The organism is Paenibacillus sp. WC2504 (assembly GCF_052682475.1).
On record NZ_JBQZFH010000001.1, the window covers coordinates 2,287,916 to 2,345,586 of the forward strand.

Below are 57,671 nucleotides of genomic sequence, written 5' to 3' on the forward strand. Positions count from 1 at the left end.
AAAAGGTACAGCTGGAACACGCAGAGTGAATCTTACTCTGGTGATCCAGCTGTATTTTTTTCATGCTGCACCAGAAAAATGGATAGAAAGATTTTCCACCTATCCTACTTTCCATATTTATGTATAATAGAAAGGGAACTATTTTCCATAAACTAGTTAAGGAGAGATTTATTTGAAAGTGCACACTCGCTATGTAATATACACTTTACTAGCACTCACGCTTTTGGGAGGAAATGGCCAAGTATTCGCAGCTCAACCCACCAGTGTTTCGCATTGGCAAACGAAGGAGCTGGACGGTGAGGTCTATGTGAAGGCATCCGACGTTGTCAAAACGCTTGGGGGAAGTGGAGATTACCGGGCTGAAGCGAATGATTTTAGCTATACTTCTACATCTCGTATAACGGAGGTAGTCAAGAAGGTATCTCCATCCATAGTCGGAATTATTGGCAAGCCGATGAGTGGGAGTCAAGCGTCGTCGGACAACCGTTTTAATTTGGCCCATGGCACCGGAATTATTGTTCAATCCGATGGGCTCATAGTAACCAATGCGCATGTAGTCGAAGACATGAAGCAGATTATCGTTGTAACCTCAGACGGTAAGCAATATGCGGGGAAAACGATTCATTTGGATGAAGAAAGCGATTTGGCGGTCGTTCAAATTGACGCCAAAGACCTGCCGGCAGCCACATTTGCCAAAAGCAGCACTGTTGAGGTCGGTGAACTTGTTGTTGCGATCGGTACGCCGATTACTTTTGCACTTCGCAACTCTGTAACCTATGGCGTGATTAGCGGGACAGACCGCTCTCTGCACTCAACGTATCGTTTGCTCCAAACTGATGCGGCTATTAATCCAGGCAATAGCGGTGGCGCATTAGTTAATTTGCAGGGTGAGGTTATCGGTATTAATTCGTTGAAGTTATCTGCGGCAGGTATCGATGGACTTGGATTCGCTATACCCTCAGACACCGTTCAATATATTTTGAATCAGTTTTTAAAATATGGCAAAGTCAAACGTCCTGCCCTTGGTCTGGAAGTAGAGGAGAGCTGGGCGGCTGTTGTCGGCCTTCCTACGGATGAGCCGCTTAAGGTTTCGCGCGTAGATCCAAATACGTCCGCTTCCGCTGCCGGCATTAAAGAAGGCGATGTCCTGTACTCTGTTAATAATTCCAATGTGAAAACACTGGTTGATCTAAATGAATTATTGAAACAATACTTACCCGGAGACAAGGTTACTTTGACCCTGCAGTCTAACGGAGACATTATCCAGAAAGATATTACTTTGCTGGATGCTACCCAAACCCAATAAACTCGGAAGGTGACAAATGATTAAATTACGCACTACATACCTGATTTTACTAGCATTTATACTCATAATGATTCAACCGCTCAGCGCTTTTGCGGATACAGAAACGAAAGATAAAGATCAATCGGTGCAGATTCAATTGAAGCTTGGTGAAGATCATATTACTATTAACGATCAATCCATTACCGTTGAAACCCCTTATGCGAACAATGGCGTGACGCTTGTTCCTCTGAGAGTCATTACATCGGCGTTCGGTGCAGCGTTAAGCTGGGCATCTGAAACACAGACGGTAGGACTCACCTATAATGGCACATCCATCTCGTTACAAATCGGCAGCACGACAGCCACAGTCAACGGGAAAGAAGAACAGATTGAAGTTGCGCCCGAGCTGAAAAATGGTACGACCATGGTACCTCTCCGCTTCATTTCGGAAAAGTTCGGAGCCAGCGTGAAGTTTGATGAAGCAACTTCAACGATTGCGATCTCGAGCACACGTGCAGCTGGCACGGATGCAGGAGGCATTGATTCAGATCTAGGAAAGACGCATATCGGCAACAGCTATTATGGCTGGTCGATGAAATATCCGACAGGTTTGGTGAAGAGTTATCAGAGCTTTAAGGAAGACTATGTTTCATTCAATGATGCAAATGGAGAGTACCACATTAACATTTCGGTGAAGTCCGATATGACCGAGAATATGTCGGAGGATGCTCTGCTGGACTTGCTGGTGGATCAAACGGATGGTGAACCGCTGCTAGAGAAAAAGTATGTTTCAAGCGGTGCACATCCATACGCGCTCCTTAAATCCAAGGATGATGGTGAACTCTTTGAGTATCGCGCTTATCAAAGCGGCGACAAAGTATATATCCTTATTTTCACGATTGTAAAGGAAGAAACGGATAAAGTTATAACGAAACATAATGCTTATCAGGATCTTTTAAACAGCTTTCAAATGTCATTCGATACAAGTGTTAAAACCTTGAAAGATCTATCGACAGTCAAAGATGGATTACGTATGTACACGGATGAAACGTACGGGATTTCCATCAAGATTCCAGCCGAATGGTCGAAATCCGGAAGCAACAGCGAAATGATTCAGTTCATTGATCCTAAGAAAAAAAGAAGTATTGGCTATAGAGTGACTTCCAAGTCGGACAGCGATACGCTGCAAAAATGGTCTGATCGTACTGCTCAAAATTATACGCAGTTGTACGCTTCAGCATATAGCAAATCGGAAGCTGCACGGAGTATCGTCGTTAATGGGAATCAGGCACTTGTGAGCCGAACGTCGAACACATTTGACAATCGCATCTGGGATTCGACGGAGAACGTGTATCTCATCAAAGGAAATTATAAATATTATATTGTGATTGATTTCAGTAATAAGGATGATCTTTCCGATAGCTTCATTCAATCCACGTTGCAATCGATTAAAATCGGTAAACCTTCCAGTTCGATCGGGACGATTAAAGACAGTTCGGAAAACTTGGATCGTTCGAAAACGAGTGTAGTGAAGAATAAGAATTATAACTATACAATTTCAATTCCTGATTACTGGAAGCTGAATGCAGCTAAAAGTAAAAATGGCATACTGGAATACACGTTTGGGATGGGGCATTTTCTTTTTCTAGCTGCTGATTCGGAGTTAGCTGGTTTAACCACCCAAGAAATTGTAAAGCAGTTTAAGGAAAATGCTCTCGTTCAGTACGGTGGCACTGATGTCAAAGAGACCGTCAACCGAACGGAAACCGTTGACGGTGTTCAAGCGGTGTGGATAGAATGGGAGGTAAAGGATCTTGTAACGACAATGAGCCTCCTTCAAAAGGACGGCAATTATTATCTGTTCACGGCCGTTTATCCGAAGGCAATCCAAACGGAGTTCTTGCAAAAACAATTGTTGGATACAATCAAATCATTCCAAACAACAAAATAAAGCACAAAAAAGCCGGAGGCCATCTCCGGCTTTTCTTGTGCATCTTTTATACAGACAATTAAATATCGTCCGTCAAAACAAGCGTATCCCCGTTAACTGTTCCTTTCAGCTTCAGCAAGGAAAGATTAACGTAGACCGTACCGTCATAGGTAAAAGATCCCGTTCCTTTGGAATATTGACTCTTGGTGGCAAATAAGCCGACAAGCTGACCATTATAGCTAAGCTGCAGCATGGGTTCTCCCCAGCTAATCGTGTAGAAGCTGCTTAAGGTCGCAAGAGAGACATAACGCGCTCCGTCCACTTGGATAAGGCCAAATTCTCCCGTGCTTTTTTGGGACTTTTCATCCTCTAAACTGAGAATCACCGTTTTAATTGCTTGGTAGCCGCTGCTTAGGTCGCCGGGCACTTGCGGATCAGGTGTTGCGGACGGGGAAGGCGTCGGAGATGGCGTCGGAGATGGCGTTGGCGTTGGGAGGGAAGGCTGAACCTCTTTTTTCTTAAGCGAAATGCCGAGGTCGGCATCGAAAGAAACATCGTATCCGGTTGCTTCACCAAGAGCACGTACCGGCAAATAAGAAGTACCGTCCACAACGATAGCCGGAGTTGCCAATGTTTTGCCTTCAATTTGGAAGGGGAAAGCCCCCTGAATCGTTTTTCCTATTAAACTAGTAACTTCTTCTGCATGCGTAGAAAGTGTCGTAGCCAAGAGGAATCCGGCGATACCGCCGATGATATACTTTTTCAAATGATGCACCGCCTATTGGGTAGATTGTCTATGATTAATAATACGCTATGTTGATTTTGTGCTGCAACTGTATGGCCTTTTGAAATTTACATAAAGTAAATGCAGAATTTATATAATCCCCGAACTCCTTTTATATACTTAAATTGTTTGAATATAGGGACTAGGTGGTAGAACAAAATGATCAGAAAACGCAACTTGCAAGAATGCCATTCTCTGTATAATTTAATAAATGATCCTGAGGTTTTTCCTTATGTTCGTTATAAATGCCAGTCGTATGAAGAATATTTATTCGTCACCAAGCAGTTAATTGTGGAAGAAGAGCAACAGACGTGTATTTCCAGAACGATTCTTAATGAGCTCGGACATCCCATTGGTACAATTGATTTATATAACATTGAGAGTAAAGCGGGCTTTTTGGCGACATGGATTGGAGCTCCTTATTTCGGCCAAGGTTATAATCAACGGGCGAAGGAATCCTTTTTTACGGAGCTCTTCCTTGAACATAGGATTGAAACGGTATTTTTGAAAGTCAGGAAACAAAATATTCGCTCAAAAAAAGCCGTTGAAAAACTGCCGTATGCCAAGTTAGCCAATGATTTAAACCCGCATGTCTACGCGTCTATCAATCCTTATGAACAAATCTATGATTTGTATCAAGTGGAGCGGTCGGACTTTTTAGAAGCTAGTGAAGGTATGCAGCATGAGGTTGCTACATAACAGCAAATTTCAAAAGGTTTAGCGAGAGTTTTGCTAATAAGAGAACTGGAGTCCTCTATAATGGAAAAAATGGGTCTGTATCCTCTCTGAGGGGAACTACTGGCTCTTATTTGGCCTTCATGAGCCGCAGTTCGCGTCGAATTGGTAAAATAGCGGACTGTAGTTCCCCTCTACCTCTGAAACTGTGCGTTTCCCCAGAAATAGAGGACGCCAGTTCCCCCAAGGAAGAATCTTAGCCGGATTCCTGCTAGTTTCCAAGTTGAATCCACAGTTAGCGGCTATTCTTACAGAAAATGATTTTACCCCCTACGAATCATGAGATTACCTATCACCCAATCGCCTAAAAAAGCGTTAAAATAGACATATCCGTCCCATAGGGATATAGACTTATATAAAACGGTGACACGATCACAGGTTTGAAGGGAGTATGTCAATGTTTTGGACTGTTGAGAAATTGCATGCACGCATCCATGAACTGGAACCATTTCGCTACCGTGATGCGAGAGTTATCGATACTTTTCGAATGAAACACGATGCCGAAGGAGCAATTGGAGCTTACCCGACAGAAGACGGCGAGTGGGGGACTATTCAAATTGGAGATCGCTGGAAAGGGCGCGATGTCTACTACTGGTTAGCTGCAGACCCTGTTATCCCGGCCGAGTGGAAAGGAAAAAAGGTCATCGGCCGATTTAACTTAGGCCAAACGGGTGGAGGAACGAACAGCGGGTTTGAATCGCTGCTTTTTTTGAACGGGGAGCCGTATCAGGGCGTGGATTCGAATCATGAGGAAGTATTTTTCTCGGAAGAACTGATTGGTTCCACGATCCAGCTTCGCTTCCGTTTGTGGTCCGGGCTAGGCGGCTATCAAAGCCACCTTGAAATGGAGAGCAAGCTGGAGATGGCAGCATTGTGCTGGATGGATGAAGCATGCGACGATCTGTTCTACACAGCCAAAGCTTTGTTGGAAACGATTCGCATCCTGGATGAAAATCGTCCGGAACGGCACCAGCTGCTGTCTATGCTGGATCAAGCTTTTCTGCTGCTCGATTGGTCAAGGCCAGGCAGCGAGGCTTTTTACAGTTCAGTAGCGAGCGCGCAGGAGCAGCTTCAAAATGCGTTGTCAGCGGTGCCCAAACTGCACTCGGTTGTGGTTCAATGCATCGGGCATACGCATATCGATGTCGCATGGCTCTGGCGTTTGAAACATACGAGGGAAAAAGCCGCGAGATCTTTTTCAACGGTGCTGCGATTAATGGAGCAGTACCCGGAGTACATTTTCTTGCAAACACAGCCGCAACTGTATGAATACATCAAGTCGGATTATCCGGAAATTTATGAACGCATCAAGGAACGTGTACAGGAAGGGCGCTGGGAAGCAGGCGGTGCGATGTGGCTGGAGGCGGATTGCAACTTGGCTTCCGGGGAGTCGCTTGTACGGCAGCTTCTGTATGGCACCCAATTCTTCCGTGACGAATTTGGTGTTGCCTGCAAATATTTGTGGTTGCCTGATGTATTTGGATACAGCTGGGCGCTGCCGCAGATTTTGCGAAAGGCCGGTATTGAATCTTTCATGACGACGAAAATCAGTTGGAATCAATACAATCGGATGCCTCATGACACTTTTATGTGGAGGGGGATTGATGGCACAGAAATTTTGACTCATTTCATTACTACGCCTGATCCTGGCTCCAGCGAAGGAGCCTTCTACTATACGTACAACGGAAAAGTAACGCCGTCCTCGGTACAAGGGATTTGGGACGCTTACCGTGATAAGTCGCTCAATTCGTCTTTACTGCTGGCTTATGGATACGGCGATGGCGGGGGCGGCGTAAACCGGGAAATGCTGGAGATGAGGCGCAGATTAGATCAAATACCTGGTATTCCCGAGGTGAAGACGGGACGCGCGGACACTTATTTCAACGAGCTGCAGCAACAAGTGTCGAATTCAAAATCCTATGTGCACACATGGGACGGCGAATTGTATTTGGAGCTGCATCGCGGCACCTATACAAGCCAAGCATATAACAAGCTTATGAATCGAAAGCTGGAGCTCTTGTATAGAGAAACGGAATGGATGCAGGTCATGAGCAGCATATTAAATGCCACCGCACATGTAGGGACTAGTGAAAGCTCGCTCCTTTTATATGAAGGTTGGAAGATTATTTTACGCAATCAGTTCCATGACATCATCCCGGGTTCGTCGATTCGCGAGGTCTACGAAGACAGCAGGATTGAATACAGTGAAGCGCGTGCCATTGGCGAGAAGGTGTGGAATCAATCCGTTTCCTATCTAACAGACGGCAAGCAGGGGCGTGAAGTGGTGGTGTTCAACAGTTCGCCATGGGAGCAAACGGATATCGTATGCTTGCCCCAAGGAGAGTCTGCAGAAGACTGGTTGGATGCTCATCAACGTCCGCTTGAAGTGCAGAGGGCGGATGGGAAGATGTGGGTTAAGGTGGAGAACATTCCATCGATGGGTTACACGGTGATTCGTCAGGCCGATAGAGCGGACACGTATATGCAAAAAGTGAAAGAGAATCCATTCCAAAAGCTGGATCAGGGATTAATCACTCCTTTTTACGAAATTGAATGGGATGATCAGGGTCAGATTGAACGACTCTATGATCGCATAGAGAAGCGGGAAATTATTGCTGAGGGTCAGCGAGGCAACCGATTTGAGGTGTTTGAAGACAAGCCGAAAGGTCGGCACGAGGCGTGGGATATTGACATTTTTTATACTGAGAAAAAACAGGAAGTAACTTGTGTGACTCGGTTGGAAGTGACGGATACCGGAGCTTTGGCTGCTATCGTTCGATTCGAATGGTCCTACATGGATTCAACCGTTGTACAAGATATGGTGCTCTACGCGCATAGCCGCAGAATAGATTTCAAAACGCATGTTAATTGGAATGAGCAGCGAAAATTGTTGAAGGTAGCATTTCCTGTGCGCATCCGGGCGACGGAAGCGACCTATGACATTCAATTCGGCAATGTAAAGCGGCCTACGCATTGGAATACAAGCTGGGACTACGCACGGTTCGAGACGGTTGGCCATCAGTGGGCTGATTTGTCCGAACGGGGATATGGCGTCAGCCTCTTGAATGATTGCAAATACGGCTATGATATCAAAGATCATGTCATGAGACTCACGCTGATCAAGTCCGCGAAGGTTCCTGACCCTACGGCCGACATTGGTGAGCATCACTTTACGTATTCACTGCTTCCGCATGCCGGCGATTGGTATGAAGGTAAAACGATGCAATCCGCATGGTCGCTTAACAATCCATTGACATCTGCCTCCGGTGCGCCTGATCAAGCCTCGTTCAGCCTGTTCCAGCTTTCCTGCGATCATGTCATGATTGATGCAGTCAAACGAGCTGAGGACCAAAACGGAGTCATTCTTCGTGTACACGAGTTCGCAGGAATTAGCGGACAAGTGGACATAACGAGCGATGCACGGATAGCGTCTTGGCAGGAATGTAATCTGCTCGAACGCCTGGAAGGCGAGCAGCAGCATGACGCTCGAATAAGCGTTCAAATGAAGCCTTATGAGATCAAGACCTTTATAATCCATTTTAATTAGCTTTCATGTAAACGAGGCCGCGAATTTTTCGCGGTCTATTTGCGTTTGCCGTGCATCCACTGCGTATCTGCTGAGCGATTCCCAATTCCCTCCCCTTAAGAGGAAGACAGTTGATTTGTCGCACGGACATAGTTGGATTACCACTCCCGCCTTTCTGCGCGGTTGTAATATGCTTAATCTACTAATTAAGTCTAAGGAGTAGATCACATATGCGCAAAAGGAACTCCCTTTTCAATTCCTATGTTTTTATTTTTCCAAGTCTTTTTTTAACTTTGGCGTTAGGCATCTATCCGCTGATATGGGCGTTTCGCTATATGTTTTACGATTATCAGGGATATGGAGAAGAGAAATTTATCGGTATCGATAATTTTACAAGATTGCTGCGCGATACGGAATATTGGCATTCGGTATATAACACTATGATCTATGCGGGTGGCAAGCTGATTATCGTGCTGCCGCTTTCGCTGATCCTTGCCGTTATTTTAAATCGGGGGATCAAAGGGAAGGTACTCTTGCGTGCCGTGTATTTTATGCCGACGATTATAAGCACATCCGTCATGGCGATCGTATTTTTCACCATTTTTAATTCGTATAACGGACTGCTCAATCAATTTTTGCTAAAATATGGCCTGATCTCCAAAGCGATTGATTGGCTGGGCCCGGATTATGCCATGATCACGGTTATTATTATGGCCATATGGGGGGCGATCGGTAACTATATGCTCCTTTTCATTGCCGGATTGCAAGGGATTCCAGATGATTTATACGAAAGTGCTTCCATCGATGGAGCAAATGTGGTTCAAAAGTTTTGGTACATTACCATTCCGATGCTCGGACCTGTCTTGCAGATGATCGTTATGCTTGCCATTATCAACTCCTTGAAAGGGTATGAAAGCATTATGGTCATGACCGAGGGAGGACCTTTCGGCAAAACCGATGTCATGTATCTATATGTGTACAAGCTATTTTTCCCAGTCTCGGCTGTTTCTCCGACCGTCCAACAAATTGGCTACGGCAGCGCCGCCGGTTTCGTAACAGCCCTGATCGTCGGGTTGATTACCATTGTTTATTTCGCGATGTCCAAACGATTGAATCAGGATTAACATGGGAGGGTATACAATGACTACTAGCACGAAATCTGGCGGTTACCTCGGCGGCCGCATTATCTGGCACAGTATCAAATGGATTTTTTTGATCGCAGTTGCTTTTTTCACGATATTCCCTATTATTATGGCGATGTTGGGCTCTGTAAAAACGAATGCTGAATTGACGACCGGTGCCACCTTATTGCCGACCGTCTGGAAGTTCTCCAACTATGCTACAGCCTGGAAACAGGCCAATTTCGCTCAGTTTACGTGGAATAGCCTTTTTATCAGCGTAATTGTGACGATTGGCACGCTGCTCGTTGCAACCATGTCCGCTTATGCCGTGGATAGAACGAGGTTCCCAGGCAAAAAGCTGTACGTAGCTCTGCAAGCGAGCACGATGTTTATCTCCATTGGCGCCGTCGTCTTGATGCCGCAGTTCAATCTCATGGTTAAACTTGGTTTAAACAAATCCCTTTGGGGCGTCATTATCATTCTGATCAGTTCCCATGCGGTGATTTACTTCATGTTGATCGGCTTCTTTAAGGCCATTCCGAAGGATTTGGATGAAGCGGCTTACATCGACGGCTGCAATTTCTTTACCGTGTATTGGCGAATTATTCTCCCGCTCTTGAGCCCTGCACTAGGCGTTACTGCCTTGTTCACGTTCCGCGGCGCTTGGAATGAATATATCTTGCCGTTGGTCTTCACGATGACGAATCCGAAACTGCAAACACTGACGGTTGGGCTTGCTAATTTACGCTACGGCATTGGCGCCGCAGCCGAGGCACATCTGATGATGGCTGGTGCCTGTTTATCTTTCCTACCTATTTTGGTCGTATATATATTGGCAAATAAGTCATTTATTCAGGTGACAGCAGGAAGTGTAAAAGGATAAGGGTTACAGGAACATACAAAAGAGTTATTTTCCCCCACCTGGAAAGTTGATTTGTCCTTCACGGTCAAAACGGATATAGCGTTATTATGAAAACAGTTACATGAGGCATGGTTCAGACATTTGTAAGAGAGAAACGGGAGGGTTAACAACATGAGTAAAAAAGTAGTAATGAGCACGTTGCTTGGCGTTACACTGGTAGCTTCACTTGCAGCATGCGGCGGACAAACCGGTCAGCCTACGAATAACAGTGCCGCCGCAAGTAGCGCACCTGGAGCAAGCGGGCAGAAGACGAAACTTGCCTACTGGACGATTGACCGTCATGATGCTGACTATATGAAGGAAGTTATCAAAAAGTTCAATGAAACCAACAAGGACAACATTGAAGTTGAGATGACGGTTATGGCGGATAACTTTAACCAGTCTGTCGATATTGCTTTTGCAAGCAAACAAGCACCTGATATTTTTCGGACCAACGATTTTCCCGGCTTTGTGAAGAAAGGTTATCTATTGCCCCTGAACGATATGATGACAGACGATATGAAGAAACGATATAATAATCTACTTGTTGAAGGTAGCAATATGGTCGATGGAAAAATTTATTCGCTTCCGAACACAGGGCAATATTGGAGATTAATCTATAACGTAGATCTATTCAAAAAAGCCGGCATTACGGAACCGCCAAAAACCATTCAGGAAATGGTGGAAGATGCTAAGAAAATTACGGAAGCCGGCAAAGATATCGGAGCTTACGGTTTTGCGGAAAACTTTAAAAATCCAAGCTCTGCCTTCTCACGGATTGCTAACCCTATCGGATCCTTCAGCGGAACGTCTGTGTTGGACGGCTATAATTACAAAACAGGTCAGTACGATTTTGCTGCTTATAAGCCTATTGTTGAGGCGCTTCGCCAAATGAAGCAAGACGGCAGTATGCTGCCTGGTGTTGAATCGCTTGACATTGATCCGCTACGTGCCCAATTCGCGGCAGGAAAAATCGGCATGTATTTTAACCACTCGGGTGAACCTGCCGTATATCAAAGCCAATTCCCGACCCAAATTAACTGGAGCGCGGCGCTGCCCCCAACGATTGACGGGAAACAGCAAGGAACTGTAGCCGTTGCCAATACGGGGAATTATATTGGAATCAACAAAGACACTCCAAACAAAGATAAAGCATGGAAATTCATGGAGTACATCTATAATCTGGACTTCCAAAAGGAATACCACGAAAAAGGTCTTGGAATCTCGATTGTACCGGATGTGAATGCCACTGCGAAAAAGCCGGCTATGCCAGGTATTGAAGGTTTCTTGCCTACGAAGTTCGACGCATTATATGCAACGACTCCGACTAGCGTAGCAGAAACCAAGGTGGAAGGAACAAAATTAGGGAACGTCATCATTAAATACATGCTTGAAGGCGGAGATTTGGACAAGCTTCTGAGCGATTTGAACACTCGCTATAATGCGGCATTGGACAAAGCGCGTGCCGCGGGAGAAACGAAGATGAAGGCGGATCCGAATTTTGATCCGGGCAAACTGCAGGGTAGTCTTGCCAAATAGGCGCAAAGTTTAATGGTTACAATAGGTAAGGGGCGCGCGGCCTAAAGCAGCGCGTCTCTTCCTTATTATTGTGCGGAGAAGGGGGATACAGCTTGAACAAATGGTATTATCGGCTTTCGCTCCGCCGGAGGTTATGGATCTTGGTTCTGATGCTGACGGTTGTCTCCATCTCCATCACAGGGATGATGTCGTATTGGATTGCTTTTCGATCAACAGAAAGTGAAGCCTTTATTTCCAGTCAGAATACACTCAATAAAACAGCACGCGTGTTTGACGAGAAGCTTAGACACATCATTGTTACGACTTCTTCCATGATGCTCAGCGACCCCTTCAAGAACGCTATGGAAGATGTTGTTACGAATCATTCAGCTTCCTATTATACGCGGTTATCTTCTTTACAAACGCCTCTAGGGCAAATGAAACTTATAGAGCCTTCGATTCAGTCCGTTTTGATTTACACGCCTGTTGGCGAGATGTACGCCACGAACGATCTTCGCAACGGACAGATTCGTTTCAAAGATACGTTATTTTCACAATATTTGAACACAACCGAACGTGTCGTGTGGTTGGAAGATCACGAGGATCCGCTTTTTTCAGGAAAGTCGAGGGTAATTTCGTTGATCATGAAGCCTGTTACCGAAGCGGACGTTCGTGATGTATATGTCGTCGTTAACGTCAAGGAGGATGCAATAAGCAGAGTTGTTACGGATGGTTTGTTGGATCAGTCTAAAAACTATTACCTGATATCAAACAAAGGCGAAACGGTACTGCCGTTAAGCAGCCAAGCGCCACCTTTTCAAGATGACCCTTCTTTTCTGGATCAGCTAAAGAACCAAGATCGTGGGTTTTTCAAACATGACATCGCTGGTAACAAGTATTTAGTTAATTATGCGAGGCTGACACTGGCGGACAGTTGGACGATGGTCAGCATACAGACGCAGTCGGATTTGCTTCATCAAGTGAATCGCATCAAAACAATCACCTTTTGGATCATGTTATGCTGCGCGATATTGGCTTTCGTGTTATCGAATGTCATCTCAAGCTTTCTCCTGAAGCCGCTCCACAAACTGCAAGGTTTAATGAAGAAAGTGGAACAAAATCAGCTCGATGTGCGTTTCACCAGTAAATATGAAGATGAAGTGACGCAGGTTGGGCTGAAGTTTAACCGAATGCTGGAGGAAATTTCTTCCCTCATTGAGGATGTCAAGGAAGCCGAATATGAGAAACGCAAGATGGAGGTTAAAGCGCTTCAGGCGCAAATTGATCCGCACTTTTTGTATAACACATTGAATACGATCATTTGGAAGTCGGAAACGTCTCAAAACCGGGATGTCACGGAGATGATTACGTCGCTGTCCCTCTTGTTCCAGTTTGGCTTGAATGGCGGGAATGAGATGACTACTTTAACGAAAGAGATGGATCACGTAAGGCAATATTTAATGCTTCAGCAAAAATGTTACGAGGACTTGTTCGAGTATGCCATTGAGCTAAAGGACCCGTCATTGCGGGATGTTCCCGTTTTGAAAATTATTTTGCAACCCTTGGTAGAAAACTCCATCTTGCATGGCTTTCAAAGTATGGAAGGGATGGGGAACATTCGGATATCCATCTCCAAATCTGAGTCTCATCTCATTCTACTGGTGGAGGACAACGGTGCAGGCATGGACGCCCTATCCGTCGATGCGGATATGCGGAGTGAACAGCCGTCGAAGAAAAGCTATGCGCTTCGCAATGTGTATGGGCGACTAAGGCTTTACTACGGAAATAAAGCAGATATTCGTCTGAGCAGCGAGCCTTATGTCTCCACCACGGTGCAACTAACTATCCCATTGACAGGCGAGTGATGAAGCAATGACGACTGAACTTAGAATGTGCGTAATCGACGATATCAAAACCGTCGTGCAGGGTATTGCCAATCAAATCGATTGGACATCTTACGGCGTTTGCATCTCGGGTACTGCGAGCAATGGCGAGCAGGGGATAGAACTGATCAAACAAACGGAGCCGCACATCGTTCTGACGGACATTCGAATGCCCAAAGTAGACGGGCTGGAGATGACCAGGCAGATATTGGCGTGGTTTCCACGAACGAAAATTGTCTTTTTAAGCGGCTATACCGATTTCGAGTACGCGCAGGAGGCGCTTCGTCTAGGTGCGTTCGATTATATTGTCAAACCGTATACCCCGCAAAAAATTATCGATGTTGTTTTGAAGGCGAAGCAGTCCATTGAAGAGGAATTTCATGAAACACAGCGTTATCGTGAAATGGAAAGAAAGCTGCGGGAAAGCTTGCCATTTTTGAGGCAGGAATATTTTCAACTGCTGCTGCAGTTCCGAACGACCCCTGAACAGGCCCAAAAGCGGTGGGATTTTTTAAATATTGGACTTGAGCGAGAGCGATTTATTGTGATGTTGACGGAAATCGATCAGTTCAGTGAGCAAACGGATACGCTGCCTGTTCAGGAGGTCGAACTCATCCGGTTTACGGTTCACAATATTTTGGAGGAAAGCTTGAGGGAGTACACCAAAGGTTTCGTTTTTCGGGATCATACGAACCGATTTGTTGCGATATTTAATCCTTCGGATGCTTATCATGCAGATGTCATCGCGGAAAAATGCCGTGAAAATGTCAATAAATACTCCCGTTATACCATATCGATTGGACTTGGAGAAGAAGTGCAGGAGATCCATCAAATCTCGTATTCGTATTCTCAGGCGTTCGCTGCCATCTCCTATAATTTCTATACGGGAGGCAATACCGTTTACACGTATCGGGATTTGAGCCCGGTTCATCAAAGATTGCCCCGCTATTCTCCCGAGAAGGAGAAGGAGCTTTTTTACTGCTTAAGGTCAGGAAATTTGCAAAAAGCGTGCAGCCTTGTGGATGAACTATTTGAGGAAGCCGTTCATGCCTCGACTCCTCCTGCTCCCGAGGTGGTAAAAGGTATGTGTGATGAGCTGGCCTTTCTAATCAATCGGGTCTTTTCTGAAAAGCTGACGCGCGATGAGATGGAAGGAATTGAACGTTATTTGTATTCCATCAAAAATCTCTCCTCCTATAAGCTGAAGGAACTTCAAGAGAACATTAAGGAATTGTGCAGGTTGGGCTGCGAGTTCATTCAAAAACGCCACGTTGAAGATGTGAACCAAGTTGTCGAGCAAGTGATTGCGCATATACGGCAAAATGTCTCTTCCAACATGACCGTTAATGATTATGCCAAACTGGTTTATTTGAGCGGCAGTTATTTTGCTAATTTGTTCAAAAAAGTGACGGGTATGACAGTAACGCAGTTCGTAACAACGGAGCGGATGGAGCAGACGAAAGCTATGCTGCTTGAAGGAAAGCAGGTTCAAGAGATTGCTCAGGCTCTCGGATATGAGGACAGGCGGCATTTCAGTGAATTGTTTAAGAAACATACGGGGATGACACCCTCAGAATTTAAACAGCTGTATATAAAATGAAAATTTGGCAAAAGAGGTGCTCGATATGCGTCAAAAATACTCTTATCTTCCTCCTAAGAACGGATACCCCGAGTGGAACAATAATCCGGAGATTTTTCAATTGAATCGAATGAAAGCTCATGCGACTTTAATGCCCTATGCCTCGATAGAAGAGGCACTGAAAGGGGACAGAAGCGCATCCCCATCCACGGTTTCACTAAATGGCATGTGGCAATTCAGCTTTGCCGAAACCCCGGAACAGCGTAATAGGAATTTTTACGAAATGGGCTATGATACCAGCGGCTGGGATACGATTCAAGTTCCCGGACATTGGCAGCTTCAAGGTTACGATTACCCGCAGTACACGAATGTTAGATATCCTTGGGAAGGTAAAGAGGATATCAAGCCCCCTTTTGCACCGACGAAGTATAATCCTGTTGGCTCTTATACACGCACGTTTACGGTACCAAGTGACTGGAAGGATTTACCCGTTTATATTAGTTTTCAGGGTGTAGAATCGGCCTTTTACGTCTGGGTGAATGGTGACTTGGTCGGGTATAGCGAAGATTCGTTTACTCCTGCGGAATTTGACCTGACCCCTTATGTGCACGAAGGTGAAAATAAATTGGCTGTAGAAGTTTATCGCTGGTGCGATGCCAGTTGGTTGGAGGATCAGGATTTCTGGCGGATGAGCGGTATTTTCCGCGATGTTTACTTGTACAGCACGCCGAGAGTGCATATTTACGATTTCAGTGCTGTAGCGGATTTGGACGACGAGTACCGGCACGGTCTTTTGCATATAAAGGCAACGGTGACGAATGCGTTCGGTGAGCATTTAGACAAGCACACGCTGGAAGTCAGCCTTTATGATCAGGATGCGAATCTTGTGCAAGCTTCATTGTCCGCGGACGTCAAGCTGGACGGCGAGAATGAGCAGGAGCTGCGTCTTCGCACAATGCTTAATGACCCCATGAAGTGGACGGCCGAGACTCCGAATCTGTACCATTTGGTTCTATCGCTGAAGGATACATCTGGGGATTTAGTTGAAGCGGTGAGCTGCCGCATCGGGTTCCGCAGATTTGAGTTGAGCGATGGGCTGATGAAGATTAATGGCCAACGCATCGTGTTCAAGGGTGTGAACCGTCACGAGTTTAACTGCGATACAGGCCGCGCCATTCACTATGACGATATGGTTCGCGATATTCAGCTGATGAAAGCCTATAATATCAATGCTGTTCGTACTTCGCATTATCCGAATCATCCGCTTTGGTATGATTTATGCGATGAATATGGGCTGTATGTTATTGACGAAACCAACCTTGAAACGCATGGCAGCTGGTCCAATTTCCAAGAGGAGGAAGGCTGGACAGTCCCTGCGAGCAAACCGGAATGGACGGCAAATGTATTAGACCGGGCAAATTCTATGCTCCAGCGGGATAAAAATCATCCTTCGATCATCATCTGGTCACTGGGCAACGAGTCTTGGGGCGGAGACAATTTTATTAAAATGCATGATTTCTTCCGGTCTAATGATCCGACTCGCTTGGTTCATTATGAAGGCGTCACGCGCTGTCGGAAATCCGATGCAGCTTCTGATATGGAAAGCCAAATGTATACACTTCCCAGCAAAGTAGAGGAGTATGCACTTACTAATCCGAAGAAACCTTTTATTCTATGTGAATATAGTCACGCGATGGGGAACTCGAATGGGAATCTCTTTAAATATTGCGAGCTCTTTGATAAGTATCCCATTCTCCAAGGGGGCTTTATTTGGGATTGGATTGACCAGGCCATCCGCACGAAAACCTCAGAGGGTACCGAGTATCTAGCCTACGGAGGAGATTTTGGTGACACCCCTAATGATGGCACATTTTGCGGGAATGGTCTCATTTTCGCAGATCGCCGTGTAACTCCTAAATTAGCTGAAGTCAAAAAATGCTATCAGAATGTAAAGTTTGAGATGATAGATTTGAATCAGTGCCGTATTCGTATAAAGAACAACTTCCTGTTTACGAACTTAATCGCTTATGATTTAAAATGGGAATTGGCGAAAAATGGTATAAATATGGATGGAGGGCTCGTTCCGCTAGCTGTGGAAGCGGGTGACACCGCAGAGATTACACTTCCTATTGGGCTGCCAATGAACGTGAACGCTGGTGAGGAGTGTACATTGACGGTTCAATTGCTAGAGAAGGAGGGTAGAGCTTGGGCGGACGCAGGGCATGAGGTGGCGTTTGAACAGTTCTTGCTTCCAGTTGAGATGAAGGCTGCGCAAACTTCAGAAGTTGGGCAGTTACATACGGAAGAGTCGGAGACGTCTTTTACGGCGTTTGGTTCCGATTTTAGCGTGACGTTCAGCAAGTTGACCGGAGATTTGACTTCCTATTCGTATAAAGGCGTCGAGCTCATGAAAGAAGCTCCGAGGCCAAACTTTTGGCGCGCCAGTATCGATAATGATAAAGGAAATAAGCTCCCGGAACGAAGTAGGACTTGGAAGGAAGCCGGACAGGAGCGTAAGCTTCATGTCATGCGTGTACATTCCTATGCAGATAAGGTAGAAGTAGCGGTTGAGTATATTTTGCCGACGACACACAGTTCGTTCTGCAAACTGTTCTATGTCGTGAGGGGGGATGGCAGGATTCAGCTCAGTGAGGAACTGCAGCCTGGTCAAGACCTGCCGGAAATTCCTGAGATCGGCATGATGTTTCAGCTGGATGCCAGCTTTGAGAACCTTGCGTGGTACGGTAGAGGCCCGCATGAAAATCATTGGGACCGTGCGGAAAGCGCAAGGTTGGGGATTTATCAAGGGAAGGTTGCCGACCAGTATGTGCCGTATCTGCGCCCTCAAGAGTGTGGGAACAAAACCGATGTAAGGTGGGCCGAGCTCACACGTGCCGATGGTTTTGGCTTACGGATTGAGGGAGCCAAGGCTGTGGAGCTGAACGCGCTGCCTTACACACCGTCTGAGCTGGAAGCGCACGATCATATGTATAAGCTGCCTCCCAGTGACAAAATCGCGCTGCGAGTTAACTACCGGCAAATGGGGGTCGGCGGCGATGATAGTTGGATGTCGAAGACGCATCCGGAGTTTACCCTTTATGCAAACCGCAGTTACGCCTATAGCTTTTCTTTTAAAGGTATAACGCACTAATTGAATAGGAGGAAAAGGCAATGACACTACAAGCATCCATGATTGTCGACAAAGACTTTATTCTCGATGAGGTTGATCCGCGGATATACGGTTCTTTTATCGAACATTTGGGTCGTGCCGTATATGGAGGCATTTATGAACCCTCCCATCCAACAGCAGATGAACGCGGATTCCGCCGGGATGCCCTGGAGGTTATTCGGAGATTACAGGTTCCGATCATTCGATACCCTGGCGGGAACTTCGTATCCGGTTGGACGAATGGAACGTATGGAATTCGATCGGCACCAGCCGTGCTACGGAGCGCTGGCAGATTGCGCCGGCCGAATTCGAGGACACTTACACCCTTGAGGATGCCCTTGCCGTTGGCTGCTTTTTGATCACTATGCTCAAGCATGCCGATCGGGTGAAAATGGCGTGTATGGCACAATTGATCAATGTCATCGCACCTATCATGACCGAGAACGGTGGGCCTGTCTGGCTGCAAACGACCTATTACCCATATCTGCATGCTTCTCTTTACGGTAGAGGAAAAGTGCTGCACCCTGTTATCCGATCGCCGAAATACGACTCCAAAGACTATACCGATGTTCCGTATTTGGAAGCCATCAGTGTTTATAACGAGGAACAGAGTCAAATTACGGTTTTTGCTGTGAATCGTCATCTGACCGAAACGCTTGATCTGGCTATCAATCTTCGCAGCTTCCGTGAAGTTAGGTTAGTCGAGCATTTGGTGCTTGAACATGATCATCTGAAAGCTACCAATACCAAGCTTCACCCGGAAAATGTGATCCCACATAACCAAGGAACTGCAAGAGCCGAAGACGGACATATTCATGCTAGGCTATCTAAAAGTTCGTGGAATGTGATTCGTTTGGACGTTATAAAGGAATAAATAACAAACAAGGTCAGTCGATGTAGTGTCGATTGACCTTGTTTGTGTTACACGTTAGTGAGAAGGACAGCAAGCCTGCCGGCGTCCACCTGAATGTGACATTCACCGTTGTGTTTGGGGGAGTAGGATACCTTGTCGTGGGGATTCAAAAGTGTTGCTCCAGCTTGGCAGCAGAAAGTGTGCGACTGTTCTGTCCCGTTCACTAACAAATAGAACAACGTTTGTTCATCCCGAAGTATTTTGTACATCCGAAGTTCAGGGTAATCGGTATCAGTTAGCAAAGATTGTATGATAAATCCGGGCGTTTCGTGGGTCTTCGGATAGAGCAGAGTCAGGTAATCACGGCTGCAATCAGAGTGGTTATTACTGCCGCCATCAGCACTGCAATCGTTGCTACCACCGCCACCACCATCACTGCTATCACCATCCCCACCACCATCGCAGCTAATTCGGAAGTGTTCTTGAACTGTTAGGGGATAGGCGCCGGATACGGCTCCGTGATTTTTAGATACTGAAATGCCGTTTGGCTCAAGGAAAGTAACTTCCAATTTCATTTCATTTAAGCAATGGGCAGTGATTCGGTTCATCTCTATATCCGACGAGGTGCTCATCGTATGCAGATTCCAGACGCTATTGTTCTGACTGCGAATATGATCCCAAACCACATATATATCAACACCGGCTTTCACATAGGCAAAGTGACGATGGTAAGCTTCCGCATGGACATCTGGAATTTTGCTTCGAACATAATCCAGTTGATTCGAAAAGAAAACTTCCTCACAGAGACTTTTCAGCGGGCCATTTTGTATGACTCCTGCTTCGTCTATGAATTGAACCACGTTATGCGCGTGTCCGTTCACATACCAGTGGCGGTCTCCATTGTAGTACCCACCCGTTCCAGGGTCCAGCGTCAGTGGGGTTCCGTTCGCCCATAGGGAGAAATGCCCCTCATCGTGATGGGCATGATAGGTTAGCGGTGAAGCTTCGAAGATGGCATAGTTCTCACGATCCCACACACCGGAATGTTGGCGGAAAATAATATAACCCATCCCTTGATAGTGGACGGAAGTCAGCGTAGGTGCTTCTAGAGGAAGCTCTGGCTGTGGGTAGAGAAGTGCGAGCAGGGTACAGGGATAAGCACCCGTATCTCGGACCACGCCTCCCCCATGCTGCCATGCCCACATCATTTCCCGACTAAACTGTGAATCCGTTGTGGCATAAAAGGGCGCTGCGTAAGCGAACAAACGAAACCACTGGTCGTCAACTGTTGAATCGCCAAGAGCAGGAGACAGCAGTTTAGGCTCCGAGTTCGGTCCGCCTTGAACGTTATCCTTCGGAGTCACCGTGTCGATTAAGAAACGGTACATCTTTTTTACCTTGTCTCGTGACCAGTAGTCCACGCCCTTTTGTCGCTGCAGCAGCGTGAAAAACATAAAGTACCTATGCAGCACTGCGCCATGGTAACGGATATTTTCAGGCCATGCGCCATCCTGGTCTACGACATGCTCCAGCTGCCAATCGACGACAGCGCAGGCATGGGCCAGATAGTCATCAGCAAGCTTCTCTTCAGGGAAAATGAGCGCGTAGATCCCGAGGCCAGTAGCGCGGTCCGCGTTCCAGTTGCTCCGTTTGCCGCCCTTTTCATCCGGAAACTGCTCCAGATCGAATCGGTAATATGTAGTGTCCATCATCATTTCGGCTATATAACGGAACTTAGAATGAATGTCTGCGTTCTCATGTGGAAGGATGACGCCTGAGTCAGCAATCTGGTCGTATATGACCGATAACACCGCGATGCCCCGTCCTATATGGACGGCTCCGTAAGTATCATCATCATGCCAGCCAGTTGCTTTGAAAATATCCATACCCTGGCACATATCCGGCAGCATGTACAGAATCTTCCGTTTGGCCCGCTCTGCGTACACCGCATCCCCAGTTACCATATAGACGTCTGCATCCGCTCCAGCTGTCTCCAGCAGGACAGCCCAATTGGTCGGTGTCTTTCGGTTAAAGGAGGGCGAAGTATATACCTCATCCAGAGGTTGACCGGCAGCGTCCAGGAACCTGACTTCGATGTTGATGCCGCCTTCCGAGAAGAGTTGATCCAATCGAAGAGTCGTCTGAATGCTGTAGTGTTCCTTGCTATGCACAGGGATCTGATCCGTAATTGACAGTTGCATGTGGTCGTTATTTGACAAGTTCTTCACGTGCAAGCACTGCCCTTGTCCGGGGGGGGGCGGAAGATTGAAGGGAAGTTGAGCTTGTAAAGGAGTACGGCGATGCTGCCCATCCGAATAAGCCGTGATCGAACCTGCCGTTTGCGAGCGGAATAGGCAGTCCTTTTTCCGAATGGGTAAGCTGCACTTGGTTGATCCAAACTTCTCCTTTTCCCCGAATATGTAAAGCGAACTTCAGATAGGCAGCGTGCTCCGGCGTTCGGAACACAAAAGGAAAGGTTCGGAAAGCGTATATCCGTTGAATAGGCAAGGACAATTCCTCATTCGCAAATGCATCGGACAACTTCCATTGCCGCTCATATTCCTGCCGCAGCTTAGGCTGCACGATAATTCGATTGCGAATACCCTCAAGCTGCTCCGCACCGTAGCAGGCGAATGGACGATTGGCCGTCGCAATCTTAGATTGGTTTGTCATTTCACGTACCCCCGAGTGGTTAATGTTTACCTATATAAACACTATATCATCTGCTTTTTTCTAGTGAGGGGGACAATCCATGTTAGGAAGGGGGGCAAATCAACTGAAATGATGGCGTCAATAATTTCTTTAATTACATATCTATCAATCTTTAATATAATGAGCTATAAAGAGAAACAGGGTGGGATAAATTCACTAATGAGTTCAAACATTGAAAATCTGGAAACAACAATATGCCCAAATTGTATGGAGAAAACTCCCGTACTCAAAGGCTTTATGACATGGTGCGATAAATGTGAGTGGAATGTAAAGGCTGATGATAAAAAGGGTAAACCAAGAAATGTTTTTGAACGAACCTATTTGCAGGTTGGCGAGAAAATGGGTTCCGATTTACTACAGACTTTGATTATTAAAGGTAGTTTACACACAACGTTTTCGTGGATGCGCCTGTTTACCTATCTTGCCGCTTCTGTTGTTCATTTGTTCAGTTTGTTTCTTTTCGTAAGTGGGATACTCCTGGTCGTTTTCAATGTTCAAAATATCATTATTCTAATTTTTGGTTGTATATTATTGGTATTTGCATGGGCGACTAGACCTCGTTTCCATAAATTGAATGAGAAAACATTGGCGAGAGAGGCATTTCCAGCTCTATATCGCGCGATGGATGATATCGCTAAAGCAATGGGATCAGATCGTGTGGAAGGCGTTGTGATAAACGAAAAGTTTAATGCCTCCTACAGAGAAATTGGCTTGGGCCGGAAAAAAATCATTACATTAGGACTGCCATTAATTCAAATTCTTGATGAGAAGGAGTTAACTGCATTAATTGCACACGAGTTAGCTCATGGTATCAATGGGGATCAAAACAGAAGTTACTGGGTGGGGGCCGCTTTTTTTACGTTAACTTACTGGTATTCCGTTATACGACCTGATCGGCTTTGGGATCCCGGTTATCGGCTTCTTGCTTTTTTCATGTTTTTTGCGAATCTGGTTCTGTTAGCAGTATCCCAATTCATTTATTTCCTTCTTTATGTCCTTTGCCATTTATTTTGGCAAGATTCGCAGCGTGCTGAGTATTTAGCCGATCAACTCGCGGCTCAGACGGCAAGCCCTAAAGCCACGGTATCCTTATTAAATAAGCTGCATCTGGACGCCATGTTCGAATTTACGATTTTAAAAGTAATCAATTCAAAGAGAATAGGACATTTCTTCGAAGACTTTCAGGAGCAAATCAGGATTTTACCACAAAGGGAAATGGAAAGGTTAAAGCGAGCTTCCGTAAAAGCGGGGGCGCGGCTAGATGCGTCACATCCTCCTACTGCAAACAGAGTCTCTTTCATCTGCAACTTAGAGCAAGAAGAGCCGTTATACAGAATGGATAAGGAAACTTTTGAACAACTGAATGCTGAATTAGATCAATTAAAATCATCTATGGAACAGAAGCTTATTGATTATTATAAAAGATATGTATTATTGCAGTGATGGTTATCGTGCGTATAATTAGCCATATCAAACTAAATAAGAAACCCACAAACCAAGTTGTGGGTCTTTTTTTTTGCAATTAAATTAAAATGTCTGCACAAAATTATATCTTCACAAACGAACGTATATTCGGTATTATAAAGATGGATTATTATTCCAAAATGAATTGGAGACTTCGAGATGATTAGCTTGGATAGAAGTACGATTCTTCAGTATAAAAAATTTACAGAGTGGACGGATACCTTACAGGATGTACAAGAGAGCGCCTGGTTACAACCTATAGCTGAAAGAAAAGCATCTGTAGGAGAAATTATTTCGCATCTGAAAAATTGGGATAGTTACCTTATCACAACGATCATACCAGCAATTAAAGCGGGTGAAGGAATGGTATTTCCGGATTTCGATTCATTTAATGATATAGCTTATGAATATGCCAGATCAGGAATTTCCCAAAATCGTCTGCTCGATGAATTTAAGCTAACACGCCTTCAGTTAGTTGAAATACTTTTAGCGGAAACAGAAGTTGTATTTAAACGTGTTACAGTGAATGGAGTAGAAACTTGCCCGCATACAGGTACACCTTATTCTTTGCTTTACATCATTCACGAATTTAATGATCATGACAAGCACCATAAAAATCAAATTTTAGAGGTAATATAATTTTATAAAGCAAACATGTTAAAGGGTGGAGTAAGTGGAGATATATTTAATTGCCGCAATGGACAAAAATAGAGTTATTGGAAAAGACAATGACATTCCATGGAGGATCCCTAATGACTGGCGGTATGTTAACAAAATAACAAAGGGGCATACAATTGTATTGGGGAGAAGAAATTTTGAATCCATTGGAAAGGTACTTCCCGATCGTAGAAATATTATATTAAGTAGAGATACAGAGTTAAACATAGAAGGTTGTGAAATGGCGCATTCCATCCAAAAAGTTTTTGATTTATGCCAGAATGAAGAGAAGATTTTCATTTTTGGAGGAGAACAGATTTACAAACTGTTTATGCCATATGTTAAAAAAATGTATGTAACAAAAATTCATTATGAATTTGAAGGAGATACCTTTTTTCCGGAGATTGATTTTAGTGAATGGAAGGAAATATCCGTTGAGAAAGGGATAACTGACAGTAAGAATCCTTACACTTATTTTTTTCATATTTATGAAAGAAATTAGAGTAGAACGAATGGCAGTATTGCGTGCTGTTACTTGAAAATTATTACTCTTTCGGGAGGAGTCAATTATGATTCAATCAATTGTTCATATTGCTCTTGTGGTAAAAGATTATGATGAAGCAATAGATTTTTATACAAAGAAGCTGAATTTCACTTTAGTTGAGGATACCTATCAACCTGAACAAGATAAACGATGGGTAGTAGTTTCCCCGCCAGGTTCTGTTGGCACTACATTATTGCTTGCGAAAGCATCGAAACAGGAACAAGATATGTTTATTGGAAACCAGACAGGTGGTAGAGTTTTTCTGTTTTTAAGCACGGACGACTTCTGGAGAGATTATAATGACATGGTGGCAAAAGGAATTGAGTTCGTTAGAGAGCCCAAAGAACAATCCTATGGAATTGTCGCTGTGTTTAAAGATCTATATGGAAACCTATGGGATTTGCTTGAGTTAAGTGAGGATCATCCTATTCATAAGAGAATAAAGTAGCTTCCATTGAGGCTACCCGCTAACGAATAACGTTAGTTCAAACAAACCAGGAGCAGATCGCCGCGGCAACTGCTCTTTTCATCATTGAGCATACTTAAGGACTTCATTTAACACTCCCCAAAAAGAAAATGTTGCAGGGCTAGACTCAACGAAGGGACGAAGCTTTCAATTTAAAGCCGTTCATACACGTATCCCAAGCTTGGTTATATCCTCTCCAGTCTTCACCTTTTGGTAGGAGCACCGAGCTAATTCCAGCTAGCCCCCAATCCTCGTAAATCACGTCTTTGCTGTCTTTCTGGTGGTTATTCACGATCAGAAGGTGGAATTTTCCATGCTTCAGCCTTCTTATTGCTGAGTGTAGCTCCTGCGCTTCCTTTTTTGTAGAATTGGTTCTAATAAAAAGAATGGGTTGACCTTGTATAGTTCTCAAAAACCGATCTACGCGTCGATTGAGCTTTTGTTTAAACGCGGGGTAAGCCTCCCTCCATCGCCCCGCAGTGAGATAAAGAGGGAAGTCATGGAAGGATATAACGCCACTTCCGTTATCTCTTACAACAAAGCATTCATAGGTAGTGCCAATGAGTTCAAGCTGGCTAAGTTCCATAAATCCGTTGAAACGATGATCTATCAAACGAACCACTTCCCCGATCGAATCGGAAACAAACCAATCTAAGGGACCCGCATATTTTCGTAAGCCCAGTCTTTTAAGCTGATAGGCTGTTTGACATGTAGAACCGAGACTAATGTAGGCCTTATAACCACCTAGGGAATCGCGCCATTTCATAACTTTCACTCCCTTTTCAACATCCGATCTCCTTCACAATGATGAGTAGAATTAAATTATGCAAAAAATTAAAATTCCGCTTGGGTAAATGTGTAGTGCAACCTGTTATTTCACTACCTCAGAACAATAATTGAAAAATGAAGCAGAATATAGACTTATGCCCAAGCAATGATCACATACCCAGCGTATGATTATACCGTAGTTAAAATTTATTTGAGGGGAATGACTAGATATGAGTGGTGCAAGTTGTGCAGGTTATGGTGTTAACAACGCAGCAGCTGTTCTGGTTCTCTTTATTCTTTTGGTTATTATCTTGATGACTTTTGCAATCTAAATCGACATCGCAAAAAAACGGTCTTATCGATGCGATACAGACCGTTTTTTTGTCGTTTAAATGAGGGTGCCAGGTGAGTTGGGTACTGGCTGGAAATATCAAAAAGGCCACCCTTATTCATCAACTAAGGGTGACCTTTTTATGGTAAACGAAGGTGAAATATGAGATGAATTGCCTGTGGTGGTTTCATATATAAGATTCAACATTAAAAATAATGCGTGGGCAAATGGCAGGAGTTTGCACTTATTTTTTTCGGGGATGTTATATAAAAGTGGACGATCCGAAAATCTTTATAATAAATGCCGGTTATTTAATACTCAATTTGGTACATACGTCCAATCAATCATTACGTAACCAACATATTTTATACCGTAGTGACATTTCACCAGAGGGGAATGAGTATACATGGGAGCAGTAGGTTATGGTGGTAGTTGTGCAGGTTATGGTAACAACGCAGCAGCAATTTTGGTTCTCTTTATTCTTTTGGTCATCATCACATCCGCATTTGTATGGTAATTTCTTAATCTAATTGAGAAAAGCAAAAAACGGTCCATTCGCGAAACAGTCGCGAACACGGGCCGTTTTTTCTTGTTGATCATGTATGCTCGGAAAATAAGGGAACCCGGGGCCGTTACTCCTGGCAAAATCGACCGTTTCCGCGCGTTAGCAGAACTACAGGGCCCTATTTACCTGCCATTCTCCGTTTTCCCTGCGAAAACGGAGAAATAGCGGACGCTAGTTCCCTGCAGCTGCGAAATGCCCACTATACGGTAAAATAGCGGCCTGTAGTTGCGTTAATTGCGATAGCGTGTGTCGCTACATATATCTTCTTATGAATAATTCTCATTAAATTCTCATTTCTTATCGTTAAAATAGTTCATTGGGATGATACTGTATAGAAAAACATCTTGATCTTAAAACTACTTGGGGATACAAGCACTGGTAAACCTTAACTTATGAATCAGGGAGATAACGATGAAACGAATATTGCTCATTGAAGATGAAAAAAACCTAGTCCGATTTATTCAACTGGAGCTGGAGCATGAATTGTTCGAAGTGCAGGCCGCTTATGATGGTAAAAAAGGATTGGAATTAGCGCTTCAAGAAGAGTGGGACTTAATATTGTTGGATCTCATGCTGCCGGGACTTCATGGTATTGAGGTGTGTCGACGGATACGTGCTGCCAAGAAGACACCGATCTTGATGTTGACAGCCAGGGATAGTGTTGTTGATCGCGTATCTGGCTTAGATAGCGGTGCAGATGATTATATGCCCAAGCCATTTGCCATTGAAGAATTATTAGCACGAATAAGAGCTATTTTTCGCCGTACGGAGTTAGAAAGAAATGACGCGCATGAAAAGCTTTCTTTTCAGAATATTACTGTCGATTTGGATGCCCATATTGTATATAAGGATCAAGAAATTGTTGCGCTTACGAAACGCGAGTTCGATCTATTAGTGATGTTCATGAAAAACCATAATCTTGTCTTAACACGTGATATGCTTTTGGATCAAGTATGGGGGTATGATTCTTTAGTTGAGACGAATGTTGTCGATGTCTATGTGAGATATTTGCGAAACAAACTAGGTTATAACGGGGAAACAAATTTAATTCATACCATAAGAGGAATAGGATATGTAATGAGATGATTGAACGTCTAAGAATGATGATTCGGCGCCTTCCGATCAAGTGGAAGCTCATGTTTGGAGCTACCGCGTTAATCTTTTTGATATTTGTAACCTATAATTTTGCTCAATACGTAGTGCTTAAACAATGGATGTTGAAACAAGAGAAAGATCAAATCCAAGTCAATATGATTCAGCTTGAAGACTATTTTCACGAGAAATTAAACAGGACAGAGACTTTGCAAATTTCAGATAGCCGATCTTATTTAGAGAAAATTATTGGAAAAAACCAATTGATACGCATCCTTGATAAGGATGGAACTTCATTGCTGACGGTTTCAAATCATTTTGATGAGAACTGGGTTTCACGGAAACCAACTAGTTCACAAGAGCTAACCGACATTACCCATCAGGAAGAGCACATTTTAATATACAGGAGTCCACTGATTACCGCTGACTTTGTTGGGACTATTGAGTTGGCAAGTAATTTGGAAACATTCGATCATTTTAGCGAGACGATTTTATGGGTAATGGTAGTCGGTGGTGTGCTGGCTATTTTTATTAGCGGACTTGGTGGTTTAGCCATTGCGCGGCAGTTCATGCGTCCGATTCGGACGTTGGCATCAACTATTCAGAGTGTCAAAGAGAATGGACTTAAGGAGCGAGTTGTGCAGATAGAAAATGGGGACGAATTATCTAGTTTGGCGAAACTTTTTAATGAATTGATGGATCAACTGGAAGTTTCCTTTCGTCAACAGAAACAGTTTGTTGAAGATGCTTCCCATGAACTTCGAACGCCCATAACCATTTTGGAGGGTCATTTATCGCTCTTAGATCGCTGGGGCAAATCCGATCCTGTTGTGCTCGATGAATCATTGTCAGCATCACTTCAAGAGATTAGGCGTTTGCGAGGTATTGTGCAAGAATTACTGACATTAACGAGAGCAGAGTCTCAATTCTCATATGAAAATAGAGAGCCAACCCAGCTTGAGCCTATTATTCATGAGACGCTAAAAAGATTGGAACTGCTCCATCCGGATTTTGTATTTGAAGTGAATTTAGAAAAAATTAAAGATGTTTTCATAATGATAAACCCATTGCATGTCGAGCAAATTCTCTTAATAGTTTTGGATAATGCCGTCAAATACACGACGGAAGATAAGAGAGTTTTAATTGAAGGAACAACAGGTAAAAATGAAGTTGAAATAACCATTGCAGATCATGGAGTTGGAATTCCCAAAGAGGATGTGGCACATGTCTTCGACCGTTTCTACCGTGTGGATAAGGCAAGAAGCCGTGAATTAGCAGGAACTGGACTTGGATTAAGCATCGCTAAGCGTCTCGTCAATAATTATCAGGGGGAAATAACGGTCAGTAGTCAGGAGAAAGTTGGAACAAAAGTAAGTGTGAAGTTTCCAATCTTATAAATTTATATAGTTATGTTTTCTCATTTTCCTCTCATTTTCATCATGTAAAGTTATTGTAATGTCTTCTTGGAGGCATCTACTATAATTAAAGGATTGATGAAAATGAGTTTTGCTCAGTTGGACTATCAGTTGTTTCAAATGGTTAATGGATTAGGACGCACGATGGATGTTCTAAATCCTGTTATGCGTATGTTTGCTTCTTATGCTGAGTACGTATTTTACATTGGCATAGTGATTTATTGGTTTACTAGGCATCGAATCCAACGCCAAATGGTTGTGCAATCGCTTGTTTCTGCTTGTGTAGCCTTTGCATGCAGCGGAATTATCGGGCATTTCTTCTATCGAGATCGCCCCTTCGTTACGCATGCGGTGCTTCAATTGATTGAACATCCAGCCAATGCTTCATTTCCAAGTGACCATGCCACTGGGGCTTTTGTCATTGCTGCTTCGATTTGGAGTTTCCGTAGAAAAGAAGGATTGGTGTGGCTTGTCTTAGCAGCGTGCATTGCTGTCTCGAGAGTATGGACAGGGGTTCATTACCCATCAGACGTTTTGGCAGGAGCAGTGCTCGGCATAGCTGCCGCGGCTGTTGTACATCAATTATTAACTAGGGTTCCAAAAGTGCAAAACATGCTATTCCAAGTTATTCATTGGTATGAAGTTGTGGAGAACAAAGTTTGGAAGAAGAAACTCGTAAGCGAATATTCAACGAAACTATAACTCTCTATAAATCCGTTCAAGTGATGAACGGATTTTTATTTTTAATAAATGGATAGTTAAGAAAGTTTTAAGAATTGGTTCATAAGCGTTTCATTTTTAATGCCTATGATTTAGAGGTAAGCCCAATACCAAAAAGGAGAGACTTTGAGTTACACTCAAAGATCCCAAAGCGGAGAGACTTTGAGCTCCACTCAAAGATCCCTATATTAGGAGGAAATCATGAAAAAAAAGTGGATAATGTTAGGTAGTGCTGTTGGGATTAGCAGTATTGTTATGGTGACAACTGGGTTTAGCGCAATGGCGAGTACATCAGGGTATGAAGCCTATAAATCAGCGCTTAAAAACACCAAAACGGTTCAAAATGTTGCAGTACAAGCAGAAGCGGCATTGCAAGATAATGGAGCAGTGCTTGCTAGTGCGAACGGAAGTTTTAAAGTAAGTCTAGATTCGAAAACAGCAAGTGGTAGCGCAAATGTATCGGTGAATGGTAATCAGCAAGCACTTAGCTTCTATAAGGAAGCGAACCAAACTGTACTTAAATCAGCTGCCAGCGATGTGTATTTCGTGAAACAAGAGAACGAGAAGAAACACAAAACCGAGAATAAGCTGAATGAAACGGAAATTCCTCAGCAAGTTGAAACGGTCATCGATGCGTTAGTCGGCAATCTGAAAGATTATGTAGCTGTTGATACGAAGGATGATGGTTCCAAAGACATTTCTATTCAACTGGATAACGCGCAAATTCCAACTGTAGTAAATGCATTGGCGCCAATCGCTATTAAAGAAGCTACTAAGACCGAACACGATGGCGAAAAGAATGATGATGCTGTTCAGGCGAACGCATTACCATTTCAAGAGGATTTCCTGAAAAATGCAGCTCCTCAACTGACACAAGACATCAAAATTGAACATGTATCGATCAAAGCAACAGTGAATTCAAGTAATTATCTTTCTCATCAAGAAGCGGATCTAACCGTATCTGGCAAAGATGACGCAGGCACCGTACATCAAGTGACTCTGCACCTTCAAGCGAATCTGTCGGATTATAATCTTACAAAACCCGAAACCGTTGATCTTACTGGAAAAACGGTGCAAACGTTGAAGCATGATCACCAAGGTAAGCAAGAACATGAATGATTTACTAGGTTAGATGCTCATGCAGACAGGCTTCCCTGTTGAAGCTTGTCTGCTGTTCATGAATGGGGGAACCAAATGAATATCATTTTAGAAACAACTAATTTATGTAAAGAATATGCCAATAAACGTGGAATTCGAGATATGACGCTTCGGCTATATGCTGGTGATGTGTATGGTTTGCTCGGTCCAAACGGTGCAGGGAAAACGACATTTTTAAAATTGATAACGGGTTTAATTCGACCGGATCAAGGAACAATTACTTTGTTTAATAATAGAATTCCCGAACATTTTGAAGCGGGTATGCAGCATGTAGGCACGATGGTTGAATCGGCGGATTTTCATGATTTTCTTACAGCGAATCAGTATTTAGAATTAGTAGCTCGTTTCTACCCAGCTGTCGTATCGAAACGAATCGAAGAAGTATTGGATCTTGTAGGCTTGTTAAAAGTGCGCAAAGAAAAGATAAAAGGCTATTCCACAGGCATGAAACAAAAATTAGCGCTTGCCGCGGCTATATTACCTGAACCGAAACTCGTCATACTAGATGAGCCTACGAATGGATTGGATATTGAAGGAACCGTGATGTTTCGAAAATTAATCAAGCAGTTGTCCACAGAAATGGGAACCTCATTTCTAATTTCGAGCCATATGATTCACGAGTTAGAACAGTTATGTAATCGAGTGGGAATCGTCATAGGGGGGCAGCTGAGAAGAGAAGGATATGTCTCTGAATTATTACAAAAAAATCAATCCTTGGAGCAATTCTATATCGATGAGCTTCAGCTTCCAAAGGAGGACAACGCGAGTGCATAGATGGCGTGCTGCTTACTTAAATGAACTTTACTTAATGTTTTATCGAAAAAAAGTCGTGATGTTTGCTATCTTTTCAGCTCTATTGCCGATCGTACTTGCTGTTTCTCTTCAAGCATTACAGCCTTTTCTTGGACTTTTTGCAGTTAGCCAATCTTTTCCGATTGAGATGCTATCGATTTATACGAGCATTTGGATCCCACTCTTGATCCTAACCATTACGGCTGATTTATTCCCTGGTGAAGTAGGATCCAGAACGATGAAACTTGCTTTACTACGACCAAATTCACGTTTTCAAGTATATGGAACAAAAGCGGCTGCTCTTGTCACTTGTATTGCTGGTATCCTGATTGTGCTTGGCATCGTAACCTCTATTTGCAACATTTTTGCTGGAACCACATCTAGTTTCACGGAAACAATGGGAATGTTGAAAGCCTATGTTGCAGCTTTTGTTTCTATGGTAGCCATATCGTCTTTGTTTGTATTTGTTTCACAGTTTTTTAAATCAGCCAGCGGATATATGGTTTTTGCACTCATTCTTTTTGCTGCAGCTAAAATAGCTCCCTTCTTGCTGCACAATTTCGCTGCATTTTCACCAACATCGTATACAGACTGGCATATGTTATGGTTAAATCAGTCTGTCTCCAATGGTAAATTAGTAACGACTTCACTTTTCTTGGTTTCAAGTTGTATGTTGTTCATGGCACTAGGTTACTATAAATTCGACCGAAAAGAAGTATAAATAAACGGGGTCTGCACATGTCAATTCGTCTAAAGTTATTGCTTTCCTATGCAGCCATGCTGCTAATTCCACTCGTAATGATGATCATCACAGCCATATTATTAATCGTGGTATTTCGTGGAGATTTCCAAGGTATTCGCGAACAAGTGAGCTCGGGGGTCGGACTATTCGAGAATCAGAATCTGGAGCATACTTTCAAGGAAATGAAACGAACCTCGGAGAAAAATCCAAGCATGCTTGCCGACCTGACTTATCTGGCTGACATCGATCAAGAACTGCAAACCAATAACTCAAGGATGATTGTACGAAAAGATAATACGTTTGTATATGTATCTCCAACCTTAGTAAATTCAGATGTATTTCAGCAATTGCCTGAATTTAAGCATCCTGGCCATCCGGAACACGAAGATGCCAAACATATTGGGAAAGAATTGCTGGAGATTAGTTCTTTTGATTTTTATTTTTCCGATCAGCAGGCCGGAAGTGTCTTTATTATTACGAGTGTTAATCCGTTAGTTAACTTTACACAGAAATTTTTCCCGGTTCTTTTTATAACGCTCCTTATTATATTAGTTCTGACGCATAGCTCATTAACTTATTTTGTTTCTAAAAGTATTATTTCACCCCTAAGCAAATTAAAGAATGCAATGAAAAGGATCCAATCCGGTGATCTGGATTTCCAAGTTCAGATAACAAGTGCGGATGAGATCGGGCAGCTCAGCATAGCCTTCGAACAAATGCGCAAGCAGCTGAAAGAATCTATTCAAACGCAAGTTCAATATGAAGAAAACCGAAAAGAATTGATTTCTAACATTTCGCACGATATTCGGACCCCGCTTACGGCTATTAGAGGTTATATCGATGGACTAGGTGATGGAATTGCCGATACCACGGACAAAAGACAAAAATACATCGAAATCATTTCATCCAAAGCGGAAGAGATGGATCATTTAATTGATGAACTATTTCTTTATTCCAAACTGGATTTAAAGCGAGTGCCGTTTAACTTTGAAGTCGTCAACTTCTCCGATTTTCTAATGGATTGGTCGGACGAACTTGAATTTGAACTCCATAAAAAAGGCATTCATTATCAGTCAGATATCGCAGTTGACCAGCGGACACTGGTTTCTATTGATCGAGACAAAATGAGACGTGTCTTTTCTAACATTGTAGACAATTGTTTAAAATATATGAACAAAGCCGAGAAATCCATCACTTTGCATGCAAAGACTGCAGGGACAAGCGTTATCATAGAAATTAGGGATAACGGGGCTGGTGTAGAAGCAGAAGCGCTCCCATATATTTTTGATCGCTTTTACAGGGCAGATCCGTCTAGGAACAGCAACAATGGGGGAAGCGGTTTAGGGTTAGCGATTTCCAAACAAATGATCGAGGGACACGGCGGGGCCATTAGCGCACAAAGTATGAAAGGCCAATGGACTTGTATTACCATAAAATTACCGCAAAAGACGCGCAAAGACGGTGGGAATGAATGAAACAGGTACTTATTGTTGAAGATGAACAGCTTATTGCAGAACTTGAACGTGATTATTTGGAGGTAAACGGATATAAGGTCGATATCGCAACTGACGGCGAACAAGGCCTTAAGTTGGGTCTTAGTGGAGAGTTCGACTTAATCATTCTAGATGTCATGCTACCTTTGTTAAATGGATTTGAAGTATGCAAGCAAATTCGTGAGAAATATCAGATTCCAATCTTGATGGTTACTGCCAAAAAAGAGGATATTGATGTTATTCGTGGACTTGGTCTAGGGGCAGATGATTATATTACCAAGCCTTTCAAGCCAGGTGAGTTAGTAGCAAGGGTTAAAGCACATTTAGCACGATACGAACGATTAATTGGTACCAAAGAAAATAAAGATGAAATTCGCATACAAGGACTTTTAATTGATAATAGTTCCCGTCGGGTATTTGTTCATGATCAGGAGATTAATATAACAACCAAAGAATTTGATTTGCTCTATTTTCTAGCTACGAATCCCAATCGAGTCTTTAGTAAGGATCACCTATTTGAACGGATTTGGGGATTTGATGCTATGGGAGATGCCCAGACGGTTACGGTCCATATCCGTAAATTAAGAGAAAAAATTGAAGTAGATCCATCTAATTCGCAATACATTGAAACGGTATGGGGAGCAGGTTATCGGTTTCGGTTATAAAAGTATGTGATGAAAGGTGGTAGGCAAGTGATACCATTTAATCCTCGTGTTTTAATCCTTACGGCTAATTATGGGAATGGACATCTCCAGGCTTCTAAAGCATTGTTACAGCAATTCAATCAGCAAGGTGTGGAGAATGTGAAGATTGTGAATCTAATGAAAGAAGGTCATCCATGGATTCATTCAATTACATCTACGTTGATTAGCAAAAGTATGAAAGTTTCGCGGCTAGGAATTGACTATTATGGTTGGAGCTATTATTTGACACGGGAAACCAAAGAAACAGCCATATTTCAGAAGTCGATGACCTATTTAGGGCAAAAGAAATTGAGAGAGATTATTCACCAGGAACGGCCGGATGTAGTCGTCAATACTTTCCCGTTCGGTGCTTCTCCAATCGTTTGCAGTCCAATGGGGATTAAGAATTATACCGTGCTTACGGATTATGCGTTACATGCTAGTTGGCTTCACCCGAAAGTCGACCGATATTATGTGGCAACAGAAGACTTAAAAAAGCAAATCATTGCAAGAGGATTTAGCAAGGACCGAATAGATGTTAGCGGAATACCGCTTAGAGAAGAGTTCGTCAATACGAGGATTCGTGCAAGAAATCAGCAGAAGAAGATCATTCTTATCATGGCCACAGATAGCGGTGTAACAAGTTATATCGAGGAAATGATGCGCACGCTTTTTCATTTAGATAATTGTCAATTGGTTGTTGTTTGTGGTCATAATGAGAAGTTAAAACATAGATTAGAAGTGGAGTTTGCAGCTTATAACGGGATAACCATCCATGGGTTTGTTGATAATCTTCATGATTGGATGGCTCAAGCTAGTTGTATGGTAACGAAAGCAGGCGGACTAACGTTGACAGAGGCCATAGCCTTAAGAGTGCCGGTTTTCATTTATAAGCCTAATGGCGGTCAAGAGAAAGAAAATGCTTTATATTTATCACGCCGCGGCGTAGCTTCAATCTCAAAAAAAATGGAAGAACTTTCGAAAAGTATTCAACATTTCATTCATCATCCTCAAAAATATGAAGAAATTCGGGATCATATGGAGGAGTTGCACCGAAGTCATGCAGCAGCTCATATCGTAAAAGATATCATGCTTCATTGGAATGGCCAATTCATGTTAGCGTCAATTTAGAATGGGGAGGCATGATTCAGATGAAAGAGATTCTTGATAATTTTTTAGAAGAGATCCATGAGTTAGAGGGGAAAATAGTTCATCTGATCCATCGATCAAACTTAACCGTTGAGGAGAAAGAATTCATTTTGGAACATATCCTAATCATCCCTGGAAAAAAGGAAGATCATGATGAATGTAAAGCTATTTCATGACAGATGCAAAAATCCAAAACCCCCTTCATATGTAGGAAGGGGGTTTTTAGGTGTGAGCATAATTCCCGATTATGATAACATTCTCATCCAAGTAATTGGGCAACAACCGTGTTGACGAATGGGAAGGTGACATACCGTATCTATGTAGGTACTAGAAATGGTGGTGGGTTCATGAGTCATACAGTAGGTGTTCTGTTGGATCGAAAAACGTTTATGGGAATACCTAAAGGGAAAACAGGAAGTGAGAAGCTTTCCTTATATAATCAAGCAGCCAAACAGCATAAGCTAACGGCTTTCTATACTTCCCTTCATCAGATTGGCAGTACTTCGGCCCAAGGTTATATCTATGCAAAAAATAGGTATAAGTTTGTACGTCGATCGATTCCAAAGGTTACACATAACCGAGCGATAACATTATCACCATTTCTTAAACGTAAGCTCAAACAATTCTCGGAATCGAGCTATGTTTTCAATAGGCAGAATCGATATGACAAATACTACATCTATAAACTGTTGCATCAAAACGTTCATCTGCGAGATTACTTACCTGTCTCACTGAAGTATTCAGAAAAGGATTTGAAATCAGCTATGGCTGCTTATCCTTCTCTATTCATAAAGCCTACAAACGATAGTGTCGGCAATGGAATAATGAAGCTGTCCAAGCATTTAAGCGGAAAATGGTTGTTATTTTTGAGAAAAGGAAGGCCAATGCTGCTATCTGCGAAGGGAGCTATTTCTGTTATTCAGAGAGTTGTTGGAAAGAGAACTTACATGATTCAAGAAGCAATTGCCTTAGCAACATACAAAGGCAGATCTTATGATTTACGTGTCTCTGTTCAACGCGGTATAACAGGAAGATGGCAAGTAACAGGAGTAGTGGGAAAAGTCGCTGGTGCTGGAAGACATGTAACTAATGTGGCTAAGGGGGGAAAGGTAAGACGAACCGAAGTGCTTTTTAAAAATAATAGGTTCGACTTTGAAAGAATGATGGAAGCCATACGCAGTGCATCTATTAGTATCATGAATGACTTGAGTGAGAAGCTACCTCACTTAGCCGATGTAGGGTTAGATATCGGGATTGATCACCGCGGTCATATTAAATTAATTGAAGTAAATGGGCGAGACCAACGGTATTCATTTAAGAAAGCTAAGATGAGCTCTACATTCTACCGAACATATGAAACGCCTCTACTGTATGCCAAATATTTATTGCAGCAATCCAAAACCTCCAATTCCTAAATCGAGTTGGTGGTTTTACATATAGGGATGGTAACAATAACTTCTGTTCCATAATGGGGTACGCTTGAAATTTGAATTGTCCCCTTATGTAGTTTGACAATACGTTCAGCTATGGCTAAACCTAAGCCCGATCCTCCAGTTTGTCGGCTCCGTGAACGGTCTACGCGATAGAATCTTTCAAAGACGAAAGGCAATTCTTCGGTGGGAATGCCTTTGCCATCGTCAACAATGCGTATACAATAATTTGGATCTGTTTTAGATAGGTAGACATGGGTGTGATGTGTCATGTATTTCATCGCATTATCTAAAATGATTAGGATAACTTGCTTAATTTGCAGCCGATCTGCTTCAATCATCATGCTGCTTTCGGAGGAGAGAAGTATGAATTCTTTGTTTGAAAGTGGCCGAAGAAGCTGAATGTTCTCTTTACATAACGTCACTAGATCAAAAGAGGAAAAGGTTAATGTAGGTTCATGTTCTAGTTCAGCCAATTCAAGCAATTGATAAGTGATGTGTTTCATTCTTTTGCTCTCGTCATGAACAGCGTCAAGAGCTTCCATATGAAGGTCCATGTTTTCAAAGCCCCATCTACGAATGAGCGACGTATAGCCTTCAATAATGGTAAGTGAAGTCTTAAACTCATGTGAGGCATCTGATATAAACTGCCGCTGTTTCTTCATACTCATCTCAATCCGTTCCATCAAATGATTAAATGTCTCAGATAATTGATAGAGCTCATCCTTTGACTTTCGATTCAAAGGTAGTTTTTTAATCGCAAGACTCGTTTCGATCTCTTTCATCGTCAGAATCATACGGGATAGCGGTAAGAATAACAGTTTGGACAATAAAAAACTAGCAGATAGAGAGAGCAGCATAGCAGCAAGCGTTACGATGCCAATAATACCAACCAATCGGTATAAGCTTTGGTCAAGCTCTAATGGCTCCGTAATGATTTCTAACGTTCCGATGATTTCTGTTCCTTGGTGAATGGGTGTTCGAACAATCATAACGGACTGATCATTAAGCTTTTGTGAATAAGACTCTTGTGTATCCATGTGTTTTGGCGGAATAACTGCTAATTCTGTTGTATTAGCTGCTTGATTGATCACTTTTGAAGAAAGATCAAGTGAGCGAATCATGGCGTGATTGGGAAGATACCTTCTTAAAATTCGATTATTATCTTCTTGAAGTAATTCCAAAGGGCTTATATGCGTGAGCATTTGGTCAGCAGTAAATTGAAGTGTCTCGAGCTCTTCTTCTTTTTCATATTGTGCATAAAGGTAGTAAATAATGAAGGTAAGCGATATTAGAATGCTAGTTAACCAAATGAATGAAAGCAGTGAAGCTTTAGTCTTAATTTTCATATCAATTAGACCTCCAAGAGGTACCCAACACCACGGATTGTTCGAATATTTGGGTAAGGCGCAAGTAGCTTTTTGCGGACATATCGAATATATACATCCACCAGATTTGAATTCCCTAGGAAATCGTAACCCCATACATCGTTCATGATTTGTTCCCGACTAAGGATTTCATTCTGATGTTCGATCAAATAGACGAGGAGTTCAAATTCTTTTGGTGTAAAGTCAATCTTAATATCATTCTGTAACACTTCTCTAGACCGAAGATTCACGTTTGTTCCTTTCACCGTATAGATCATGGAGTCATGCTTATTAAGCTCGTCATCGGTTTGTTGGAATTGATTTTGGCGGCGCATGCAAGCGCGAATCCGAGCGAGCAGCTCTTCCAAGTGAAAGGGTTTTGTTATATAATCCTGGCTCCCCAAATCAAGTCCATTCACAATATCCGAGGGGGTATCGCAGGCCGTTACCACAATAATAGGTGTTTCTGAATTCTTCTTGCGAAAGGATTTAATCAGTTCAAAACCGTTAAATACAGGAAGCAGAATATCTAGAAGAATGAGGTCCCACTTATCATTCAATGCTTTTCGTAGTCCTTCTGAGCCATCTGAAGCTAACTCTACAAGATACCCGGCATGTGTGAGTTCTAATTGCAGCAGCCTTGCTATTTTTTCTTCATCTTCGATGACAAGTATTCTATTTGACATGAACACCACTCTTTTCAAGGTGTTTAAATTAATCGCCTTACATCTTATGTACCAAGATAGCGGGATGTTCTGCCATAGGAAAAGGACCTCCTTCAGTTGGAGAACTGAAAGAGGTCTTCTGACCTTGCTCTTAAGTTAAACAAAGGGATACAGGCTTAGTGAATCACACGACGGGCTGTTTTGTAATTTTTGCTCCACCAGCCAGAGTTCATATCTGAAATCGTAACACCAGGGCTGCCATAGGTGTGCAAAACCTTTCCATTCCCCATGTAGATACCAACATGATGAATTGGTGAGTAGAAAAAGACAAGATCCCCCGGTTGAAGCTGATTTCTAGCAACAAAAGTTCCTACTTGTGATTGCTGCTTAGACGAACGGGGCAGATTGATCCCATTTTTGCCATAAACATATTGTGTAAAAGAAGAGCAATCAAAGGAGCTAGTGCTGCCTTTTTGAGTACCGAATTTATACCTTACACCTAAATATTGTTTACCAGTTGTAATGATACTATTTGCTTTTCCAGAGATTGATGTTGCTGCTGAAGCTGCTGTTGCTGCTGTAGAAACATTGCTTGCAGCATGCGCGGATTGCGGCGCCATCATTAGGTTAGCAGATGCAAATAAGGATACACTAAGTGTAATACCTAATAGCGATTTGCTTAGGCGGTTCGTTTTCATGTTGTTCATGATTGGATATCCCCCTTCAGGATCGTGTTTTAGGTTTTCACCTGAGACAACCTTATCACATCCGTAAATCCCTATAAATTAACAAATGTGCGGGGATACTAGTTCCAGCGAGGCTTAAAGGACAATTATTAGAAGATCATGAGAATCGGATGAAAGGAAATACCTTGACAATCCAAACATAAGATAAATTCGTGTTTCAAAGGATTCTCTCATGTGTTTTTCACATTCCTGTGATAGGATCAATTCGAGGCAGGTGAAGAAAGATGAATCATCATTCAATGATCTTGTTAATCACCCATTATGGTTATGCCGGTATTTCTATAGCACTTTTCCTTGGAATTGTTGGCATACCGTTACCGATCGAGATTATCCTGCTAGGTGCAGGCTATATAGCCGTTAAGACTAATTTACATTTGGGTGGCATTATCGGCTTCGCCTGGCTAGGAGCGTGTGCTGGAATGACAGTGAATTACCTCCTTGGGAAAAGTATTGGGCTCAAGCGGATTAGCAAAGTAACCAAGTGGATTAAGCTTTCTGAAAGCAGATTAGAAAATTGGGCAGAGCAGTTTAAGAAGCACGGGGCTATCTTACTATTAGTAGGCTTTTATGTGGCTGGTCTTAGACATGCTGCTCCTTTCATTGCAGGGGCGATAAAATTGCGGTTCACTAAATTTATGAGTATCTCGTATTTTGGTGCAATGGCCTGGATTTTAGTTATCGTTTTTCTAGGTCAAAAGCTTGGTAAAGCATGGGACCACATTTTTATGCATTTCCATCATCCAATATGGCTAATTGTCGCGGCTTGTGTAGTCGGTCTTGGTTTGTTGGGAGTTAAAATGATGGTACGTCAACAAAAATTGCCCTCTTAAAATTAAACAGCTCCAATCTCCTGTTTAAGAGGATTGGAGCTTTTATACGCGGCTAAAGTAACCATTATTATTTGCGTTTTACACGTAAGAACCGGCCGTTTGCTCTCGCATACCGCAGGACTTTGAAGAACATTTTTTTATCTTTTAATTGGTTGAAAATAAAAGGGTCAGGCGCCGTGTTGACTTCTAGCACCCACGGTTTTAAATTTTTATCAATTCCAATATCAACACCAATTTCTTTAAATCCGGGATAACTCTTCTGGTAATGCGTTGCAATTCGATACCCTAAATGTCGTAAGCTTTGGATATAATCACTTTTCTTTTGATTCTTTAAATAGGAACCAAGTAATAATTCTAAGGGCAGCGGTTTGCCGCTATTATGAAAGTTCGTCACTATCTTGCGGGGATGAGCAACTCGGCCGATATAACCAGTTGCTTCCCAATTTTTATGAGGGGTTCTTTGAACCATAATACGTGTGTCGAAGATTCGCTTCTGGTGCGTTAAGAGATGAATACCTTGCTGAACAAGATAGGATCTGTTTAACTTGGCTTTGCTTAGAGCAGCGAATAGGCCTTGAAACGTAGCAAATGATTTGGCAGTTTTGCCAGCCTGAAAACGGAATATTTCATTTTTCTCTACACGAATAACACCTTGTCCTGAAGAGCCATTGATTGGTTTGACATAAACCATTTTATGCTTATTTAGCATTTGAAGAAGGTTCGATTGACTGTAGACTCTTGTTTCCGGAACAAATTTGCGAAGTTCTTTGTTTAATAAGAGCACCTTTGTTTTGACCCATTTGCTGCCCACTGTTCGAGCTCTATTCACCATTCCAGCACCTCTGTTTTCGATATCTTACGAGTTATCATATTCAAATGAAGTTGAGGGACTTGGAGTAGAGTTTAGTAAAAAAATTAAATTTTTTTAACAGATAAAGGGGATTTATGAATAAATGAATTTGAAGATACAATTAACCTGGGCTTTTTTTATAAGCCTCTTGAGCGCAATTAGCTTTGGAGCTATAGCGTTCTTGGTAACCGATCATAAGGTGGTTCAATTCGACAAGGTGATCATTTCGTTTGTTCAAGGGTTAGAAACGCCGCCTCTTACAAGCATTATGAAATTCTTTACCTTCATAGGGGGAGGAGTTCCAGTTGTCGTTGTTACGCTAATCATTTTGTTTTTCTTGTATAAGGTTTTACATCATCGAAGTGAGTTGATTTTATTTTTAAGCGTTGTCATTGGCTCGGTGATTTTAAACGAAACTTTAAAACTTATTTTTAAACGTGCAAGACCGGTTTTACATCGCATCATTGATGCAAATGGGTTTAGTTTTCCGAGTGGGCATTCAATGGCTGCTTTTAGCTTATACGGTGTTGTTGCTTTTTTGCTTTGGCGGCATATTGCAACTGCTCTTGGTCGTAGCATGTTAATTATAATAAGTATCATTATGATAATGACGATAGGAATCAGCAGAATCTATTTGGGCGTACATTATCCAAGTGATGTTCTTGGTGGTTTTCTAGCAAGCGGTAGTTGGTTAGCCATTTCTATTTGGTATTATCAGCGATATCAGGAAAGGCGATATGAAGAGGATATGAGAGGGAGGGGTTAAGATGAGCTCTCAGCAAAATTTAGAAGTAAAACAATCATGGATTCCTAAGAAAGAACGCATATGGGTATTTGGTGCGATGGCTGTGTCCACAATCTATCTAATATGGCAGCTGTGGAGTCTTTTTCATTTACCATCAACAACCATACACAATCGCAGCTTTGAGCATATATTCAAAGATTATGGCTCCAATGCCCGTATAGTCCTGTTCGTGGTGGTAGCGAATTACATTTTAGCTTTTATCATTAAACAAGGCATTTTGGGGAAATTCGCTCATCTGAAAAAAGGATTGGTTATACTACTCCGTATTGTCAAGAAATATCATGTTTCATTTGCTGTTCTCGCCATCGCACTTATTATACTCCATACAGTTGCTGTGTTTATGTTTGGTTTTAAATGGGATTTCAACAACATTAGCGGGCTTCTTGCATTAATCGTGCTATTACCGGTACCGGTTTCGGGTTTACTCCGCTACAGAAGGCTCGATAAGAAATGGCATTTAAGATGTGGACTAGCATTTGCTGTTTTATTTTTGATTCATGCATTTTTATAATGAGTTGTTGGACTTAAAGGGAGTAGCTCGCCACGCGGCAGCTGCTCCTTATTCTTATTCTTATTAAGCTAAAGGGCACAATACTTCCAATATGTGGTACCATTAAGTCAGCGATATTGTTTTTAGTATCGCTAGTAATGGTGAGTCCTTGTTCTTGGAGTACGGCTATCCCACTTGGTCAAAAGAGTTTAATGTAGAGAATGTGGACACCTTTGTAGATAAACACCAAAGAGTCTGGTTACGGCCATCTGATAAGGAGCAAGCAAAAGCAGAGATTTTTTAAAGCTTCTTCATACATCCTTAAAGCCTTTCTTGGATCAGGTGTATGTATCGCGGATCTAACGGGGAATTTTATAAAAAGTGGTGGTGTAATGAGTGATATCGTTATTAGTAAAATAAATGAGTTTTTTCATGAATTAGATTTCGTGAAGGTTAATAGTAATGGAAAAGTTGTCTTCGAACATAAAAACGGATTCTATAAGCTTACTAAGGTGAAATCCACAGTTATTTTCTTGAATATGCAAGATCGGTTCAAGAAGTCCATCATAATTGTTATGAGGATGTCGAAGAGTAGCAGCGACAGTTGCTGAATGAATAATCAAAATGCTTGTTATAACCCAAATATATATTTGGATCTAATGAAGCTTATTTAAATTCAAGACTATCTCAGGGATGTATAGTGTTATTTCTAACAAATACCATTAGCAGTTTGATTGTCTCTCGTGGTCAGTGGAGGCAGCTGTTAATTTCTTTAATTTCTTTCATTATCTTTTATGTACTCTATCTGTTTTACATGGTAGCAACTGGTGATCCGAATCGTGATGTTGATGATAATCCTGCTAATGGACTAGTGTTAATCGGACTCGGTATTCCGTATTCATTCATAAGTCTTTTTATTGGAACAGTTCTAGGAATAATAATAATTAAATTAAAAAAGCAAGTTCTTATGAAGGCTAAATTTACATGCAGAGGAGAGAGACAAATGACTGAGAGCATAGAAACAGATATATATATTCGTAATAGACGAGAGGCAGAGATTGCGCAACGTTCTGATCGATTAGCCGCTCGCTTCGCGAATCGTTCGGCACATCATGATACAGAAGGAAGCTTTCCGTTCGCCAATTTCGCGGATCTTCATGAATCAGGCTACTTGCAGTTGACAGTGCCGCGAGCTTACGGCGGAGAGGAAGCGTCGCTGTACGAATTGGTGCTTGCCCAGGAACGACTGGCGCGAGGCGATGGTTCAACAACGCTTGCGGTGGGCTGGCACGTTGGTTTGCTGCATCAGCTGCGCTATACGAATGCTTGGCCGGAAACGTTGTATGCACGGTTTTGCCGAGAGACGGTGGAAACAGGTGCGTTGATTAATCATTTGGCGACGGAACGGGCAACAGGGAGTCCGAGTAGAGGGGGAAGACCGGAAACGAAGGCCGTTGCCACAAAGGGCGGATGGCTGCTGAGTGGACGCAAAACCTACAGTACGCTGAGTCCGATACTCACATGTTTTACTGTTTCGGCGGCGATTGAGGGTACGGAGGAAACAGGGGATTTTTTTGTGCGTTCCGGATCTGGCGTACGTGTAGAAGAAACATGGAACACACTTGGTATGCGCGCTACGGGGAGCCACGATGTGGTGCTTGAGGACGTATTCGTGCCAGATGACCAGCTTGTTCATCGTTCGGGAACACCACGTGAGGAGCGCAGACCCGACGAAGGTGGCTGGCTATTGCATATTCCCGCTTGTTATATTGGGATTGCACATGCAGCTAGAAGCTTTGCGATTAACTTCGCGCAGCAGTATCGACCGAACAGCTTGACCACACCGATAGCTGAACTACCGAATATTCGGCGTCAAATCGGTGAAATGGAAATTGCGCTTGTAACGGCGCGCACGGTGCTTTATTCGGTTGCCGATCGCTGGGACCGGGAACCTGAGCGGCGCAAAGCGCTAAAGCCGGAGCTGGGCTTGGCCAAACATGTGGCCACGAATCATGCGATCTCGATTGTAGATACAGCGATGCGTATCGTCGGTGCTGCGAGTTTGTCACGCAGTTTACCATTGGAGCGGATGTATCGCGACGTGCGGGCAGGACTGCATAATCCACCGATGGATGACATCGTGGTTAACGGATTGGCGCAGAGAGCTTTGGATGAAGTGAAACTTACGAATTCATAAAAGCCGATGGCAAGAGGATGTAAATTAAACCTTCCTAGAATTTAGGCACTTGTGAAAGGTGCTGTCTTACATTTTGGCGGGGGAAGATTTCATAGGTAATATTACGAACATGCCTGCACGATTACATGATTCAATAGTTGAGGGGTTTGCTAAGTGGCAGGCTCCTCTTTTGTTAAATCAAGTAACGGTAAGATAACTTCGGTAGAATTACATATATAAAATATTGAAAATGTTATAAATATAGAGTAGGATCACATCCACTGTGAATATTTATTCCGTAGAAGTTGGACAATAATGGGAACTATTCTACAATGCAGGGGTGTTTGGCGTGAGCTCTAATTCGTATTGGTATTTAGGTCTGAGCTTCATTTGTATCATTTTACAGGTCATAGTGTTTTATAGAAAACGAAGCATCCACACCTATATGCAATTCTTTATTGGAGTTGAACTCTTATATATCGTCGAGGCCGTCATCTATATCTTCAACGGGAGCTACGAGTACCACCCTAAACTGCTTAGCAATCATTATTACGACAGCCATCTTGGAGCTATAACATCTAATTTAATCTCCATACCATCCCTCGCTCTAATCCTTTCGGTATTTCAACTAGGCTGGTTTTGGATAATTGGGTTTATCGCTCTGCTAGCAGGGATCGAATGGCTTTTCGTCAAACTGCATATCTATTCGCTATATTGGTGGCGGATTGGATATACTTCATTGGGTCTCCTCTTTTACTTCCCGTTGATAAAAAAGATGTATCCCTGGATGCTTAAGGCTAGGAAAGGAGCCTCACGCGCGTTTTTGCTTTTTTTATGTTTGGGTCCTTTTTCTGGAACCGTCCAGTTCTTACCCTTCATGTTATTCTATAGCAGGGTTTACCGGCCTGGATGGTTTACGGATCCGGCATATGACACCAGTGCTTTCGCTATTGTTTACTATCTATCCTTTGTACTCGTCACTACCCTACTGCTTATGGTAAGTTGGAAATACCGTTGGATAAAATATGTCTGTCTAGAGACAATCCTTATACTGATAACCGTGCTCTTGAAACAAAGTGGAATCTTGATAAGTCAGATATGGTGGGACGTTTACCTGTATCTTTTGTTTCCTTTGTTAACCATGAAGATTGGAGTGATCTTTAGCAAACATTTGGCAAGGGGAGAATCCCCTAGATTCTAATCCCGCGCGTCTGCGAGCGTTTACACTAACGGAGAACGTCGTTTGTTCAATAAACATACATTGGGAGGCTGCCGGCATGATCGGCGGCCTCTATTATGTTAATGGTCAGTAGAGTTGCCGAGCTGCTTACAATTTTAATTCTAGATCCCCTTTAATAATACGGATTCATCATTAGGAACACGACAACCCCGGTTAAGCTCACATATAACCATATCGGCATTGTCCAACGGGCAATTCTACGATGTTTATGCAATTGGTTAGTCCAACCCCATACGAGAGTGAACAAAGCGAGTGGCACGATGATGGCGGCAAGAATGCTGTGAGAGATTAGAATGAAAAAATATATCGGCCGAATAATGCCTTCACCACCGAACAAGGCCGTCTCCGAGGACATGTAATGAAACGTTAAGTAGGAGACAAGGAACAACAGTGTAGAAGAGAAGGCAGCTAGAATGAACCCTTTGTGAAGCTTTACGTTCTTCCGTAGGATCGCGATCAAAGCGGCAAGCAGAAAGATGAAGGTGAAGCTGTTTAACACCCCATTGATTCTTGGAAAGATGGTAAGATCGAAATTTATCTCTCCCTTGTAACCAATCGGTGAGAAGAACAAGAGTAATATAACAATATTTGCGACAAGTGAAATGGTGACGATGGCAGCCGTGTAATTTTTGTTGCTAGCTTGCCTTGGTGCATGGTTGTTTGCGCTCATTTAATCAGAAAATCTCCTTTCCTACCACATGGTAATGGCTTCATTATAAGCCGTTTTGTCGTACTGTAATCAGACTATGATGTCAAAATAGCGAAAACTTATTGACGATTTATAGTCTTCAAAAGGTATTGCAGTAATGATATTGCTAAATGACAAAAATAAGGTTAGAATATGCATTAATAAAAATTTTAATGTAGTATTATTTTTTTTAAGGTGTGTGATGTGATTGGAACATATAAACGATGAACTTGGAGCTTTAAAGCAAATTATTAAAGGAATTGCAACGCAATTCGGGGATAAATGCGAAGTTGTCCTTCATGATTTGACTGGTGATTATGAGCATACAATTGTAGGGATTGAGAACTCACATATTACTGGAAGAAGAATTGGTGATTGTGGGAGCAATTTGGGACTGGAAGTTTTGAGAGGTTCTGACAAAGACGGTGATCGCTATAACTATATCACGCAAACGAAAGATGGAAAAATTCTTCGATCTACGTCTATTTACCTCAAAAATAATAATGAGGAGATTATCGGAGCCATTTGCATAAATATGGATATTTCTGATTTGATTATGGCTGAAAAAGCACTTAAATCGATCACTATGCACAGCATGGAACAAGAAACGGAAGAAGTATTCGTTAATGATGTGAGTGATTTACTGGACTATTTGCTTCAACAATGCCATAACGAGATAGGAATACCGGTTTCCCATATGGGGAAAGAGGATAAAAAGAAAGCGGTCCAATTTCTCGATAGACGAGGAGCATTCCTCATTAAGAAAGCTGGAGATAAGGTGTGCCAGTTTTTGGATATCTCTAAATTTACTCTCTATAACCTACTCGATGAAGTTCGCGTGAAATAAATTGTGCGAGAGCATAGGAATAAAAAACCGATCAACTTACTTACGTTGGTTGGTTTTTTTTCATTAAACGAGATAAGTGTATGGAATGAAATCTAACATATTTTCGGGATGTGATAGACTTTCTTTTGGGAAATAGATGGAATCTCATTTTAGTGTTAAGTACATGTCATGTAATTTATTATTGGAAGGGCTTACTTGGTAAAAAAAGCATTGACGGGTCGTTTTTTTTTGACTATATTAATAAAAAGAAAAAAATTAATATAATATAAAAATTTTTAATATTACCTTGCGGTGATGAAAATCATAGATAAAGGAGGCACTTGATGGTTCAGCCACTACTATCGGTTGAGAATTTAAAAACCTATTTTGTCAAAGGCGAAATCGAAGTGCATGCTGTTGATGGTATTGATCTCACTATTTATCCTAAGCAGATTGTTTGTATTGTTGGGGAATCGGGTTGCGGGAAAAGTATGACATCTTTATCCATCATGGGGTTGGTTCCAAAGCCACATGGTCGGGTGGTAAATGGGCAGATTTGGTTTGGGGGTCAAGATTTACTTGAGTTAACGGAGAATCAACTATCAGCGATTAGGGGAAACGATATTTCGATGATTTTCCAGGAGCCGATGACATCGTTGAACCCGGTGTTGACGATTGGCGATCAGATGTCGGAAGTTCTTCTCAGACACCGTAAAATAACGAAACAGCAAGCAATGGAACAGGTCGTTAAAATGCTTGAATTCGTTGGTGTAGCAAGGGCAAAGGATATCGTGAAGGAATATCCGCATCAATTTTCCGGTGGAATGCGACAGCGTGTGATGATCGGCATGGCGATGATATGCGAGCCAAAGCTTTTAATTGCAGATGAGCCTACAACGGCTCTAGATGTGACAATTCAAGCCCAAGTGCTTGAGTTGATGAAGCGCATGCGTGATGAATTCGATACCTCGGTGATGATGATAACCCATGATTTGGGTGTAGTAGCTGAAATCGCTGATCACGTAGTTGTTATGTATGCGGGCCAAGTGGTTGAAAGTGCATCAGCCGATGCTTTGTTTGAGGATCCGCTTCATCCCTATTCCCAAGCACTGTTGAAATCCATTCCTTCGCTTGATGAAGAAAAAGAGATGTTGTACTCGATTCCAGGTACGGTACCGGATTCATCAAAGTATCCAGTTGGATGCCGCTTCGCAGAACGATGCGAACGGGCACAGCCCTCCTGTACTCAAAAAATGCCTGAACTGCGCGAAGTGAAGCCCGGTCAGTTCGCTAGGTGTGATCTAATCTAACAGAAAGGATAGATATAATGAGTGATCAGCTGCTAGAAGTTTCCAATCTCAAAAAATATTATCCGATCCAAGCTGGACTTATACGTCGAACAATTGGACATGTGAAGGCCATAGATAATGTTTCCTTTCAAATAGGTTATGGCGAAACGCTTGGTATTGTTGGGGAGTCGGGCTGTGGGAAATCGACCTTGGGCCGAATGATTATGCGTGTTCTAGAACCGACGGAAGGTACCATTTTATTCGATCAGCAAGACATCACCAAGATGCACGGTAAGACGCTTCGCCGCACACGTCGAAACTTTCAAATGGTATTTCAAGATCCTTACGCATCCTTGAACCCTAAGATGATGGTTGCAGATATTATAGCGGAGCCACTGCTGATAAACGACATCATGAACAGAAAAGAAGCATCCGAGAAGGTTAATCAATTAATAGATCTGGTTGGTTTGCGTCAGAAAGATTTGCGGAAATATCCGCACGAGTTTTCTGGTGGGCAACGGCAGCGTATAGGCATTGCACGAGCATTGTCATTAAGCCCTAAGTTAATTGTGGCAGATGAGGCGGTTTCAGCTCTGGATGTATCCATTCAGGCGCAGATTCTTAATCTAATGACGGAATTGAAGAAAGAATTTAATCTTTCTTATATGTTTATTTCGCATAATCTATCCGTAGTCAAGCACATTAGCAATCGCGTTGGTGTCATGTATCTAGGGCATTTGGTGGAGATAGGAGATAAGGATAGCTTGTACCAAGAACCGCTCCATCCGTATACGAAGGCGCTGTTATCTTCTTCACCTCATGCGAAAAGAAGGGTTAAACGGGAGAAAATTATTTTGCAAGGAGAAGTGCCGAGTCCCGCTAATCCCCCGCAAGGTTGCCCGTTCCATACCCGCTGCCCACAGGTGATGGAGGTTTGTAAATCAGTAAGACCGCAGCTGCAAGAAATTGTTCCAGGACATTCCGCAGCTTGTCATTTATACGAAACGGCAGGTGTATCGTTATGAAAGATCAGACGCTTGTAAAAGTTATAGACCCGTTGAACCAAGAGACATACAAAGCACTGCTGAAGAAGACGGAGGATGGCTACCGACTAGATCGTTCATTCCCGGATCATTCATCACAGGAGCCTGAGTTTTATTTGAGTCCAGGATGGATTGATCTCCATACACACGTTTACGATGGTGTTGCCAACCTCAGTGTACCCGCAGACGAAGCAGGTATTCAGAACGGCGTTCATTTGGTTGTTGATGCAGGTAGTGCTGGGGAAGCGACTTTGCCGGGGCTTCGGAAGTATGTTGCTCCTGCTTTTCAGACGGAAGTTAAGGCATGGTTAAACATTAGCTCCATTGGGCTTGTTCATCTTCGTGAAGTTGCAACCTTGGATCATATTCATGTAGATAAAACAGTGCAAGCCATCGCTGATAATCGCGATTTCGTCTGTGGCGTCAAGGTTCGTTCGAGCGGCGCCATTGTTGGATCGATGGGACTCCAACCGCTTCAATTAGCCAAACTGGCAGCATATGAGGCTGGCGTGCCGGTTATGGTACATATCGGTGAAGCGCCTCCGCTCATTGATGGCGTATTAGATCTTTTGGACGAAGGAGATGTCATAACCCACTGCTTTCATGGGAAAATCGGACATCCATGGTTAAAAAATGGCAGACCGGTATTGGCACTCCAAAAAGCCATCGATCGAGGCGTTAAACTGGATGTGGGACATGGGGCGGCAAGTTTTAATAATGAGATATGCCGTAATGCAATAGCTGCCGGATATGCGCCACATACCATTAGTACGGATGTACATATTCGCAATATTCGCGGTCCGGTTTATGACCTGTCTACAACGATGACCAAGCTGTTGGCATGCGGCATGCCACTTGAAAAGGTGATTGGCGCAGTAACGATTGCACCATCACAGATTTTACAGATGAACAATTGGTGTTCTCTCAATGGAATTCTCGATCGAGCAACGTTATTCGAAGTTGATGGGCAGCGTCCAGAAGGTCGCGATTATCGCGATTCACAAGGCAAACTACTAGCACCTGAACAGTTCATAAAGCCATTCGCAGTTATCCAAGCAGGTCAATTTACAGCGTGCAAGACGTCGTAGGATCAGCAATTTTTATACATCAAACAAGTCCAGTCATATGAGTATGTAAGCTAATCTATTCAGTGAGACCATTTTAGGAGGAATTATTGTGAAATTAAAGCTTATACTGGCAGCTATGTGTTTGACTATGGCTTTATCAGCTTGCACGAACTCGAATGGCGGCTCCTCTTCTCCATCTGACAAAGGAGCTAGTGCGGTCTCTTCCAAACCGGCTAAGGACACATTAACGGTAGCGCAAGATATTGATGCAGGAACACTGGACCCGCAAAAGCAAGGCAAAATACCGGACATGGGTATTCTGATTAACATGTTTGATACATTGGTTACACGCGATGAGAATAACAAATTGGCTCCATCACTTGCTACCGAATGGAAAGCGCTGAACGATACGACTTGGGAATTTAAGCTTAGAGAAGGTGTGAAATTTCATGATGGTGAGCCGTTTAATGCAGATGCTGTGAAATTCAGTATCGATCGTCTTAATAATCCTGAAACGAAATCACCGATCGTTGAGCTGAAAACGGTTAAAGAAGTGATTGTTGTCGATGCCAAAACTGTAAAAATTATTACCGATGGTCCCGATCCCATATTGCCTAATAAGATGACGTTGTTTGGCGGCGCAATGGTTCCTCCGCAGTATATTAAGGAAAAAGGCGATGAGAATTTCGCGAAAAATCCTGTTGGTACAGGTCCATTTAAATTTGTTTCCTGGCAAAAAGATAGTCAAGTTACAATGGAAGCCAACGCTGACTACTGGCAAGGAGCCGCCAAATTCAAAAAGCTTGTCTTCAAAATCATTCCGAACCCTTCTAATATGGCTGCAGCAATCAGAGCGGGGGAAGTGGATATTGCATCTGGTATCAAACCCGATGTGGCTACACAGCTGAAAAACCAATCCGATCTTAAAGTCGTATCAAGTCCTGGGATCCGCACATTTTACATTTCATTAGATACGAAAGCAGGACCTTTGGCCAAGAAGGAAGTTCGTCAGGCACTCAACTATGCCATTGATGTGAATACCATCATCAAAACCGTGTTGGATGGTAATGCTGCGCGTGCGTCTACATTGGTCCCTAAGGAGAACTTCGGATACGATCCGGCCATTGCGCCATACGAATATAACATCGAGAAAGCCAAGCAACTGCTGGCGACTGCCGGTTATCCTGATGGTTTCGCGATTACATTGGATGCGGATAATTTGGAAGTAAACAATGTTCAAGTCATTGCGGCACAGCTGGAGAAAATCGGGGTTAAGGTTCAGCTCAACTTGATGGACAGCAAAACCTTAACGGCTAATTTGGTAGCGAAAAAGACTTCACCTATGTATTTTATCGGAAATACAGGATGGACGATGGACGCAATGAGTAATTTTCAGTCCTATCTAAAAAGTGACAGACGTTATAACAGATATCCTAACGCTGATATTGATAAACTCGTCGATGAAGAAGAACAAAGCATAGATCCACAAAAACGACAAGCTGCATTCACAAAGCTGCAAACGATTTTAAAAGAAGATGCACCTTTCATCTATTTGTATCAAATCAATGGCCTATACGGAATCCGCAACAATATTGATTGGAAACCGAATCCGGTCGGCATCTTGTCCATGTACAAAGCATCCATTAAATGATTTGTCTGCTGCGGAGGTGATATCTATTGCTTTCTTATATACTGCGTCGCTGCTTTTATGCCATATTTGTCTTATTTGGGGTAGCGACGGTCGTATTTCTAATTACAAGGCTGACTGGCGATCCGGTAGCCATTATGCTGACACCGGATGCTACGGCTGAACAGGCGCAAGCGCTTCGGCATTCTCTGGGCATGGATAAACCCGTCATTGAGCAATATGGCATTTATCTATTGAATTTACTCCATTTAGATTTTGGAGTTTCACTGCGCTACGGCGAGCATACGTTGCAACTTATTATAGAAAGGATGCCGGCGACGATTCAACTCGCCGGAGCAGCCTTGCTATTCTCTCTTGTCGTTGCTATCCCTGCCGGAATTATTTCGGCCATTAAACGGGGGACAGTGATAGAGAAGGGGATCATGTCGTTAATTGTTTTTGGCCAGTCCATGCCTGTTTTCTGGGTGGGGATTGTGCTCGTCTTACTGTTCTCCGTTCATTGGAGAATATTCCCGACGGGTGGTATTGGCGGATTCAGCCACATCGTACTACCTGCCTTTGCGCTGGGCATTCATCTCTTGGCACTGGTTGCCAGATTGTTAAGGGCATCGTTGATTGAAGCACTCGATTCTGATTATATTCGTACAGCCAGAGCCAAAGGGTTGGTTTCAGTGGTTGTCATTTCGAAACATGCTTTACGAAATTGTTTGCTACCGATCATTACGATCGTTGGCTTGGAGATTGGAGCTTTATTGGGAGGATCCGTAGTAACAGAGACCGTATTTGCTTGGCCAGGTGTTGGACAACTGCTGGTGCAATCCATTTATAACCGTGATTATCCGTTGGTTCAGGGAGCAATCATCATTTTGGCCGCTATTTTTGTACTGGTTAATTTAATTGTTGATATCTGTTATTCGCTTGTTGATCCTCGTATCCAATATAAATAGGAGGGATACCTACGTTAAAACGAATAGTGAATGGGAAATATGGCAGTCTGTTTAACTGGTTATCACTATGCGTGCTTGGCGGCTTTCTCATTATGGCCGTGACCGCAACGAAAATATCACCGCATGATCCGAACGTACAGGATTTATTAATGCGCTTTAAACCGCCTTTTTGGCTTAGTGGCTCCGAAGATGGCTATTGGCTGGGCACCGATAATATGGGACGGGACTTGTTAAGCCGTATAATATATGGCAGTCAAGTTTCTATCCTTGTAGGTGTGGCAGCCGTAGTGATATCAGGCGTACTCGGAACGATCATAGGCTTGTTATCTGGATTTTACAGCGCTTTGGATCATCTCATGATGAGGATCGCAGATATCCAATTGGCTTTTCCTACGATTTTATTAGCTCTAGCGATCGTGGCTGTCATTGGAGGCGGCTTAAATAATTTAATTATTGTCCTTGGCATTACAGGTTGGGTGCCCTATGCGAGAGTGATTCGCTCAGAGGTTTTGAGCATACGATCCAGTGATTTCGTCGTTGCAGCGCAAACCATTGGGGTTAGTGACTTTCGCTTGCTGTTTAGGCATATCCTTCCGAATATTTTTTCACCGGTAATTACCATTGCTACGTTCCAAGTGGCGTCTGCTATCATTGCGGAATCTTCACTGAGTTTTCTTGGGCTTGGCGTGCCTGTCAGTGTACCCAGCTGGGGTAACATGCTGAACCAAGGTCAGTTGTATATGGAATCAGCTTGGTGGATTTCCGTATTCCCGGGCTTGTCCATTATGTTGATTGTGTTAGCCATCAATATTTTGGGTGATATTTGGAGAGATAAACTGAATCCGAAAGCCAAAGGGCGTTAAAAAAAGTTAAGCAGTTTTTAGGAGGAAGAAAGCAGATGACTTGGTCTTATGCAACTCATTATTCCTGTGATAATTGCACGGAGAGATTCGAATTAATGCAGCCTTTAAATACTTGCCCAAGCTGCGGGGGCTTGCTGGAAATTCAGTATGATATGGACCGTATGAAGGTTGAACTTCAACCGCAGTTATTTGATTCTCGCGAACCCTCGATGTGGAGGTGGCATGAATTTTATCCCCTGCAGGACGGTGCTAACGTTGTATCAATGGGAGAGGGCGGCACACCGCTTTTACCATCAGTATACGCTGGAAAGAAGTTAGGGCTGTCCAAGCTGTATTTTAAAAATGATGCGTTGATGCCTACTGGTAGTTTTAAGGATCGTGGATTTAGCTTGGCGGTCAGTTTTGCCAAAGAGTTGGGGTTATCACGGGGGCTGACTTACAGCTCCGGGAATGCGGGAGCTTCATTCGCTGCGTACGCAAGCCGGGCGGGGCTAGATGCAACGGTGTTGGTCGAGTATTTGGCTAACCCGATCAAGAAAGCAATCATTGGCTTGTACGGGGCTCATACGGCTACTTTACATTTTGAAAGTATGACGGATATTTCTGCCATGCTTGAGCAAGCCGTGAGGGATCTGGGTTTATATCAGTTTGTAAATTTCATCAATCCGACTAGGCACGAAGCGATGAAGAGCTATGCTTATGAAATTAGCCAGGCATTGGGTTGGAAGGCTCCGGACGTGATGATTCACCCCGTAGGTACAGGTGGAGGTATTTGGGGAGCTTGGAAAGGTTTTTGTGAATTGAAGCAACTGGCGTGGATCGACGCGCTCCCCAAAATGGTTGCAGTGCAGCCGAGCGCTACGGGGCCGATTGTTCAGGCGTTCAAACAGGGAGCAAGGCAAGCGGAGAGACATGGTGATCCTACCCAAACAATTGCTCAAAGTATTGCGGCTGATGCTCCGATTCAAGGAGGTCGCCGGGTATTGAATGCGATTTATGATTCAGGCGGATTCGCAGAAGTTGTGACGAATGAGGAGATCATCGAAGCGGTGCAATGGCTGGGCAACGAAGGGATTTGTGCTGAACCTGCTTCTGCCGCCTCGCTTGCGGTGCTGAAGCGGGCTGTCTCCGATGGCCTCGTTCAGCCGGACGATTGCGTCGTATGCGTTATTACCGGAAGCGGCTTGAAGCAGCCATCGGTCATTCAACAGGCAATAGCGGAATCGGAACTAACATTGAACGCGAGCTTTGATGATTTGAATAAACTTTTGACCGATTTATGGAAGTAGACTACAAGGTTGGAGATGATGTTGTGCAGCAACCAAGCCCTGTAATTAAAGCTTTAATGACATGTATATCGCATCCTACTCCAAATCCGCCTGGTGAAGTAGCTGAGGTAGCAGATTGGTTGGAGAAATGGGCGAAGAGCTTCGGTGCACAAGTCGTACGTCAAACGGTTGAACCGGGTAAGGACAATGTCATTATTACGCTGGATTACGGTCCCGGTCCATGTCTCGTTTTCAATACCCATATGGATGTTAATTCTCCCAAAGGACAAGTGTGGTCAACTCCGCCTTTTGAGCCGAGGTTAAGCTTGGATGAGGGGAAGCTCTATGGAGTTGGTGCTTGTGATGCCAAAGGCAGTCTAGTTAGTATGATGGCAGCTTTGGAAAACATCGCAAACGATCCGAGAAATCTGAGCGGTAAATTAGTTCTTACTGCCGTGATGGGGGAGGAAGCCGGGGGGCTCGGTACGCTCCATTTGGTTCAGCAAGGAATTCAGGCGGATGGTGCGGTTGTAGGTGAGCCTACTGGGTTGGACGTCGCCATTGCGCATAAAGGCACCTATATGCGACGGCTGCGTTTCCTTGGACGAGCTGCACATTCAGGACGACCGGAGCTTGGTATTAATGCGATCATCCATTCATCAAAATTCATTGTGGAGTATGAGAAGTTGAACACAAAATTGTCTCTTACTCCTCATGCGCTGCTTGGACCGGCCAGTGCGGTAGTAACGATGATTCAGGGAGGAACTCGGCAAAATACGATTCCTAATCAATCGGAAATCATCATTGACCGTAGGTTGATTCCTGGTGAGACGCACGCGGATGCGGATTCAGAGCTTCAAGAGATCCTGGACGCATTGAAAATATCGATACCTGAGCTAACGCTAGACCCAATTGACGTTGTGGTAGCTACCATTCCTTCCGAAACAATGGCAACAGAGAGAATCGTTAGTACTGCCCTTGAAGCGGTTGAACAAGTAGTGGGGAAACCGCAAACTCCGTATGGATTCAGGGCGGGCTGTGATATGAGCAAGCTGGTGACAATCGCCGGCATTCCAACGATCATTCTGGGACCAGGCAGTTTGGATCAGGCGCATGCGCCTGATGAATTTGTCGAGATTTCTCAAGTTGAACAGGCGGTACACATTTATGAACGCATTGCCCGACAATTTATAGGCAGGTGATTGAATGAGCAGAATAACTGAGTTTTTGCAGCAGGCTCGTAATGAGAAAGCATTCTCCGGTGCGGCTTATGCCATTGGAAATTCAGATGGAATTACGGAGCAGGGGGCGGTAGGAACGCTCTATTGGGACGGACCATCGGTGCAACCGGATAGTATATGGGATCTGGCTTCTGTGACCAAGCCCATCGCTGTATTA

At 43.2% G+C, this 57,671-nt stretch carries 49 protein-coding genes and 1 pseudogene (1 of these 50 cut by a window edge); 41 read left to right on the forward strand and 9 right to left on the reverse strand.

The genetic code is table 11. The features are described from left to right. Positions 1 to 172 precede the first annotated feature (172 nt). Both ACUN27_RS10105 and ACUN27_RS10110 read left to right on the forward strand, forming a co-directional pair. Positions 173 to 1,306 (forward strand): S1C family serine protease, encoded by a 1,134-nt coding sequence (locus ACUN27_RS10105; protein WP_379172419.1) that lies wholly within the window; start codon positions 173 to 175, stop codon positions 1,304 to 1,306. A 16-nt stretch (positions 1,307 to 1,322) separates the two neighbouring features. Next, positions 1,323 to 3,236, forward strand: a complete 1,914-nt coding sequence (locus ACUN27_RS10110; protein ID WP_326061828.1) for a copper amine oxidase N-terminal domain-containing protein — start codon at positions 1,323 to 1,325, stop codon at positions 3,234 to 3,236. Positions 3,237 to 3,294: 58 nt separating this feature from the next. On the opposite strand, the gene ACUN27_RS10115 is transcribed toward ACUN27_RS10110, so the two are convergent. Further along, positions 3,295 to 3,981, reverse strand: coding sequence for a hypothetical protein (locus tag ACUN27_RS10115; RefSeq protein ID WP_326061829.1), 687 nt, complete (start codon positions 3,979 to 3,981; stop codon positions 3,295 to 3,297). 177 nt (positions 3,982 to 4,158) lie between these two features. On the opposite strand from ACUN27_RS10115, the gene ACUN27_RS10120 reads away from it, so the two are divergent. From ACUN27_RS10120 to ACUN27_RS10160, 9 genes and pseudogenes are all read left to right on the forward strand, one after another. After that, positions 4,159 to 4,698 (forward strand): GNAT family N-acetyltransferase, encoded by a 540-nt coding sequence (locus ACUN27_RS10120; protein ID WP_326061830.1) that lies wholly within the window; start codon positions 4,159 to 4,161, stop codon positions 4,696 to 4,698. Between the two features lie 433 nt (positions 4,699 to 5,131). Further along, the gene (locus tag ACUN27_RS10125; RefSeq protein ID WP_445558822.1) at positions 5,132 to 8,281 is read left to right on the forward strand and encodes an alpha-mannosidase; all 3,150 of its coding nucleotides are present in this window, start codon (positions 5,132 to 5,134) and stop codon (positions 8,279 to 8,281) included. 209 nt (positions 8,282 to 8,490) lie between these two features. Then, positions 8,491 to 9,384, forward strand: coding sequence for a carbohydrate ABC transporter permease (locus ACUN27_RS10130; protein ID WP_315951615.1), 894 nt, complete (start codon positions 8,491 to 8,493; stop codon positions 9,382 to 9,384). Between the two features lie 16 nt (positions 9,385 to 9,400). Beyond that, on the forward strand, positions 9,401 to 10,264 hold the full coding sequence (locus ACUN27_RS10135; RefSeq protein WP_315951614.1) for a carbohydrate ABC transporter permease: 864 nt from the start codon (positions 9,401 to 9,403) through the stop codon (positions 10,262 to 10,264). 150 nt (positions 10,265 to 10,414) lie between these two features. Then, positions 10,415 to 11,821 (forward strand): ABC transporter substrate-binding protein, encoded by a 1,407-nt coding sequence (locus ACUN27_RS10140; protein WP_326062345.1) that lies wholly within the window; start codon positions 10,415 to 10,417, stop codon positions 11,819 to 11,821. A gap of 92 nt (positions 11,822 to 11,913) precedes the next feature. Further along, entirely contained in the window at positions 11,914 to 13,665 is a 1,752-nt protein-coding gene (locus ACUN27_RS10145; RefSeq protein WP_315951611.1) for a sensor histidine kinase, read from the forward strand. 7 nt (positions 13,666 to 13,672) lie between these two features. Continuing rightward, on the forward strand, positions 13,673 to 15,283 hold the full coding sequence (locus tag ACUN27_RS10150; RefSeq protein ID WP_326062346.1) for a response regulator: 1,611 nt from the start codon (positions 13,673 to 13,675) through the stop codon (positions 15,281 to 15,283). A 25-nt stretch (positions 15,284 to 15,308) separates the two neighbouring features. Then, positions 15,309 to 18,413 carry a glycoside hydrolase family 2 TIM barrel-domain containing protein gene (locus ACUN27_RS10155; protein WP_326062347.1) on the forward strand — a complete coding sequence of 1,035 codons (3,105 nt, stop codon included), beginning with the start codon at positions 15,309 to 15,311 and terminating at the stop codon, positions 18,411 to 18,413. Between the two features lie 20 nt (positions 18,414 to 18,433). Next, positions 18,434 to 19,305 (forward strand): annotated as a pseudogene (locus ACUN27_RS10160) (alpha-L-arabinofuranosidase C-terminal domain-containing protein). 47 nt (positions 19,306 to 19,352) lie between these two features. Here the strand turns inward: ACUN27_RS10160 and ACUN27_RS10165 are convergent. Next, the gene (locus tag ACUN27_RS10165; RefSeq protein ID WP_445558823.1) at positions 19,353 to 21,485 is read right to left on the reverse strand and encodes a heparinase II/III domain-containing protein; all 2,133 of its coding nucleotides are present in this window, start codon (positions 21,483 to 21,485) and stop codon (positions 19,353 to 19,355) included. Between the two features lie 7 nt (positions 21,486 to 21,492). Continuing rightward, entirely contained in the window at positions 21,493 to 21,957 is a 465-nt protein-coding gene (locus ACUN27_RS10170; RefSeq protein WP_445558824.1) for a hypothetical protein, read from the reverse strand. Between the two features lie 198 nt (positions 21,958 to 22,155). Between ACUN27_RS10170 and ACUN27_RS10175 the strand changes: the two genes are divergently transcribed. The 4 genes from ACUN27_RS10175 to ACUN27_RS10190 all read left to right on the forward strand — a co-directional run bounded on the left by ACUN27_RS10175 (position 22,156) and on the right by ACUN27_RS10190 (position 25,109). After that, the gene (locus tag ACUN27_RS10175; RefSeq protein ID WP_326062349.1) at positions 22,156 to 23,439 is read left to right on the forward strand and encodes a M48 family metalloprotease; all 1,284 of its coding nucleotides are present in this window, start codon (positions 22,156 to 22,158) and stop codon (positions 23,437 to 23,439) included. 180 nt (positions 23,440 to 23,619) lie between these two features. Then, complete coding sequence (locus ACUN27_RS10180) at positions 23,620 to 24,099, forward strand: DinB family protein (RefSeq protein ID WP_315951603.1); 480 nt, start codon at positions 23,620 to 23,622, stop codon at positions 24,097 to 24,099. Positions 24,100 to 24,133: 34 nt separating this feature from the next. After that, positions 24,134 to 24,619, forward strand: a complete 486-nt coding sequence (locus ACUN27_RS10185; protein WP_326062351.1) for a dihydrofolate reductase — start codon at positions 24,134 to 24,136, stop codon at positions 24,617 to 24,619. A gap of 67 nt (positions 24,620 to 24,686) precedes the next feature. Further along, positions 24,687 to 25,109, forward strand: a complete 423-nt coding sequence (locus ACUN27_RS10190; protein ID WP_326062352.1) for a VOC family protein — start codon at positions 24,687 to 24,689, stop codon at positions 25,107 to 25,109. Positions 25,110 to 25,254: 145 nt separating this feature from the next. Here ACUN27_RS10190 and ACUN27_RS10195 read toward each other — a convergent pair whose 3' ends face one another. Further along, entirely contained in the window at positions 25,255 to 25,893 is a 639-nt protein-coding gene (locus tag ACUN27_RS10195; protein WP_445558825.1) for a DUF1796 family putative cysteine peptidase, read from the reverse strand. A gap of 739 nt (positions 25,894 to 26,632) precedes the next feature. On the opposite strand from ACUN27_RS10195, the gene ACUN27_RS10200 reads away from it, so the two are divergent. From ACUN27_RS10200 to ACUN27_RS10255, 12 genes are all read left to right on the forward strand, one after another. Continuing rightward, on the forward strand, positions 26,633 to 26,743 hold the full coding sequence (locus ACUN27_RS10200; RefSeq protein WP_127455728.1) for a YjcZ family sporulation protein: 111 nt from the start codon (positions 26,633 to 26,635) through the stop codon (positions 26,741 to 26,743). A 459-nt stretch (positions 26,744 to 27,202) separates the two neighbouring features. Further along, the gene (locus ACUN27_RS10205; RefSeq protein ID WP_315951599.1) at positions 27,203 to 27,877 is read left to right on the forward strand and encodes a response regulator transcription factor; all 675 of its coding nucleotides are present in this window, start codon (positions 27,203 to 27,205) and stop codon (positions 27,875 to 27,877) included. Positions 27,878 to 27,891: 14 nt separating this feature from the next. After that, positions 27,892 to 29,280 carry a HAMP domain-containing sensor histidine kinase gene (locus ACUN27_RS10210; protein ID WP_445558826.1) on the forward strand — a complete coding sequence of 463 codons (1,389 nt, stop codon included), beginning with the start codon at positions 27,892 to 27,894 and terminating at the stop codon, positions 29,278 to 29,280. Between the two features lie 96 nt (positions 29,281 to 29,376). Beyond that, positions 29,377 to 30,000 carry an undecaprenyl-diphosphatase gene (locus ACUN27_RS10215; RefSeq protein ID WP_445558827.1) on the forward strand — a complete coding sequence of 208 codons (624 nt, stop codon included), beginning with the start codon at positions 29,377 to 29,379 and terminating at the stop codon, positions 29,998 to 30,000. A gap of 219 nt (positions 30,001 to 30,219) precedes the next feature. Then, positions 30,220 to 31,137, forward strand: coding sequence for a hypothetical protein (locus tag ACUN27_RS10220; RefSeq protein ID WP_445558828.1), 918 nt, complete (start codon positions 30,220 to 30,222; stop codon positions 31,135 to 31,137). 75 nt (positions 31,138 to 31,212) lie between these two features. Further along, positions 31,213 to 31,950 carry an ABC transporter ATP-binding protein gene (locus ACUN27_RS10225; RefSeq protein WP_445558829.1) on the forward strand — a complete coding sequence of 246 codons (738 nt, stop codon included), beginning with the start codon at positions 31,213 to 31,215 and terminating at the stop codon, positions 31,948 to 31,950. Further along, positions 31,943 to 32,689 (forward strand): ABC transporter permease, encoded by a 747-nt coding sequence (locus ACUN27_RS10230; RefSeq protein WP_315951593.1) that lies wholly within the window; start codon positions 31,943 to 31,945, stop codon positions 32,687 to 32,689. The genes ACUN27_RS10225 and ACUN27_RS10230 overlap by 8 nt, the downstream gene beginning before the upstream one ends. A 17-nt stretch (positions 32,690 to 32,706) precedes the next feature. Further along, a complete protein-coding gene (locus ACUN27_RS10235; RefSeq protein ID WP_445558830.1) occupies positions 32,707 to 34,185 on the forward strand; it encodes a sensor histidine kinase in 1,479 nt (492 codons plus the stop codon). Then, on the forward strand, positions 34,182 to 34,868 hold the full coding sequence (locus ACUN27_RS10240; RefSeq protein WP_315951590.1) for a response regulator transcription factor: 687 nt from the start codon (positions 34,182 to 34,184) through the stop codon (positions 34,866 to 34,868). The genes ACUN27_RS10235 and ACUN27_RS10240 overlap by 4 nt, the downstream gene beginning before the upstream one ends. Positions 34,869 to 34,895: 27 nt before the next feature. After that, the gene (locus ACUN27_RS10245) at positions 34,896 to 36,017 is read left to right on the forward strand and encodes an MGDG synthase family glycosyltransferase (protein ID WP_445558831.1); all 1,122 of its coding nucleotides are present in this window, start codon (positions 34,896 to 34,898) and stop codon (positions 36,015 to 36,017) included. Between the two features lie 20 nt (positions 36,018 to 36,037). Further along, complete coding sequence (locus ACUN27_RS10250) at positions 36,038 to 36,211, forward strand: hypothetical protein (protein ID WP_315951586.1); 174 nt, start codon at positions 36,038 to 36,040, stop codon at positions 36,209 to 36,211. A gap of 171 nt (positions 36,212 to 36,382) precedes the next feature. After that, positions 36,383 to 37,450, forward strand: a complete 1,068-nt coding sequence (locus tag ACUN27_RS10255; RefSeq protein WP_315951585.1) for a YheC/YheD family protein — start codon at positions 36,383 to 36,385, stop codon at positions 37,448 to 37,450. Here the strand turns inward: ACUN27_RS10255 and ACUN27_RS10260 are convergent. From ACUN27_RS10260 to ACUN27_RS10270, 3 genes are all read right to left on the reverse strand, one after another. Continuing rightward, on the reverse strand, positions 37,447 to 38,814 hold the full coding sequence (locus tag ACUN27_RS10260; protein ID WP_445558832.1) for a HAMP domain-containing sensor histidine kinase: 1,368 nt from the start codon (positions 38,812 to 38,814) through the stop codon (positions 37,447 to 37,449). The two genes, ACUN27_RS10255 and ACUN27_RS10260, sit on opposite strands and share 4 nt — an antisense overlap. A 5-nt stretch (positions 38,815 to 38,819) precedes the next feature. Next, a complete protein-coding gene (locus tag ACUN27_RS10265) occupies positions 38,820 to 39,518 on the reverse strand; it encodes a response regulator transcription factor (protein ID WP_315951581.1) in 699 nt (232 codons plus the stop codon). Positions 39,519 to 39,673: 155 nt separating this feature from the next. Continuing rightward, the gene (locus ACUN27_RS10270) at positions 39,674 to 40,204 is read right to left on the reverse strand and encodes a C40 family peptidase (protein WP_418936931.1); all 531 of its coding nucleotides are present in this window, start codon (positions 40,202 to 40,204) and stop codon (positions 39,674 to 39,676) included. 263 nt (positions 40,205 to 40,467) lie between these two features. Between ACUN27_RS10270 and ACUN27_RS10275 the strand changes: the two genes are divergently transcribed. Then, positions 40,468 to 41,073, forward strand: coding sequence for a DedA family protein (locus tag ACUN27_RS10275; RefSeq protein WP_315951579.1), 606 nt, complete (start codon positions 40,468 to 40,470; stop codon positions 41,071 to 41,073). Positions 41,074 to 41,140: 67 nt separating this feature from the next. Here the strand turns inward: ACUN27_RS10275 and ACUN27_RS10280 are convergent, their stop codons facing one another. Further along, complete coding sequence (locus tag ACUN27_RS10280) at positions 41,141 to 41,905, reverse strand: YheC/YheD family protein (protein ID WP_445558833.1); 765 nt, start codon at positions 41,903 to 41,905, stop codon at positions 41,141 to 41,143. Between the two features lie 121 nt (positions 41,906 to 42,026). On the opposite strand from ACUN27_RS10280, the gene ACUN27_RS10285 reads away from it, so the two are divergent. From ACUN27_RS10285 to ACUN27_RS10295, 3 genes are all read left to right on the forward strand, one after another. Next, positions 42,027 to 42,689, forward strand: a complete 663-nt coding sequence (locus tag ACUN27_RS10285; protein ID WP_326062364.1) for a phosphatase PAP2 family protein — start codon at positions 42,027 to 42,029, stop codon at positions 42,687 to 42,689. A 1-nt stretch (position 42,690) separates the two neighbouring features. Then, positions 42,691 to 43,239 (forward strand): hypothetical protein, encoded by a 549-nt coding sequence (locus tag ACUN27_RS10290; protein ID WP_315951573.1) that lies wholly within the window; start codon positions 42,691 to 42,693, stop codon positions 43,237 to 43,239. Positions 43,240 to 44,221: 982 nt separating this feature from the next. Beyond that, positions 44,222 to 45,415 carry an acyl-CoA dehydrogenase family protein gene (locus ACUN27_RS10295; protein ID WP_445558834.1) on the forward strand — a complete coding sequence of 398 codons (1,194 nt, stop codon included), beginning with the start codon at positions 44,222 to 44,224 and terminating at the stop codon, positions 45,413 to 45,415. Between the two features lie 1,331 nt (positions 45,416 to 46,746). On the opposite strand, the gene ACUN27_RS10300 is transcribed toward ACUN27_RS10295, so the two are convergent. After that, positions 46,747 to 47,304 carry a DUF420 domain-containing protein gene (locus ACUN27_RS10300; protein WP_315951570.1) on the reverse strand — a complete coding sequence of 186 codons (558 nt, stop codon included), beginning with the start codon at positions 47,302 to 47,304 and terminating at the stop codon, positions 46,747 to 46,749. A 226-nt stretch (positions 47,305 to 47,530) separates the two neighbouring features. On the opposite strand from ACUN27_RS10300, the gene ACUN27_RS10305 reads away from it, so the two are divergent. From ACUN27_RS10305 to ACUN27_RS10350, 10 genes are all read left to right on the forward strand, one after another. Continuing rightward, complete coding sequence (locus ACUN27_RS10305; protein WP_315951569.1) at positions 47,531 to 48,169, forward strand: helix-turn-helix transcriptional regulator; 639 nt, start codon at positions 47,531 to 47,533, stop codon at positions 48,167 to 48,169. A gap of 323 nt (positions 48,170 to 48,492) precedes the next feature. Continuing rightward, the gene (locus ACUN27_RS10310) at positions 48,493 to 49,458 is read left to right on the forward strand and encodes an ABC transporter ATP-binding protein (protein WP_445558835.1); all 966 of its coding nucleotides are present in this window, start codon (positions 48,493 to 48,495) and stop codon (positions 49,456 to 49,458) included. 17 nt (positions 49,459 to 49,475) lie between these two features. Then, entirely contained in the window at positions 49,476 to 50,462 is a 987-nt protein-coding gene (locus tag ACUN27_RS10315; protein ID WP_445558836.1) for an ABC transporter ATP-binding protein, read from the forward strand. Further along, positions 50,459 to 51,568, forward strand: a complete 1,110-nt coding sequence (locus tag ACUN27_RS10320; protein ID WP_445558837.1) for an amidohydrolase/deacetylase family metallohydrolase — start codon at positions 50,459 to 50,461, stop codon at positions 51,566 to 51,568. Before ACUN27_RS10315 ends, ACUN27_RS10320 begins: the two co-directional genes overlap by 4 nt. 88 nt (positions 51,569 to 51,656) lie before the next feature. Then, a complete protein-coding gene (locus ACUN27_RS10325; protein WP_315951562.1) occupies positions 51,657 to 53,198 on the forward strand; it encodes an ABC transporter substrate-binding protein in 1,542 nt (513 codons plus the stop codon). Positions 53,199 to 53,224: 26 nt separating this feature from the next. Next, positions 53,225 to 54,142, forward strand: coding sequence for an ABC transporter permease (locus tag ACUN27_RS10330; protein ID WP_315951560.1), 918 nt, complete (start codon positions 53,225 to 53,227; stop codon positions 54,140 to 54,142). 26 nt (positions 54,143 to 54,168) lie between these two features. Continuing rightward, positions 54,169 to 55,005, forward strand: coding sequence for an ABC transporter permease (locus ACUN27_RS10335; RefSeq protein WP_315951558.1), 837 nt, complete (start codon positions 54,169 to 54,171; stop codon positions 55,003 to 55,005). A 35-nt stretch (positions 55,006 to 55,040) separates the two neighbouring features. Then, the gene (locus tag ACUN27_RS10340; protein ID WP_445558838.1) at positions 55,041 to 56,294 is read left to right on the forward strand and encodes a threonine synthase; all 1,254 of its coding nucleotides are present in this window, start codon (positions 55,041 to 55,043) and stop codon (positions 56,292 to 56,294) included. 23 nt (positions 56,295 to 56,317) lie between these two features. Next, positions 56,318 to 57,475, forward strand: coding sequence for a M20 family metallopeptidase (locus ACUN27_RS10345; RefSeq protein WP_326062371.1), 1,158 nt, complete (start codon positions 56,318 to 56,320; stop codon positions 57,473 to 57,475). A 4-nt stretch (positions 57,476 to 57,479) separates the two neighbouring features. Beyond that, on the forward strand, positions 57,480 to 57,671 hold the 5' portion of the coding sequence (locus ACUN27_RS10350) for a serine hydrolase domain-containing protein (RefSeq protein ID WP_326062372.1). Its footprint extends 855 nt past the window's final position; 192 of the gene's 1,047 nt are visible here — the first part of the coding sequence; its start codon is at positions 57,480 to 57,482; its stop codon lies off the right edge, out of view.

Bases quoted from the DNA above. Each gene is read 5' to 3' on its own strand.
- ACUN27_RS10195 (WP_445558825.1), bottom strand. From the start codon at position 25,893: ATGAAATGGCGCGATTCCCTAGGTGGTTATAAGGCCTACATTAGTCTC.
- ACUN27_RS10120 (WP_326061830.1), top strand. From the start codon at position 4,159: ATGATCAGAAAACGCAACTTGCAAGAATGCCATTCTCTGTATAATTTA.
- ACUN27_RS10275 (WP_315951579.1), top strand. From the start codon at position 40,468: ATGAATCATCATTCAATGATCTTGTTAATCACCCATTATGGTTATGCC.
- ACUN27_RS10260 (WP_445558832.1), bottom strand. From the start codon at position 38,814: ATGAAAATTAAGACTAAAGCTTCACTGCTTTCATTCATTTGGTTAACT.
- ACUN27_RS10215 (WP_445558827.1), top strand. From the start codon at position 29,377: ATGAAAATGAGTTTTGCTCAGTTGGACTATCAGTTGTTTCAAATGGTT.
- ACUN27_RS10200 (WP_127455728.1), top strand. From the start codon at position 26,633: ATGGGAGCAGTAGGTTATGGTGGTAGTTGTGCAGGTTATGGTAACAAC.
- ACUN27_RS10125 (WP_445558822.1), top strand. From the start codon at position 5,132: ATGTTTTGGACTGTTGAGAAATTGCATGCACGCATCCATGAACTGGAA.
- ACUN27_RS10140 (WP_326062345.1), top strand. From the start codon at position 10,415: ATGAGTAAAAAAGTAGTAATGAGCACGTTGCTTGGCGTTACACTGGTA.
- ACUN27_RS10265 (WP_315951581.1), bottom strand. From the start codon at position 39,518: ATGTCAAATAGAATACTTGTCATCGAAGATGAAGAAAAAATAGCAAGG.
- ACUN27_RS10135 (WP_315951614.1), top strand. From the start codon at position 9,401: ATGACTACTAGCACGAAATCTGGCGGTTACCTCGGCGGCCGCATTATC.
- ACUN27_RS10280 (WP_445558833.1), bottom strand. From the start codon at position 41,905: ATGGTGAATAGAGCTCGAACAGTGGGCAGCAAATGGGTCAAAACAAAG.
- ACUN27_RS10155 (WP_326062347.1), top strand. From the start codon at position 15,309: ATGCGTCAAAAATACTCTTATCTTCCTCCTAAGAACGGATACCCCGAG.
- ACUN27_RS10170 (WP_445558824.1), bottom strand. From the start codon at position 21,957: ATGACAAACCAATCTAAGATTGCGACGGCCAATCGTCCATTCGCCTGC.
- ACUN27_RS10290 (WP_315951573.1), top strand. From the start codon at position 42,691: ATGAGCTCTCAGCAAAATTTAGAAGTAAAACAATCATGGATTCCTAAG.
- ACUN27_RS10205 (WP_315951599.1), top strand. From the start codon at position 27,203: ATGAAACGAATATTGCTCATTGAAGATGAAAAAAACCTAGTCCGATTT.
- ACUN27_RS10175 (WP_326062349.1), top strand. From the start codon at position 22,156: ATGAGTTCAAACATTGAAAATCTGGAAACAACAATATGCCCAAATTGT.
- ACUN27_RS10220 (WP_445558828.1), top strand. From the start codon at position 30,220: ATGAAAAAAAAGTGGATAATGTTAGGTAGTGCTGTTGGGATTAGCAGT.
- ACUN27_RS10300 (WP_315951570.1), bottom strand. From the start codon at position 47,304: ATGAGCGCAAACAACCATGCACCAAGGCAAGCTAGCAACAAAAATTAC.
- ACUN27_RS10295 (WP_445558834.1), top strand. From the start codon at position 44,222: ATGACTGAGAGCATAGAAACAGATATATATATTCGTAATAGACGAGAG.
- ACUN27_RS10235 (WP_445558830.1), top strand. From the start codon at position 32,707: ATGTCAATTCGTCTAAAGTTATTGCTTTCCTATGCAGCCATGCTGCTA.
- ACUN27_RS10180 (WP_315951603.1), top strand. From the start codon at position 23,620: ATGATTAGCTTGGATAGAAGTACGATTCTTCAGTATAAAAAATTTACA.
- ACUN27_RS10340 (WP_445558838.1), top strand. From the start codon at position 55,041: ATGACTTGGTCTTATGCAACTCATTATTCCTGTGATAATTGCACGGAG.
- ACUN27_RS10110 (WP_326061828.1), top strand. From the start codon at position 1,323: ATGATTAAATTACGCACTACATACCTGATTTTACTAGCATTTATACTC.
- ACUN27_RS10255 (WP_315951585.1), top strand. From the start codon at position 36,383: ATGAGTCATACAGTAGGTGTTCTGTTGGATCGAAAAACGTTTATGGGA.
- ACUN27_RS10240 (WP_315951590.1), top strand. From the start codon at position 34,182: ATGAAACAGGTACTTATTGTTGAAGATGAACAGCTTATTGCAGAACTT.
- ACUN27_RS10225 (WP_445558829.1), top strand. From the start codon at position 31,213: ATGAATATCATTTTAGAAACAACTAATTTATGTAAAGAATATGCCAAT.
- ACUN27_RS10130 (WP_315951615.1), top strand. From the start codon at position 8,491: ATGCGCAAAAGGAACTCCCTTTTCAATTCCTATGTTTTTATTTTTCCA.
- ACUN27_RS10210 (WP_445558826.1), top strand. From the start codon at position 27,892: ATGATGATTCGGCGCCTTCCGATCAAGTGGAAGCTCATGTTTGGAGCT.
- ACUN27_RS10270 (WP_418936931.1), bottom strand. From the start codon at position 40,204: ATGAACAACATGAAAACGAACCGCCTAAGCAAATCGCTATTAGGTATT.
- ACUN27_RS10315 (WP_445558836.1), top strand. From the start codon at position 49,476: ATGAGTGATCAGCTGCTAGAAGTTTCCAATCTCAAAAAATATTATCCG.
- ACUN27_RS10250 (WP_315951586.1), top strand. From the start codon at position 36,038: ATGAAAGAGATTCTTGATAATTTTTTAGAAGAGATCCATGAGTTAGAG.
- ACUN27_RS10190 (WP_326062352.1), top strand. From the start codon at position 24,687: ATGATTCAATCAATTGTTCATATTGCTCTTGTGGTAAAAGATTATGAT.
- ACUN27_RS10320 (WP_445558837.1), top strand. From the start codon at position 50,459: ATGAAAGATCAGACGCTTGTAAAAGTTATAGACCCGTTGAACCAAGAG.
- ACUN27_RS10150 (WP_326062346.1), top strand. From the start codon at position 13,673: ATGACGACTGAACTTAGAATGTGCGTAATCGACGATATCAAAACCGTC.
- ACUN27_RS10165 (WP_445558823.1), bottom strand. From the start codon at position 21,485: ATGCAACTGTCAATTACGGATCAGATCCCTGTGCATAGCAAGGAACAC.
- ACUN27_RS10285 (WP_326062364.1), top strand. From the start codon at position 42,027: ATGAATTTGAAGATACAATTAACCTGGGCTTTTTTTATAAGCCTCTTG.
- ACUN27_RS10310 (WP_445558835.1), top strand. From the start codon at position 48,493: ATGGTTCAGCCACTACTATCGGTTGAGAATTTAAAAACCTATTTTGTC.